This is a genomic window from Achromobacter sp. Root565 (assembly GCF_001427425.1).
Lineage (GTDB): Bacteria > Pseudomonadota > Gammaproteobacteria > Burkholderiales > Burkholderiaceae_B > Achromobacter > Achromobacter spanius_D.
This window is the reverse complement of record NZ_LMGO01000005.1, coordinates 508116-565249: the sequence shown is the minus strand read 5'-3', so window position 1 is coordinate 565249 and position 57134 is coordinate 508116. Positions and strand designations below refer to the sequence as shown.

50 protein-coding genes (2 of these 50 cut by a window edge) are annotated in these 57134 nt (G+C 66.5%); 36 read left to right on the top strand and 14 right to left on the bottom strand.

Annotated elements, in window-relative coordinates; all coding sequences use genetic code 11:
• The 4 genes from ASD71_RS19225 to ASD71_RS19210 all read left to right on the top strand — a co-directional run.
• Positions 1-889: the 3' portion of an NADH-quinone oxidoreductase subunit M gene (locus ASD71_RS19225; RefSeq protein WP_056568271.1), read on the top strand. Its footprint begins 614 nt before the window's first position; the window shows 889 of its 1503 coding nt (coding positions 615-1503); its start codon lies beyond the left edge, outside the window; its stop codon occupies positions 887-889.
• A gap of 9 nt (positions 890-898) precedes the next feature.
• Entirely contained in the window at positions 899-2383 is a 1485-nt protein-coding gene (nuoN, locus tag ASD71_RS19220; protein ID WP_056568268.1) for an NADH-quinone oxidoreductase subunit NuoN, read from the top strand.
• 15 nt (positions 2384-2398) lie between these two features.
• Positions 2399-2728 (top strand): DUF2818 family protein, encoded by a 330-nt coding sequence (locus ASD71_RS19215; protein ID WP_056568266.1) that lies wholly within the window; start codon positions 2399-2401, stop codon positions 2726-2728.
• A gap of 295 nt (positions 2729-3023) precedes the next feature.
• On the top strand, positions 3024-5285 hold the full coding sequence (locus tag ASD71_RS19210) for a TonB-dependent siderophore receptor (protein ID WP_056568262.1): 2262 nt from the start codon (positions 3024-3026) through the stop codon (positions 5283-5285).
• Between the two features lie 751 nt (positions 5286-6036).
• Here ASD71_RS19210 and serB read toward each other — a convergent pair.
• Positions 6037-6894 carry a phosphoserine phosphatase SerB gene (gene serB / locus ASD71_RS19205; protein ID WP_056568259.1) on the bottom strand — a complete coding sequence of 286 codons (858 nt, stop codon included), beginning with the start codon at positions 6892-6894 and terminating at the stop codon, positions 6037-6039.
• Between the two features lie 25 nt (positions 6895-6919).
• Complete coding sequence (mfd, locus tag ASD71_RS19200) at positions 6920-10402, bottom strand: transcription-repair coupling factor (protein ID WP_056568257.1); 3483 nt, start codon at positions 10400-10402, stop codon at positions 6920-6922.
• Positions 10403-10431: 29 nt separating this feature from the next.
• Here mfd and ispD point away from each other — a divergent pair, with 29 nt between their 5' ends.
• The 3 genes from ispD to ASD71_RS19185 all read left to right on the top strand — a co-directional run bounded on the left by ispD (position 10432) and on the right by ASD71_RS19185 (position 13870).
• Positions 10432-11115, top strand: a complete 684-nt coding sequence (gene ispD / locus ASD71_RS19195) for a 2-C-methyl-D-erythritol 4-phosphate cytidylyltransferase (RefSeq protein ID WP_056568254.1) — start codon at positions 10432-10434, stop codon at positions 11113-11115.
• Positions 11112-11603, top strand: coding sequence for a 2-C-methyl-D-erythritol 2,4-cyclodiphosphate synthase (gene ispF / locus ASD71_RS19190; RefSeq protein ID WP_056568250.1), 492 nt, complete (start codon positions 11112-11114; stop codon positions 11601-11603). The genes ispD and ispF overlap by 4 nt, the downstream gene beginning before the upstream one ends.
• Positions 11604-11779: 176 nt before the next feature.
• Positions 11780-13870: a DUF4344 domain-containing metallopeptidase gene (locus ASD71_RS19185; protein WP_056568247.1), complete on the top strand. Its 2091-nt coding sequence runs from the start codon at positions 11780-11782 to the stop codon at positions 13868-13870.
• A 100-nt stretch (positions 13871-13970) separates the two neighbouring features.
• On the opposite strand, the gene ASD71_RS19180 is transcribed toward ASD71_RS19185, so the two are convergent.
• From ASD71_RS19180 to ompR, 4 genes are all read right to left on the bottom strand, one after another.
• Positions 13971-14489: a carboxymuconolactone decarboxylase family protein gene (locus ASD71_RS19180; protein WP_013392160.1), complete on the bottom strand. Its 519-nt coding sequence runs from the start codon at positions 14487-14489 to the stop codon at positions 13971-13973.
• 76 nt (positions 14490-14565) lie between these two features.
• Positions 14566-15114, bottom strand: a complete 549-nt coding sequence (locus ASD71_RS19175; RefSeq protein ID WP_006217982.1) for a peroxiredoxin — start codon at positions 15112-15114, stop codon at positions 14566-14568.
• A 60-nt stretch (positions 15115-15174) separates the two neighbouring features.
• Complete coding sequence (locus ASD71_RS19170; RefSeq protein WP_156395248.1) at positions 15175-16602, bottom strand: ATP-binding protein; 1428 nt, start codon at positions 16600-16602, stop codon at positions 15175-15177.
• Positions 16603-16606: 4 nt separating this feature from the next.
• Positions 16607-17341, bottom strand: coding sequence for a two-component system response regulator OmpR (gene ompR / locus ASD71_RS19165; protein ID WP_003813882.1), 735 nt, complete (start codon positions 17339-17341; stop codon positions 16607-16609).
• Positions 17342-17472: 131 nt separating this feature from the next.
• Here ompR and tsaB point away from each other — a divergent pair, with 131 nt between their 5' ends.
• Both tsaB and ASD71_RS19155 read left to right on the top strand, forming a co-directional pair.
• The gene (gene tsaB, locus ASD71_RS19160; protein ID WP_056568244.1) at positions 17473-18729 is read left to right on the top strand and encodes a tRNA (adenosine(37)-N6)-threonylcarbamoyltransferase complex dimerization subunit type 1 TsaB; all 1257 of its coding nucleotides are present in this window, start codon (positions 17473-17475) and stop codon (positions 18727-18729) included.
• On the top strand, positions 18726-19757 hold the full coding sequence (locus ASD71_RS19155; protein ID WP_056568241.1) for a uracil-DNA glycosylase: 1032 nt from the start codon (positions 18726-18728) through the stop codon (positions 19755-19757). Before tsaB ends, ASD71_RS19155 begins: the two co-directional genes overlap by 4 nt.
• A 74-nt stretch (positions 19758-19831) precedes the next feature.
• On the opposite strand, the gene lplT is transcribed toward ASD71_RS19155, so the two are convergent.
• The gene (lplT, locus tag ASD71_RS19150; RefSeq protein WP_056568239.1) at positions 19832-21145 is read right to left on the bottom strand and encodes a lysophospholipid transporter LplT; all 1314 of its coding nucleotides are present in this window, start codon (positions 21143-21145) and stop codon (positions 19832-19834) included.
• A 264-nt stretch (positions 21146-21409) separates the two neighbouring features.
• Here lplT and smc point away from each other — a divergent pair, with 264 nt between their 5' ends.
• Genes smc through ligA form a run of 3 tightly spaced genes read left to right on the top strand, consistent with a single transcriptional unit; the run spans position 21410 to position 28162 of the window.
• Entirely contained in the window at positions 21410-24943 is a 3534-nt protein-coding gene (gene smc / locus ASD71_RS19145) for a chromosome segregation protein SMC (RefSeq protein ID WP_056568236.1), read from the top strand.
• Positions 24944-24989: 46 nt separating this feature from the next.
• Positions 24990-26063, top strand: a complete 1074-nt coding sequence (locus tag ASD71_RS19140) for a cell division protein ZipA C-terminal FtsZ-binding domain-containing protein (RefSeq protein WP_056568233.1) — start codon at positions 24990-24992, stop codon at positions 26061-26063.
• On the top strand, positions 26063-28162 hold the full coding sequence (gene ligA / locus ASD71_RS19135; protein ID WP_056568231.1) for an NAD-dependent DNA ligase LigA: 2100 nt from the start codon (positions 26063-26065) through the stop codon (positions 28160-28162). Before ASD71_RS19140 ends, ligA begins: the two co-directional genes overlap by 1 nt.
• A gap of 207 nt (positions 28163-28369) precedes the next feature.
• Here ligA and ASD71_RS19130 read toward each other — a convergent pair whose 3' ends face one another.
• The 4 genes from ASD71_RS19130 to msrB are packed head-to-tail and all read right to left on the bottom strand — an operon-like array spanning position 28370 to position 30422.
• Positions 28370-29146: a peptidylprolyl isomerase gene (locus ASD71_RS19130; RefSeq protein WP_056568229.1), complete on the bottom strand. Its 777-nt coding sequence runs from the start codon at positions 29144-29146 to the stop codon at positions 28370-28372.
• A 17-nt stretch (positions 29147-29163) separates the two neighbouring features.
• A complete protein-coding gene (locus tag ASD71_RS19125) occupies positions 29164-29433 on the bottom strand; it encodes a BolA family transcriptional regulator (RefSeq protein ID WP_056568226.1) in 270 nt (89 codons plus the stop codon).
• A 6-nt stretch (positions 29434-29439) separates the two neighbouring features.
• Entirely contained in the window at positions 29440-30024 is a 585-nt protein-coding gene (locus tag ASD71_RS19120) for a septation protein A (protein WP_056568223.1), read from the bottom strand.
• Positions 30024-30422 carry a peptide-methionine (R)-S-oxide reductase MsrB gene (msrB, locus tag ASD71_RS19115; RefSeq protein ID WP_056568221.1) on the bottom strand — a complete coding sequence of 133 codons (399 nt, stop codon included), beginning with the start codon at positions 30420-30422 and terminating at the stop codon, positions 30024-30026. The genes ASD71_RS19120 and msrB overlap by 1 nt, the downstream gene beginning before the upstream one ends.
• A 52-nt stretch (positions 30423-30474) precedes the next feature.
• Here msrB and ASD71_RS19110 point away from each other — a divergent pair, with 52 nt between their 5' ends.
• From ASD71_RS19110 to ASD71_RS19080, 7 genes are all read left to right on the top strand, one after another.
• A complete protein-coding gene (locus ASD71_RS19110) occupies positions 30475-31152 on the top strand; it encodes an energy-coupling factor ABC transporter ATP-binding protein (protein WP_056568218.1) in 678 nt (225 codons plus the stop codon).
• Positions 31149-31745 (top strand): energy-coupling factor transporter transmembrane protein EcfT, encoded by a 597-nt coding sequence (locus tag ASD71_RS19105; RefSeq protein ID WP_056568215.1) that lies wholly within the window; start codon positions 31149-31151, stop codon positions 31743-31745. The genes ASD71_RS19110 and ASD71_RS19105 overlap by 4 nt, the downstream gene beginning before the upstream one ends.
• Before the next feature lie 38 nt (positions 31746-31783).
• On the top strand, positions 31784-32341 hold the full coding sequence (locus ASD71_RS19100; protein WP_056568214.1) for a biotin transporter BioY: 558 nt from the start codon (positions 31784-31786) through the stop codon (positions 32339-32341).
• 231 nt (positions 32342-32572) lie between these two features.
• The gene (locus tag ASD71_RS19095; protein WP_056568210.1) at positions 32573-33736 is read left to right on the top strand and encodes an ABC transporter substrate-binding protein; all 1164 of its coding nucleotides are present in this window, start codon (positions 32573-32575) and stop codon (positions 33734-33736) included.
• Positions 33737-33913: 177 nt separating this feature from the next.
• Positions 33914-34951: a branched-chain amino acid ABC transporter permease gene (locus tag ASD71_RS19090; protein ID WP_056568208.1), complete on the top strand. Its 1038-nt coding sequence runs from the start codon at positions 33914-33916 to the stop codon at positions 34949-34951.
• A 5-nt stretch (positions 34952-34956) separates the two neighbouring features.
• Positions 34957-36792, top strand: a complete 1836-nt coding sequence (locus ASD71_RS19085; protein ID WP_056568205.1) for an ATP-binding cassette domain-containing protein — start codon at positions 34957-34959, stop codon at positions 36790-36792.
• Positions 36792-37553, top strand: a complete 762-nt coding sequence (locus ASD71_RS19080) for an ABC transporter ATP-binding protein (protein ID WP_056568204.1) — start codon at positions 36792-36794, stop codon at positions 37551-37553. The genes ASD71_RS19085 and ASD71_RS19080 overlap by 1 nt, the downstream gene beginning before the upstream one ends.
• A gap of 60 nt (positions 37554-37613) precedes the next feature.
• Here ASD71_RS19080 and ASD71_RS19075 read toward each other — a convergent pair whose 3' ends face one another.
• The 3 genes from ASD71_RS19075 to ASD71_RS19065 all read right to left on the bottom strand — a co-directional run bounded on the left by ASD71_RS19075 (position 37614) and on the right by ASD71_RS19065 (position 40776).
• Positions 37614-38330: an IclR family transcriptional regulator gene (locus tag ASD71_RS19075; protein WP_056568201.1), complete on the bottom strand. Its 717-nt coding sequence runs from the start codon at positions 38328-38330 to the stop codon at positions 37614-37616.
• Positions 38331-38349: 19 nt separating this feature from the next.
• Entirely contained in the window at positions 38350-39246 is an 897-nt protein-coding gene (locus ASD71_RS19070; RefSeq protein ID WP_056568196.1) for an NAD(P)-dependent oxidoreductase, read from the bottom strand.
• Positions 39247-39321: 75 nt separating this feature from the next.
• Complete coding sequence (locus ASD71_RS19065) at positions 39322-40776, bottom strand: aldehyde dehydrogenase (protein WP_056568194.1); 1455 nt, start codon at positions 40774-40776, stop codon at positions 39322-39324.
• Positions 40777-40949: 173 nt separating this feature from the next.
• On the opposite strand from ASD71_RS19065, the gene ASD71_RS19060 reads away from it, so the two are divergent.
• From ASD71_RS19060 to ASD71_RS18980, 17 genes are all read left to right on the top strand, one after another.
• Positions 40950-41918 (top strand): tripartite tricarboxylate transporter substrate binding protein, encoded by a 969-nt coding sequence (locus ASD71_RS19060; protein ID WP_056568191.1) that lies wholly within the window; start codon positions 40950-40952, stop codon positions 41916-41918.
• A 74-nt stretch (positions 41919-41992) separates the two neighbouring features.
• Complete coding sequence (locus tag ASD71_RS19055) at positions 41993-42973, top strand: tripartite tricarboxylate transporter substrate binding protein (protein WP_056568189.1); 981 nt, start codon at positions 41993-41995, stop codon at positions 42971-42973.
• 46 nt (positions 42974-43019) lie between these two features.
• A complete protein-coding gene (locus ASD71_RS19050; RefSeq protein WP_056568187.1) occupies positions 43020-44564 on the top strand; it encodes an acyl-CoA carboxylase subunit beta in 1545 nt (514 codons plus the stop codon).
• Positions 44565-44584: 20 nt separating this feature from the next.
• Positions 44585-45943, top strand: a complete 1359-nt coding sequence (locus ASD71_RS19045) for an acetyl/propionyl/methylcrotonyl-CoA carboxylase subunit alpha (RefSeq protein ID WP_056568184.1) — start codon at positions 44585-44587, stop codon at positions 45941-45943.
• Between the two features lie 56 nt (positions 45944-45999).
• Complete coding sequence (locus ASD71_RS19040) at positions 46000-46212, top strand: biotin/lipoyl-containing protein (protein ID WP_056568182.1); 213 nt, start codon at positions 46000-46002, stop codon at positions 46210-46212.
• Positions 46213-46219: 7 nt separating this feature from the next.
• On the top strand, positions 46220-48307 hold the full coding sequence (locus ASD71_RS19035; RefSeq protein WP_056568179.1) for a 3-hydroxyacyl-CoA dehydrogenase NAD-binding domain-containing protein: 2088 nt from the start codon (positions 46220-46222) through the stop codon (positions 48305-48307).
• Between the two features lie 51 nt (positions 48308-48358).
• On the top strand, positions 48359-48757 hold the full coding sequence (locus tag ASD71_RS19030) for a Zn-ribbon domain-containing OB-fold protein (protein ID WP_082578995.1): 399 nt from the start codon (positions 48359-48361) through the stop codon (positions 48755-48757).
• Positions 48757-49929 (top strand): thiolase, encoded by a 1173-nt coding sequence (locus ASD71_RS19025; protein ID WP_056569463.1) that lies wholly within the window; start codon positions 48757-48759, stop codon positions 49927-49929. Before ASD71_RS19030 ends, ASD71_RS19025 begins: the two co-directional genes overlap by 1 nt.
• A gap of 19 nt (positions 49930-49948) precedes the next feature.
• Entirely contained in the window at positions 49949-50641 is a 693-nt protein-coding gene (locus ASD71_RS19020) for a 3-oxoacid CoA-transferase subunit A (RefSeq protein WP_056568172.1), read from the top strand.
• Positions 50631-51302 carry a 3-oxoacid CoA-transferase subunit B gene (locus tag ASD71_RS19015; RefSeq protein ID WP_056568169.1) on the top strand — a complete coding sequence of 224 codons (672 nt, stop codon included), beginning with the start codon at positions 50631-50633 and terminating at the stop codon, positions 51300-51302. The genes ASD71_RS19020 and ASD71_RS19015 overlap by 11 nt, the downstream gene beginning before the upstream one ends.
• 165 nt (positions 51303-51467) lie before the next feature.
• Positions 51468-51863, top strand: a complete 396-nt coding sequence (locus ASD71_RS19010) for a hypothetical protein (protein WP_056568166.1) — start codon at positions 51468-51470, stop codon at positions 51861-51863.
• Complete coding sequence (locus tag ASD71_RS19005; protein WP_056568163.1) at positions 51860-52708, top strand: alpha/beta fold hydrolase; 849 nt, start codon at positions 51860-51862, stop codon at positions 52706-52708. The genes ASD71_RS19010 and ASD71_RS19005 overlap by 4 nt, the downstream gene beginning before the upstream one ends.
• A gap of 49 nt (positions 52709-52757) precedes the next feature.
• The gene (locus ASD71_RS19000) at positions 52758-53921 is read left to right on the top strand and encodes an ABC transporter substrate-binding protein (RefSeq protein WP_056568161.1); all 1164 of its coding nucleotides are present in this window, start codon (positions 52758-52760) and stop codon (positions 53919-53921) included.
• Positions 53922-53939: 18 nt separating this feature from the next.
• Complete coding sequence (locus tag ASD71_RS18995) at positions 53940-54809, top strand: branched-chain amino acid ABC transporter permease (RefSeq protein ID WP_056568158.1); 870 nt, start codon at positions 53940-53942, stop codon at positions 54807-54809.
• A 3-nt stretch (positions 54810-54812) separates the two neighbouring features.
• Positions 54813-55787, top strand: a complete 975-nt coding sequence (locus tag ASD71_RS18990) for a branched-chain amino acid ABC transporter permease (RefSeq protein WP_056568153.1) — start codon at positions 54813-54815, stop codon at positions 55785-55787.
• Positions 55784-56566, top strand: a complete 783-nt coding sequence (locus ASD71_RS18985; protein WP_056568152.1) for an ABC transporter ATP-binding protein — start codon at positions 55784-55786, stop codon at positions 56564-56566. Before ASD71_RS18990 ends, ASD71_RS18985 begins: the two co-directional genes overlap by 4 nt.
• Positions 56553-57134: the 5' portion of an ABC transporter ATP-binding protein gene (locus tag ASD71_RS18980; protein WP_056568149.1), read on the top strand. The gene runs 132 nt beyond the window's last position; the window shows 582 of its 714 coding nt (coding positions 1-582); it begins with the start codon at positions 56553-56555; its stop codon lies off the right edge, out of view. The genes ASD71_RS18985 and ASD71_RS18980 overlap by 14 nt, the downstream gene beginning before the upstream one ends.

Below are 57134 nucleotides of genomic sequence, written 5' to 3'. Positions count from 1 at the left end.
GTGGCAGCAGACCAAGCTGGGCTACACCCCGCAGATCCTGATCTTCGTGGCGCTGCTTGCGGCGTTTGCGGTCAAGGTGCCGATGTGGCCTGTCCACACGTGGTTGCCGGACGCCCACGTGGAAGCGCCCACGGGCGGCTCCATTGTTCTGGCCGCCATCATGCTGAAGCTGGGCGCCTACGGCTTCCTGCGCTTCTCGCTGCCGATCGCCCCTGACGCGTCGCACAGCCTGGCCGGCATGATGATCACGCTGTCGCTGATCGCCGTGATCTACATCGGTCTGGTCGCGATCGTGCAGGACGACATGAAGAAGCTGGTGGCCTATTCGTCGGTCGCCCACATGGGCTTCGTCACGCTGGGCTTCTTCATCTTCAACACGGCCGGCGTCGAAGGCGCCATCGTGCAGATGATCTCGCACGGCTTCGTGTCGGGCGCCATGTTCATGTGTATTGGCGTGCTCTATGACCGCATGCACTCGCGCCGCATCGCCGACTACGGCGGCGTGGTCAACGTGATGCCGCGTTTTGCCACGTTCTTCATCCTGTTCTCGATGGCCAACAGCGGCCTGCCGGCCACCAGCGGTTTCGTCGGCGAATTCATGGTGATCATGGGCGCGGTCGAGCACAACTTCTGGATCGGCCTGCTGGCAGCCACGGCCCTGATCCTGGGCGCGGCGTACTCGCTGTGGATGGTCAAGCGCGTCGTCCTGGGCGATGTCGCCAACGACCACGTGCGCGAGCTGACCGATATCAATCGCCGCGAATTCGTGATTCTTGGCGTGATGGCGATCGCCGTGTTGTACATGGGGATCTATCCCAAGCCCTTTACCGACGTAATGCACGTGTCGGTCGAGGCCCTGCTGCAACACGTTGCCGTCTCGAAACTGTAAGACAAGACAATGATGCAATCCCAAATCGATTTCGCCCTGGCGACACCGGAAATCCTTCTGCTGATTTTCGGCCTGGCTATCCTGCTCGTCGACGCGGTCAGCAATCACCCCGAGCGTAAGCCGACGTTCCTGCTGACCATGCTTGCCCTGGGCGTGCTGACCGTCGTGTCGGCCGTGCAGTGGAAGAACGGCGTGGCTGGCTCGACGTTCAACGGCCTGTACGTCACGGACGAGCTGTCGCACCTGCTGAAGATCGCCTCGTATCTTGCCGTCGGCGTGACGCTGATCTACGGCCGCGTGTATGCGCAGGTTCGCGACATGATGCGTGGCGGCGAACTCTACGTGCTGACGCTGTTTGCGCTGCTGGGCCAGATGGTCATGATCTCCTCCGGGAACCTGATCTCGATCTACCTGGGCCTGGAGCTGATGTCGCTGGCGCTGTACGCGCTGATCGCCCTGCGCCGTGACAACGTCGTGGCCACCGAAGCCGCCATGAAGTACTTCGTGCTGGGCGCGCTGGCCTCGGGCTTCCTGCTGTATGGCATGTCCATGATCTACGGCGCAACGGGCCACCTGGACCTGACCGAAGTGTCCAACGTCATCGCCGCCGGCAAGGCCGAGAAGATGGCGCTGGTGTTCGGCATCGTGTTCCTGGTGTCGGGCCTCGCGTTCAAGCTGGGCGCCGTGCCGTTCCACATGTGGGTGCCGGACGTCTACCAAGGCTCGCCGACCGCCGTCACGCTGATCCTGGGCGGCGCGCCCAAGCTGGCCGCCTTTGCGATCACGCTGCGCCTGCTGGTCGACGGCCTGCACGGCCTGGCCGCCGACTGGCAGCCGATGCTGATGATCCTGGCCGTGCTGTCGCTGGCCATCGGCAACCTGACCGCCATCGCGCAGACCAACTTCAAGCGCATGCTGGCTTACTCGACCATCTCGCACATGGGCTTCGTGCTCCTGGGGCTGATGTCGGGTTCGGTGGCGGGCAAGCCGGAACTGTCGTCGGCCGCCTACGGCGCCTCGCTCTTCTACATGCTGACCTACGTGCTGACCACGCTTGCCAGCTTCGGCATCGTGCTGCTGCTGTCGCGCCAGGGCTTCGAGTGCGAACACATCGACGACCTGAAGGGCCTGAACCGCCGCAGCCCGTGGCATGCCGCCATCGTGCTGCTGCTGATGTTCTCGCTGGCCGGCATTCCGCCGCTGGTGGGCTTCTACGCCAAGCTGGCCGTGCTGCAGGCGCTGATCTCCGCGGGTCACGTCACGCTGGCCGTGGTGGCGGTGCTGTTCTCGCTGATCGGCGCGTTCTACTACCTCCGTGTGGTCAAGGTCGTCTACTTCGACGAGCCGGCGGCCGACGCTGCCCCGATGGTGGCCACGGCCGGTCAACGCGGCGTGCTGTCGATCAACGGCGCGCTGATCCTGGTGCTGGGTCTGTTGCCCGGTGGCTTGATGGCGCTGTGCGTGCAGGCCATCCGCTCGTCGCTGAGCCTCTAAGGACGGATAGCGGCCATGAACCAGACACTGGCGGTATGGCTGTTGATCGCGCTGGCGCTCGTCAGCGCGAATCTTCCTTTCCTGTCCGAGCGCGTTTTTGCCGTGCTGCCCTGGAAACAGGGCGGGGCGGCGGCGGTCAAGCCGTTCTGGATGCGCCTGATCGAAGTGCTGGTGTTCTACGCCATCGTCGGCGCGCTGGGTTTCGCGTTCGAGTCCACGCTGGGCAACCGCTTTGCCCAGACTTGGGAGTTCTACGCGATCACGCTCAGCCTGTTTCTGGTGCTGGCGTATCCTGGGTTTGTGTACCGGTATCTGTTCAAGCGGCATCCGCGTCTGCGGACTTGAAGACGCAGCGGCCCGCCCGCGTATCGATGCACCAAAGACGCCCCCCGAACGGGGCGTTTTTTTATGCCGGCAGCAATACCGGCATCGGCCTTGCACGGCAAGAAAATCGCATGCAATCCAGCCCCTTTTTTGACGTCTGATCCGTCCTGTATTTTGCGCAAGATCAAAGCTGTTGTTTTTTTATCCTTTTGATTTGCAAGGACCTTTTGTTCAGGTTTCATTCAGCGCCGCCGTTCAGAATCGCAAACGACAAAAAAACAAGAATCGTTGTTATTTACATTCTGGAGAAGTCGGTTTGAAGCCCCAAGATTCGTATTCGCTGAATACGCTCGCCACCTCGCTGGCCGCCGCCATTGCAGCGCCCGCGTTGTTCGTCAGCCCCTATGCAGCAGCCCAGTCCGCCGACGCCGGCGTGACGCAGCTGTCGCCCGTCCGCATCGAGGGCGAAAGTTCGTCGTACCAGACCTCGACCGCGCAGTCGCCCAAGATGACGGCGCCCTTGCTGGACACCCCGCGCACGGTGCAGGTCGTACCGCAGCAGGTGATCCAGGACCAGGCTGCGTCCACGCTGCAGGACGTGCTGCGCAACTCGCCAGGCATCACGTTCGGCGCCGGTGAAGGCGGCCGCCCGGGCGGCGACCTGCCGATCATCCGCGGCCAGAATTCCGCCGGCAGCATCTTTCTGGACGGCATCCGCGACAGCAGCACCCAGGTGCGCGATACGTTCAACCTGGAGCAGGTCGAGATCATCAAGGGTCCGGATTCGGTGTATTCCGGACGGGGCGGCGCGGGCGGCAGCATCAACATGGTCAGCAAGGCGCCGAAGGCCACGGACTTCACCGAAGCCACTGCGCAGATCGGAACGGACAACAACTACCGCGCCACCATCGACAGCAACTGGCGCCTGGGCGAGAAGGCGGCGTTCCGCCTGAACGTGATGGGCAACAAGGGCGACACGCCGGGCCGGGATGACGCCGTGGACTTCGAGCGCTGGGGCGTTGCGCCGTCGCTGATGCTGGGCGTGGGCACGCCGACGCGCATTACGCTGAGCTACTACCACTACCAAGACGACAGCATGCCCGACTACTCCATTCCGTATGACCCGAAGTCGGGCCAGCCGGTGACGGAGACGATGGGGGTGAGCCGCAAGTCGTTCTACGGCCTGACTGGCCGCGACTTCATGAAGACGCGCGATGACGTCGCCACGGTGGACTTCCAGCACGACTTCTCCGACAAGCTGCAACTGCGCAACGTGACGCGCTATGGCCGCGGCACAACCGATTTCGCGGCGACCAATCCCGACGACAGCAAGGGCAACATCCCGAATGGGCTGGTGTACCGCGCGCTCAAGTCGGGCTACTACGTCACCAAGACGTTCGCCAACCAGACCGACCTGACCGGCGAATTCGAGACCGGCAGCCTGAAGCATTCTTTCGACCTGGGCTTCGAGTACAGCAATACCAAGCAGGACAAGGACAGCTACACGCAGACGATCGCCCGTGGTCCGATGAACTGCAAGGTGAGCGCCACCGACCTGTCGAACCCGGCGCTGTGCACGTCGTTGTGGGATCCGAATCCCCACGACGACTACACCGGCAGGCTGACCCGCAACGACAATCCGGCCGTCTACAACACGGACACGCTGGCGCTCTACGGCTTTGACACCATCAAGTTCAACGAGCAGTGGCAGGCCAGCCTGGGCGCGCGCTGGGACAACTACCGCACCAGCGGCAGCAACATCGCGCGCGGCCGCAGCGATCCGGCCAGCACCCCCGCGTTCTACAGCACGAGCCGCGAGGACAACCTCTTCAACTATCAGGTCGGCCTGGCGTACAAGCCGGTGCCCAACGGCACCATTTACGCCACGTATGGCACCTCGTCGACGCCTTCCGCCATTGCCGGCGGCGCGATCAGCGATGCGACGTCGCTGTCGACGTCCTCGCTGGAGCCGGAAAAGAGCCGCACGGTGGAACTGGGCACGAAGTGGCAGGTGTTTGACGACAAGCTGACGCTGTCCGCAGCGGCGTTCCAGGACATCCGAAAGAACACCAGCGTGGCCGTGTCGGCAACCGAGGTGGCGCAGGTGGGCGAAGCCAAGGTGCGCGGCATCGAACTCGGATTCTCGGGCGCCATCACGCCGAAGTGGAACGTGTTCGGCGGCTACACCTTCATGGACAGCGAAATGACCAAGGGCGCGTACAACAGCGGCGCCGTCGGCCAGGATCTGCCCAACACGCCGCGCAATGCCTTCAGCCTGTGGACGACCTACAAGGTGCTGCCCAAGCTGACGATCGGCGGCGGCGCGTATTACGTCGACAAGGTGTACGGGAATTCGGACGCCACGAAAAACGCCGACGGCTCGCCCAAGGCACGCTGGGTGCCGTCGTACTGGCGCTTTGACGCGATGGCCGGCTACGAATTCAACGAGCACTTCTCGGCGCAGTTGAACGTATTGAACATCTTCGACGAGACGTACTACACCAAGGCCTATGCCGCGCACTACGCGGCGCTGGGCACGGGCCGGGCGGCGCTGCTGTCCCTGCGCGTACGGTACTGATCAAGGGGCGCCGCGTCAGCGACGCCGACTTGCATGAAAAAAGCCACCTCGTTTGTCGAGGTGGCTTTTGCTTTTGGAAGGGGGCTGGCGTCCGCTGCTGCCCGGTGTCTGACACCCGTTGAGGCATTGCTGCAAGCTGACGGTCATCTCCTTAGGGTGTCAGACACCTTGTCGAAAGGGGGCGCGTCCGCTGCTGCCCGGTGTCTGACACCCGTTGAGGCATTGCTGCAAGCTGACGGTCATCTCCCTAGGGTGTCAGACACCTTGTCGAAGGCTGGCGTCCGCTGCTGTCCGGTGTCTGACACCCGTTGAGGCATTGCTGCAAGCTGACGGTCATCTCCCTAGGGTGTCAGACACCTTGTCGAAAGGGGCGGGCGGCCGTTGCTGCACGGTGTCTGACACCCGTTGAGACATTGCTGCAAGGTGACGGTCATCTCCCGAGGGTGTCAGACACCTTGTCGAAGATGGGCGTCCGCTGCTGCACGGTGTCTGACACCCGTTGAGGCATTGCTGCAAGCTGACGGTCATCTCCCTAAGGTGTCAGACACCTTGTCGAAAGGGGTGGGCGGCCGCTGCTGCACGGTGTCTGACACCCGTTGAGACATTGCTGCAAGCTGATGGTCATCTCCCTAGGGTGTCAGACACCTTGTCGAAGGTGGGCGTCCGCTGCTGCGCGGTGTCTGACACCCGTTGAGGCATTGCTGCAAACTGACGGTCATCTCCCTAGGGTGTCAGACACCTTGTCGCGGGATCAGCTTTCGAACCAGTTCAGCACGCCGTCCAGCCCCGAGACATTAAGCGCGTAGCGCGTCTGCTGACGCACCAGCGGCTTGGCGTGGTAAGCCACCGGGAAGCCGGCGTTGGCCAGCATCTTCAGGTCGTTGGCGCCGTCGCCCATGGCGATGATCTGGTCTGTCGAGGCGCCGTGCGTGCGTGCGAATTCCCGCAGGTGCGTGGCCTTGGCGTCGGCGTCCAGGATGTCGCCCAACACGCGGCCGGTGAGCACGCCGTTTTCGATTTCAAGGGTGTTGGCGTGGGCGCTGTCCAGGTTCAGGCGGGCGCGCAGGCGTTCGGTGAAGAACGTGAAGCCGCCCGACACCAGCAGCACCTTGATGCCGGCGGCCTGGGCCGTGGTGATCAGGCGCTCGGCGCCGGGATTCAGGCGCAGCTTTTCCTCGTAGACCTGGTCCAGCGCGCCCGCCGGCGCGCCCTTGAGCAGCGCCACCCGGCGGCGCAGGCTTTCCGCGAAATCCTTGATCTCGCCGCGCATGGCGGCTTCGGTGATTTCCGACACCTTGTCCTTCACGCCGACCACGCCCGCGATCTCGTCGATGCACTCGATGTTGATCAGGGTCGAGTCCATGTCCATGGCCAGGATCTTGCAGTTGGCCAGCTTCAGGCCGGCGGGCACGAAGGCGGCGTCGACGCCGCGCGCGTCGGCCCAGGCGCACACCACGGCGCGCGTCTCGTCGTCATGCTGCACGTCGAGCAGGCGGGCCGCGGTGTTGCTGATGCGCGCCACGCCCTGGGCCTGGGCCAGGGCGGCGAGCTGCTCGGCATGTTCGATGGCGAGGCCGGGGGATTGGACGACGAGATTGTGGGTAGTCATGGCGGATGGATAAGGGTGTCGGGAATTACTTGAGGGCGCGCAGGACGGCGCGCACGGCGTCGGCGCGGGCCGGAACTTGGGGCGCCTTGATTTCAACGCGCAACTTGTCCTGCCCAGCCAGCTTGATGTGGCGCTGCCGCTGCACGAGCTCGATGATGCGGGCCGGATCGACCGAGGTCTTGGGACCAAACTGGATCAGCGCCTGGGTTTCGCTGGCATCGATCTTGACGATGCCCAGCGGCTGGGCCGCCAGGCGTAGGCGGTGCGTGGCCAGCAGCGTCTGCGCCGCTTCAGGCAGCTTGCCGAAGCGGTCGATCAGCTCTTCCTGGATGCGGATCAGGTCGTCTTCGTCGGCCGCGTGCGCCAGCCGCTTGTAGATGGCCAGCCGCGCGTGCACATCGGCGCAATAGTCCGACGGCAGCAGCGCCGGGGCGTGCAGGTTGACTTCGCACGCGAGGTTGAAGGGCGCGTCCAGGTCGGGCTCTTCGCCCGCACGCAGGGCGCGCACGGCCTCGTTGAGCATCTCGTTGTACATCGAGAAGCCGACTTCCTGGATGTTGCCCGACTGCGAATCGCCCAGGACTTCGCCGGTGCCGCGGATTTCGAGGTCGTGCATGGCCAGGTAGAAGCCGGAGCCCAGCTCTTCCATGGCCTGAATGGCTTCCAGCCGCTTCTTGGCGTTGCTGGTGATCGCGTCCTCGCCCGGCGTCAGCAGGTAAGCATAGGCCTGATGGTGAGAGCGCCCGACGCGGCCGCGCAGTTGGTGAAGCTGCGCGAGTCCGAAGCGGTCCGCGCGGTGGATCACGATGGTGTTGGCGCTGGGCACGTCGATGCCGGTTTCGATGATGGTGGTGCACAGCAGCACGTTGTAGCGCTGCTGATAGAAGCCCTTCATCACCTGTTCGAGCTCGCGCTCGGGCATCTGGCCGTGCGCAACGGCGATCCGGGCCTCGGGCACCAGTTCTTCGAGGCGCGCGCGCCGGTTGTGGATGGTTTCGACTTCGTTGTGCAGGAAGTAGCACTGGCCGCCACGCTTGAGCTCGCGCAGCAGGGCTTCGCGCAGCGTGCTGCCGTCCTCGCGCCGCACGAAGGTCTTGATGGCCAGGCGTTTTTGCGGCGCCGTCGCAATGACGGAAAAGTCGCGGATGCCCTCCAGCGACATGCCGAGCGTGCGCGGGATCGGCGTGGCGGTCAGCGTCAGCACGTCGACCTCGGCACGCAGCGACTTGAGCGCTTCCTTCTGGCGCACGCCGAAACGGTGTTCCTCGTCGATGATGACCAGGCCCAGGCGCTTGAACTTCACGTCCTTCGACAGGATCTTGTGCGTGCCGATGACGATGTCGACGCGGCCATCGTTGATGCCTTCAATGGCGCTGGAGACTTCCTTGGCCGAGCGGAAGCGAGACAGTTCCACGACGCGCACGGGCCAGTCGGCAAAGCGGTCGGAGAAGGTCTGCGCGTGCTGCTCGGCGAGCAGGGTGGTGGGGCACAACAGCGCCACCTGCTTGCCGTTGGCGACGGCCAGGAAGGCGGCGCGCAGGGCGACTTCGGTCTTGCCGAAACCGACGTCGCCGCACACCAGGCGGTCCATCGGCCGGCCGGAGGTCATGTCGCTGATCACGGCCTGGATGGCGGCGGCCTGGTCGGCCGTCTCTTCGAAGCCAAAGCCCTCGGCAAACGCCTCGTAGTCGTTCAGCGGCAGGTTGAACGCAAAACCTTCGCGCGCGGCGCGCTGCGCGTACAGCGCCAGCAATTCCGCGGCGGTGTCGCGGACCTGCTTGGCGGCCTTGCGGCGGGCCTTGTCCCACTGGCCCGAGCCCAGTTGGTGCAACGGCGCGGCCTCGGGGTCGGCGCCGCTGTAGCGCGCGATCACGTGCAGTTGCGACACGGGCACGTACAGCGTGCTGCCGTTGGCGTACTCAAGATGGAGGAATTCCATCTCGCCTTCGCCCATGTCCATGTTGACCAGGCCGTGGTAGCGCCCGATGCCGTGCTGGGCGTGGACGACGGGGTCGCCCTCGCGCAGCTCGGACAGGTCGCGCACCATGGCTTCGACGTTGCTCGCGCGTTCCTGGTCGCGCTTGCCGCGGCGGCCGGTGGTTGCCAATCCGGGGTAGAGGTCGTTCTCGGTCAGGAAGGCGAGGTTTGCGTCGGGCAGTTCAAACCCGATGCCCACCGGCGAGGCGACGATGCCGAAATGCGCGTCCGAGGCCAGAAAGGCCTCGATGGTATCGGGCTGCGCATCGGGCGTGACGCCGAACTCGTTCAGCATCTGCACCAGGGTTTCGCGCCGGCCGGCCGAATCGGCGCACAGCAGCACGCGGGTGTGCCGCTTCTGCACCAGCGTGCGCAGCTTGGCGATGGGGTCTTCGGCGCGGCGCGCCACGCTGACATCGGGCGCGGCCCGGAAGTCCGGGTGCGGCTGGCCCGTGGTCAGCGACAGGCGGCGGAACGCCTTCAGCCGGCCATACAGCGATTCATTGTCCAGGAACAGGGCGGACGGCGGCAGCACGGGGCGTTCGCGGTCGCTTTTCAGGAAGCCGTAGCGGCTGGTCGTGTCCTGGTTGAAGCGCTGGATCGCGTCGTCGATGTCGCCCACCGTGACCATGACCGTGCCTTCGGTCACGTAATCGAACAGCGTGGCGGTGTCTTCGAAGAACAGCGGCAGGTAGTACTCGACGCCTGCAAACGGGATGCCGTTGCCGATGTCTTTATAGGGCAGGGCGCGGGAAGGATCGCCTTCGAAGATTTCGCGAAAGCGCGCCCGGAACCGGTTGCGCGAGTCTTCGTCCATCGGGAACTCGCGGCCCGGCAGCAGCTGCACCTCGCGCACGGGGTAAAGGCTGCGCTGGGTGTCGACGTCGAAACTGCGGATCGTCTCGATCTCGTCGTCGAACAGGTCCAACCGGTACGGCACCACTGAGCCCATCGGGAACAGATCGATCAGGCCGCCGCGCAGGCAGAATTCGCCCGGCGAGGTCACCTGCGTAACGTGGTTGTAATTGGCCAGCGTCAGTTGCGCGCGCAGCGCCGCTTCGTTCAGCCTGTCCTTCTGCTTGAACGAGAACGTGTAGGCAGCCAGGAACGAGGGCGGCGCCAGGCGGTACAGCGCCGTGGTGATGGGCACGGTCAGCACGTCCACCGTCTTCGTCATCAGCGAGTGCAGCGTGTGCAGGCGCTCGGAGATCAGGTCCTGGTGGGGCGAGAACGCGTCGTAGGGCAGCGTTTCCCAGTCGGGCAGTTGCCGCACGCGCAGGCCGGGCGCAAACAGCTGGATTTCCTCGGCCAGCCGCTGCGCTTCGAGGGGCTCGGCGGTCAGGATGACCAGCGGCACGCCGGCTTGGCGCGCCAGATCCGCCAGCAGCCAGGCGTCGCCGGAGCCCGGCGGCCGGGGCTGGGCGTAGCGCGTGCCGGGCTTCAGCGCGGACAGGGTGGGGACCGTGGCGGGGACGGGCGGTGCGGCCGTGGCGAAGGAGGAAGGGGCGGGCATCAGGCTGGAAGCGGACATCAAGCGAACGATTATAAAATCTCCGCACCATGTCTGACTCAATCATCGCAATCGTGCCCGCCGCCGGCGTCGGCGCCCGCGCCAGCCGGCCCGGGCACGAAGCCGTTCCGAAGCAATACCGTCCATTGGCCGGACAGCCCATGCTGCGCCACGCGGTATGCGCGTTGCTGGCCGACGCACGCGTGTCGCAGGTGCGCGTGGCGGTCACGCCGGGCGACGGCTGGGTCGACGCCGCGCTTGCCGGCTTGCCGCGCACCGTCTGGCGTGCCTGCGGTGGCGCGACGCGCGCCGATACGGTCGCGGGTGCGCTGGCCGACAGCGGGGTCGAAGACGATACCTGGGTGCTGGTGCACGACGCGGCTCGCCCGGGTTTGCCCGCCGCGGCGTTGGGACGGCTGATCGACGCGTGCCTGGCCGACCCGGTGGGCGGGCTGCTGGCCCTGCCGGTGGCCGACACGGTCAAGGGCGGCCATGAGCGCGTGGAGCGAACGCTGGATCGCAACGGCCTGTGGCTGGCGCAGACGCCGCAGATGTTCCGTGCGGGCGTGCTGCGCGATGCGCTGACCGCGGCCTCGGTAAACGGCGTTACCGTCACCGACGAGGCCTCGGCCATCGAGGCCGCCGGCTATGCGCCGCTGCTGGTCGCGGGCGCGATGCGCAACTTCAAGGTGACGTGGCCGGACGATTTTGAACTGATGGAAAAATGGCTATGAGCATTCCTTTTCGCGTGGGGCAGGGCTTTGACGTGCACGCGCTGGTCGAAGGCCGGCCGCTGATCATCGGCGGGGTCACGATCCCCCATACGCATGGCCTGCTGGGCCATTCGGATGCCGACGTGCTGCTGCACGCGATCACCGACGCGCTGCTGGGCGCCGCGGGCCTGGGCGACATTGGCCGGCACTTTCCGGATACCGATCCGGCGTTCAAGGGCGCCGACAGCCGTGTGCTGCTGCGCGAGGCCATGGCGCGCGTGCGCAAGGCGGGCTGGAAGCCGGTCAATATCGACGCCACGCTGCATGCCCAGGCGCCCAAGATCGGCCCGCACGCCCCTGCCATGGTGAAGAACATCGCCGCAGATACCGGCCTGGCCGAGTCCGAGGTCAACATCAAGGCCAAGACCAACGAAGGCCTGGGCTACTTGGGCCGCAAGGAAGGCATCGCGGCCACGGTCGTCACCTTGCTTGCGCGCGCGGACAGCTGACGCGCCATGCCCATCGTGGCGTTCGCGCCACGCCCTCCCTTCGAATAGACGGCCGTCCGTGCCGCCAGGCCGGGCGGCTTTTACGTTGGAATACATCTTTAACAAATAAATAAGCGGATCGCTTTGTTCTGACTTACGCTGCGCGACTTGAAATCTGACTAATCAGGGACACTCAGATGCGACTACGTGGCGCGGGGCTACTTTTTGTGCTGGCCGCTTTTGCTACCTCTGCCCACGCGGCCTATGAAAAGCAGCTGGGTCCGTTGGCCGGCACGGTCAAGCAGCAGCTTTTGCAGGGCTGGCACGTGGGCGAGCAGGACGGCTGGTTCACGCTGCGCAACAGCGACGTGCCGGGCGGCGAGCAGACGTTCTACGTCAACCCGGGTCCCGCCCCGGAGAACGGCCGCATCACCGATGTCAACGTGATGGTCACCTCGAAGAGTCCCAAGGCGTCGATCGGCATCGCGCTGAACAACACGGCGCGCAAGGGCCTGTGCCTGCTGGAGATCCGCGCGGACCGCAACATCCTGCTGTTCTGTCTGGAAGGCCAGAAGCGCCGCGACATCGCGTCGGTTCCCAACGTCGCCAAGCTGGACGGCACCGACCGCATCCGCGTGGTGGAAGTGCCGGGCGCCGCGCGCTTCCTGGTCAATGGCCAGAAGATTGGCGATATCGAGGATGAGGCCGCACTGGGCAGCGAAATCGGCATCATGGCCTATGACGAAGGCACGTTCGGGATCGCCGATTTCATGATCATCTCGGACGTGGCCGGCAAGCCGGTCGGGGTCGGAGCGCAAGGGGCCGCCGGACAGGGCAGCGCCGGGGCAGGCGCGCCCCGCGTGCCGTCGGCCGCGTCGCCGCCCGCCCAGGCCCCCGCCGACAACACGCCCGCGCTGGCCGGCGCCGGTCCGTATCCCCGCTTTGGCGGCGACACCCTGCGCATCGTCGCGGTCTACATCGGCATCATGCGCAGTATTTTCCTGCACGAGTTCGGGCACGCCCTGATCGGCGAGCTGGAACTGCCGTCCACGGGCGCGGAAGAAGACGCGGTCGACATGTATTCGGCCTTGCGGATCGTCGAGCCCACCATCTACCCGTCCGACAATGAGGACGTCAACGTCATGGCCCGCGAGGCCGCCACGTATGCGGCCCTGCAGTGGTATTACAGCGGCATGCTGGCGGAGAAAAGGGGGGCGTCGACAAATTCGGCCTGGCAGGACGAGCACACAGGCGACTTGAAGCGCTTTCGCAACATGCTCTGCATCATGTATGGCGGTAATCCGGCCGTCTTCGAAACCGTGGTCAAGCACGTCGGGTTCGAGGACCGGACCAAGTCGCGTTGCACCGACGAATTCAACAAGCAGAACCGTGCCTGGCGCCACCTGTTGGCACCCCACACCCGCGTGGGCACCTGGACGCCAGACGGCCAGCAACCGGCCAACGCGCCCGGCGCGCCGGTCAACGTGGTGCTCGAACCCTCCAAGCGCAAGATCGGCAACCTGTTCGCGACGGCCCTTTCCAACGCCGTCACAAACAGCGTCAAGGACCTGGGCAAGACCTACGTCCTGCCGCGGCCGATCAATGTGACGTTCAAGGATTGCGGCCAGTTGAACGCCTGGTACAACCCGCGTGAGGGATCGATCACGATGTGCTACGAGCTGATCGAGAACATCGCGGTGATGATCTCCGACATCGAAATGGGCACGGTCGGTGGCGAGGTCGTTGCCAACAAGGGGGGCGGTGGGCAGACAGCGCCGCGGCAAGCCCCCTCGGCGGGGCAGGGCATGCCCGCGTTGCCCGCCGGCGCCTTCGACGAACTGAAGGACTTCGGCGTGCCGCCGACCAGCCTGCTGTTCTCGTCGCCTTACAGGGGCCCGACGCCCGTCAAGCACACGCGCGCCGACGTCATCACGACGGGCGACCTGGTCAAACTGATCAATAACGAGAAGAACATCCTGATCATCGACACCAGCGCGGGGCGGGATACGCTGCCTATCGCCTACCCGCTGCCCGATGCCGGGTCGGACGGCAGCGTCGCGGACCACCTGCAAGGCGCGCTGGACGACTGGCTGAAGAAGAAGACCGGCGGGCAGCGCAACGCGCCCATCGTGTTCATGGGCGCGGGCATGAATGACCGCTCGGCCTACAACGGCGCGTTGCGCGCGGGGTCGCTCGGCTGGCGCGCCTACTGGTATCGCGGCGGCATGGAGGCCTGGACCGCCAACGGCCTGCCTACCGCGCCGGTGAAACCCGCCGCCGGAAAATAGCCCGGCGTTCTACTTGCCCGCAATGGGGCCGCGCCACCGGCAAAAGAAAAAGCCCGCCTGCTTCATGCAGGCGGGCTTTTTTACGGGCGGCGAGGGCTGCTTACTTGCCCTGGGCGGCCAGCGCCAGCGCGGCGGCGTTGACGACGGCGGCGATACGGCCGGCATCGCGCAGCTGTTCGGTCGACAGGCCGTCGTTCTTCAGGTTCTCGTAGTGCGAGGCCACGCAGAAGTGGCACTTGCCGATGATGGACGCCACCAGCGCGAACAGCTCGAAGCGCTTCTTGTCCACGCCGCCGTGGGTGGCGTAGGCATTCATGCGCAACTGGGCCGGCAGGCTCTTCAACTGGGCGTCGCCGGTCATCTCCACGTAGGGATACCAGGTGTTGTTCATGCCCATGAGGGCGGAGGCGGTCAGCGCGGCGTTCGCGTCGCCTTCCGACAGGCCGCTCTTGAAGGCTTCAACCAGCACCGGGCTGCGCGCGGCATAGGCGGCGGACAGGGCGGCGCCGACGGCGTCTTCGGGAGCCAGCGTCGAGCGGGCGATCACGGCGTCCAGATTCAGGCGGATGTCCTTGGCCCAATCCGGGAGCTGTTCCTTAATGGTCGTAAGAAATTCCATAGTTTTTACCTATAATCTAGCGCAGTTAAAGCCCGGCGCGGGCCCCTGCAGAGCAGGGTCCGGGCCGGGCTGGAAATTACAGCGTGGCGCCGCCAACCGTACGGTTGCACGGGCACAGTTCGTCGGTTTGCAGACCGTCGAGCAGACGCAGAACTTCTTCGGGATTACGGCCGACGTTCAGGTTGTTCACCGAAACGTGCTGAATCGTGTTGTCCGGGTCAACGATGAAGGTGGCGCGCAGCGCAACGCCAGCACCCTTTTCACGCACGCCCAACTGGTCGATCAGGGCGCCGGTGGTGTCGCCGAATTGGTAGTGACCCAGCTTGTTCAGGTCCGGGTGCTCACGGCGCCAGGCCAGCTTGACGAATTCGTTGTCGGTCGAACCGCCCAGCAGGACGGCGTCGCGGTCTTCGAAATCCTTGGCCAGCTTGTTGAAGCCGACGATTTCGGTCGGGCAAACAAACGTGAAGTCTTTCGGGTAGAAGTAGATCACCTTCCACTTGCCGGGGAACGAGCTTTCGGTGATGTCTTCGAACGCGGACACGCCGTTTTCTTCGTGCTGGTTGAAGCCGGGCTTGACGCCGGTGACCTTGAAGGGTTCGAGTTTGTCGCCAACAGTTTTCATGTTTACTCCCGTAGTTGTTGGGTGGAGATGAGGCATCGCCCCAAAACCATAAATTCTACGCTATGGATTATCGTTGTCTAATTGATAATTCCTAAACTTGGCTTTGGGCAGCTCTATCCGCGCGGTCAGTCCGCCGCCCTCCCGGGGCAGCATTCGAAGCGACCCCCCGACGTGCTTAAGCAGGCGTTCGACGATGGCCAGACCCAGTCCCGCGCCACTGACGCCGGTGCGCGCGGCCTCGCCGCGGGAGAACGGGCGAAGCAGGCGGTCCACGTCCTCGGGCGCGATGCCGGGGCCGCGATCGGACACCTCGATGACGATCATGCTGCCTTCGGCCTGCAATGTCATGTTCAGGTGCGCCATGCCGTCGTCGGGCGAGCGGCCGTAGCGGCGCGCGTTCTCGATCAGGTTGCTGACGATACGCTTCAGGTCCAGGGCGGTGATGCGGGCGCGCAGGCCAGGTTCCAGCGAGGCGTCCAACTCGCCGCCCAGCGAGGCGGTGTGGCTGCGTTCGCGTTCGTACAGTTCGGCCAGCACGGCGGAAATGTCGGTGGCCAACTGCGGCAGGGTGCCCGCGGGACGGGCGTACTCCATGAGTTGCCCGATGCTGTGGTCGATCTGGCCCAGGTCTTCGTCGATGGCCTGCCGCGCGTCTTCGGACACGCCGCTGAGCTCGATTTCGAGCCGCATGCGCGCAAGAGGCGTGCGCAGGTCGTGTGAGATGCCCGCCAGCATGAGCTCGCGGTCGGCCTCGGCCTGGCGCAAGTCCTTGGCCATGCGGTTGAACGACGCATTCAGGTCGCGGATTTCCAGCGGGCCCTGTTCGGGCAGGGCCGCGGGCGTTTCGCCGCGCGACAGCACCTGGGCGGCTCGCGCCAACCTGGATAGCGGCCGGTTCACGAAGCCCACGCTGACCGCGGCGCCCACCAGAGACAGCAGTAGCGCCGTGGCGCCCCAGCCCAGCCACTCGATCCCGCCTGTGAGGCCTATCTGTTCACGCTCGAACACCAGCCAGTACAGGTCTTTTTCAATCTGGAAGCTGACCCAGAAGCCGGGCACCTGGTTCACGCCCCAGGCGATCTGCGTTTCCGGGCCGAAGCGCGTGCGAATGTGCTGCGCCACACGCTGCCAGTAGTCGTCGTCGGGAAGGGCTTCGGCGAAGTCGGTGACTTCGCGCGGATAGACCTGGATACCTTCGTTGGTGGCCAGGTCGAGAAGGAGCTTGCTGCGTTCGCCGTTATGCGAATAGATCAGCGCGGTGCGTGTGATATTGACGGCCGTGATCACCCGCTGCGCCATTTGATTGGCGCGCGGTCCCAGCTCCATGCTGAAAAATACTTGAAGCCACGCGCCCAGGCTGACCAGCATCAGCGCGGCGAGCAAAAGGAACGTGCGGCCGAACAAGCCGAGCCGCAAACGGGATGTCAGGTTCCTGAATGTTCTGCGCAAGCGCGGCACGACGCTGCGCTCCTGCACCGGGCGGGCCAGCCGATCAGCTACCACCGTCCGGCACGAACACGTATCCTAGACCCCAAACGGTCTGGATGAATACGGGCTTGGACGGGTTCGGCTCGATCAGTTTGCGCAGACGCGAGATCTGGACGTCGAGGCTGCGATCGAAGGCTTCGTATTCGCGGCCGCGGGCCAGTTCCATGAGCTTGTCGCGCGACAGGGGAATCTTCGGATGGCGCGCAAAGACCTTGAGCACCGAGAATTCACCCGTAGTGATGGGCACCTGTTCGCCGTTGCGCGTGAGCGTGCGGGTGGACAGATTCAGCACGTAGGGGCCGAAGGCGATGGATTCGTTTTCCTGGCTGGGGGCACCGGGGTGTTCCTCGGTGCCGCGGCGGCGCAGAATCGCATTGATGCGCGCCAGCAGTTCGCGAGGATTGAACGGCTTGGACAGGTAGTCGTCCGCGCCCATCTCAAGGCCGACGATGCGGTCGATTTCTTCCGCCTTGGCCGTGAGCATGATGATGGGGGTGTTGTCGTGGCCACCGCGCAGCCGGCGGCAGATGGACAGACCATCCTCGCCGGGCAGCATCAGGTCCAGCACGAGCAGGTCAAAATGCTCTCGTTGCCAGAGTTTGCCCATCTCTTTGGCGTCTTCGGCGACGAAAACGTTGAATCCCTGTTCGGACAAGTACCGGCGCAACAGATCGCGCAAGCGCGGATCGTCGTCAACGACGAGGATTTTTCGGGTGGGGGTGGTGTTTTGCGTGTTCATGGCCGGAAATGTAACAGTGACAAGAACCCGGGGCTAGAGGGCGTTCACAAGATATTACACATTGCGAACCCTGGTTGAAATCCCCCTTACACCCGGGGGTAACAGCGGCTTATTTCGTACAATCTGCATCTATGGAACTAAACCTGCTGGCACTGGAAACTTCGTCGTCACGTTGTGGCGTGGCCCTTTTGCGGGCGGTCGACGGCCGTCTGGAGATCAGCGTCCGCGAACACGAAGGATCCCAGGAACACGCCGAGCGCCTACTGCCTATGGCCGATGCGCTGCTTGCCGAGGCCGGCATCGCGCCGTCCGGCTTGCATGCCGTGGCGTTCGGGCAGGGGCCCGGCGGCTTTACTGGCCTGCGCGTGGCCTGCGGGGTCGCCCAGGGCATGGCCCTGGGGCTGGGCATCCCGGTGTTGCCCATTGTTTCGCACCAGGCCGTGGCCGCCGACGTCGAGAGCACGCCCGGCGACGCGATCGTCGTGACCCTGGACGCCCGCATGAACGAGGTATATCTGGCAGTCTACCGCCGCCGCGACGCGGCGGGCGATGAATCTGTCTGGGAAACGCTTCAGGCCCCCATGCTGATTGCCGCCGCCGAGGTCGTGCCCTGGACGGCGCACCATCTGCCGAACTGGTCGGCCCGGACTGGCCAGCCTCTGACGCCGCTGCTGGCCGGGGATGCCTGGGAGGCCTATGCCACCGACATGGCCGTGCCCGCCGAATGGCGCCGGGCCGTCGATGCCCAGCGGCCGCAGGCCGCCAGCGTGGCGCGGCTTGCCCGCCAGGGTTGGTTGCGGGGCGAAACGCTCGCGCCGGAGCTGGCCGCGCCGCTCTATGTGCGCGACAAGGTGGCGTTCACCACCGCCGAGCGCCTGCGTGGCGAGGGCGGCAATCCCAAGGCGCAGCCCTCGCTTGCCGCGCCGGTCCCGCAGCCCATGACGGATGCCGATCTGGACGATGTCGTGGCCCTGGAGGCCCAAGTGCAGGCCTTCCCCTGGACCCGCGGAAACTTCACGGACGCGCTGGCGTCGGGCTATGGCGCCTGGACCTTGCGGCGCGAGGGCAAGCTGGCGGGCTTCTGCATCCTGATGTTTGCGCCGGACGTGGCGCATCTGCTGGTGATTGCGGTGGCCCAGGACCTGCATCGCCAGGGGTTGGGCGGCGTGATGCTCGACTGGTGCGAGCAGCAGGCGCGCGAACGCGGGCTCGAAGGCCTGCTGCTGGAAGTGCGGCCGTCCAACACGTCCGCCATCAGTTTCTACAAGGGACACGGCTACCTGCAGATCGGCATCCGCCGTGCCTACTACCCTGCCCAGAAGGGCGGCCGCGAGGACGCCATCGTCATGCAGAAGCGCTTCGGCGAACCCCACGGAGCACCGGCATGAGCCCGATGGATGCCGCGCCGCGCCAGGCGCCGCCCCGCATCAACCCGTTGCAGCGTATCTGGCTGCGCGAGCTTGGCATGGAGCGGCTGTGGCTGCGCACGCCGGCCGCGGCGCTGGCCGCCGCGCCGAACGCCAAAACGGCCGTGGTGGCGCCAGCCGCCGTGTCCGATGGCGTGCCGAACGCTGCGGCGCATTCCCCTGTCGTCGCCCTGGCTCCCGTGGAAGCGCGGCGCCCCGGCCCGGCGATTGTGCCCGCGGCCGAAGCCTCCCCGGCCGCTGCACCCGCCGATACACCTGTCAGCACACCCGCCGTTGCACCCCCCAAGCCGGCAGAGCCGGCAACGGGACGCGCATCAGCCATTCCCGCTTCGATCCTGAACCGCACCGGTCCCCCGCCGCGTCCCGCGCCGAAGGTCGAGGTCCAGGAAGCGGCGCCGCCGCCGATTCCCGTGGCCGAGGCCGTCAAGGATGCCAATCTGGAGCAGCTGGCGGCGCAGGTCGTGGCGTGCGCGGCGTGCGGCCTGTGCAAGGGACGCCGCCATGCGGTCGTCGGGCAGGGCGCCCAGCCCACCCGCTGGCTGGTGGTGGGCGAGGCCCCCGGCGAACAGGAAGACCGCCAAGGCCAGCCCTTCGTGGGCCGGTCCGGCCAATTGTTGGACGCCATGCTGGCGGCGGTGGGCATGAGCCGCGAGCGGGACGTTTTCATCACCAACGTGATTAAGTGCCGTCCCCCGGGCAACCGCAATCCCAAGCCCGAGGAAATCGCGGCCTGCAGCCCGTACCTGATGCGGCAGATTGCGTTGCTGAAACCCGAGCGCATCCTGGTGCTGGGCCGGTTCGCGGCGCAGACGCTGCTGGGCACCGACGCCACCATCGGCAACCTGCGCGGCCGCGTCCATCACCTGAAGACGGACGAAGGCGTGCAGATTCCGGTGGTCGTGAGTTACCACCCCGCCTATCTGCTGCGCAGCCCGTCCGAGAAGGCGCGCGCCTGGCAGGATCTGAAGCTGGCCGCCCGCGAACTGTAGCGGGCAGCGGGCAATAAAAAACCGGGCGTCTGCCCGGTTTTTTATTGCTGCATCAAGCACTTGGCGCGTTTGCCTCAGTGCGTCGAATCCAACGCGCGGCCATGGCCTTCCTGGCCGATCTGGTCATGCAGGTCGGGGTTGGCCTGCATGTTGCGCTTGCTCCAGCGCATGAACACCACCATCAGCACGGCCACCACGGTGCCGAAGATGACGATGATCACGTTGATCGGCAGTTGCAGCCACAGCAGCAGCGTGTACATCGCCACCATGAGCAGGATGTTGAGTTGTTCGTTGAAGTTCTGAACGGCGATCGAATGGCCCGCCGACAGCAGCACGTGGCCGCGGTGCTGGAGCAGGGCGTTCATGGGCACTACGAAGAAACCGGCCAGGCCGCCCGTCAGCAGTAAGAGGAGATAGACGCTCCAGGGCTGGTAGACCAGCGGCATCAGCAGCACGACGAGACCCATCATGGCGCCGACCGGCAGCACGGCGAGCGCGCGGCGCAGCGGAATGCGCCCGGCCAGGATCGACCCGACCACCGTGCCCAGCGCTGCCACGCCCATCAGCATCGAGGCCTTGTCGAGCTGGTAGCCCAGATGGCTGCGGCCCCATTCGATGACGATGAGCTGCAGCGTGGCGCCGGCGCCCCAGAACAGCGTGGTGACCGCCAGGGAAATCTGGCCCAGCTTGTCCTTCCACAGCACGCAGACGTAACCCCAGAAGGTGCGGATCAGGCGCACCGGGTTCTTCTGCTGGGGCGGATAGCGCACGTGCGTGCGGGGAATCATCAGGTTGCACAGCGCCGCCAGCAGGTACACGAAGGCGATGACAAGGATGGCCGCTTCGGCCGGCGTGTGGACCAGGCTGCCAATGAAGGAGTGGCTGAGCAGGGCGGTGGATACCGACGAGGAGATCAGGAGGCCGCCCAGGACCGTGCCGAGGATGATGGAGAAGACCGTCAGGCCCTCGATCCAGCTATTGCCCTTGACCAGCATGGTCGGCGGCAGCATTTCCGTCACGATGCCGTACTTGGCGGGCGAGTAGGCGGCGGCGCCGATGCCCACCACGCCGTAGGCGGCGCAGACCAGCCAGGTCTGGTATTCGGGGGCGACGCCTATGCTGGCGTACGAAAACATCAGCAGACAGCCCGCGACCTTCAGGGCATTGGTGGAGAACATCACGCGGCCCTTGGGGTAGGAGTCCGCGATGGCGCCGACGAAGGCGGCCAGCACGACATAGGCCAGCGCGAACGACCATTTCATCATGGGCGCCAGCCAGTCAGGGCCGTGCAACTCCTGTATCAAGGCGATCGCTGCGATGAACAGCGCATTGTCCGCCAATGACGAGAAGGCCTGCGCCGCCATGACCAGATAGAAACCACGTTTCAAGAATGTCCCCGTTCTTCGGCCAGAGCCCGGCCAGTCCGCGTGAAAATTATGTGTCGTGCCAAAAAGTGTCAGGGAGTATAGCCGGAGCCTTGCGGCCAGCCATTGCGCGTTTGCCCGCGGGTTGCCCGGCCCCAACGTCTGGGTTCAGACTGCCTGCGGTATCATACGACCCATATGAGAGCCGGCCCTTCTTGGGCCGGTTTGCAATCTGTGCGGCAGGTCCGTTAACGCCTTTCGTTCAACCCACCCCGTCGTCATCGTACTGTGCGCCTTACTCAGCTCAAACTCGCCGGCTTCAAGTCCTTCGTCGATCCCACCGTCATCCCCGTGCCCAGCCAGCTGGTCGGCGTGGTGGGGCCCAATGGTTGCGGCAAATCGAACATCATTGACGCCGTGCGCTGGGTGCTGGGCGAGGCCAAGGCGTCGGAACTGCGTGGCGAATCCATGCAGGACGTCATTTTCAACGGGTCGGGCAACCGCAAGCCGGCCGCCCGGGCCTCGGTCGAAATGGTGTTCGACAACAGCGAGGGGCGCGCTGCGGGACAATGGAGCACCTACGCCGAAATCGCGGTGCGCCGGGTCCTGACCCGCGACGGCACCAGCAGCTATTTCGTCAACAACCAGCAGGTCCGGCGTCGCGACATCCACGACATCTTCCTGGGCACCGGCCTGGGCGCCCGCGGCTACGCCATCATCGGGCAGGGCATGATCAACCGCCTGATCGAAGCCCGTCCCGAAGAACTGCGCGTCTTCCTGGAAGAAGCAGCCGGCGTGTCGCGCTACAAGGAACGCCGCCGCGAGACCGAAAACCGCCTGTCCGACACGCGCGAGAACCTGACCCGCGTCGAAGACATCCTGCGCGAACTGAACAGCCAGCTCGAAAAACTGGAAGCCCAGGCCGAAGTGGCCACGCGTTACCGCGAGCTCCAGGCCGACGGCGAGAAGAAGCAGCATTCGCTGTGGTTCCTGAAGGAAACCGGGGCGCGCGAAGAGCGCGCCAAGAAGGCCCAGGAGATGGCGCAGGCCCAGAACGAACTGGAAGCCGCCATCGCCGGGCTGCGTGCCGGCGAGGCCGCGCTGGAATCCCGGCGCCAGGCCCATTACGCCGCCAGCGACGCGGTCCATACCGCCCAGGGCGCCCTGTACGAGGCCAATGCCCAGGTCAGCCGCCTGGAAGCCGAAATCCGGCACGTGGTCGACTCCCGCAACCGCCTGCAGGCGCGCCGCGATCAACTCCAGCAGCAGATCGCGGAATGGACCAGCCAGCGCGAGCACTGCACGGAACAGATCGCCCAGGCTGAAGACGACCTGGCCGCCGCCGCGGCCCGCACCGAAGAGGCGCGCGCCACCGCTGAAGACGCGCAGGCCGGCCTGCCCTCGGTCGAGCAGCGCGTGCGCGAAGCCGCCGCCGGCCGCGACGAGATGCGCGCGGCCCTGGCCCGCGTCGAGCAGAACCTGGCGCTGGTTGCACAGACCCAGCGCGATGCCGACCGCCAGATGCAGACGCTGGAGCAGCGCCGCGAACGCCTGCAACAGGAACTGCGCGAACTGCACAGCCCCGACCCTGAACGCCTTGAACAACTGGCTGGCGACCGCGCCGCCGGCGAAGACCAGCTCGAGGCCGCCCAGGAAGAACTGGCCACGCTGGAAGGCCGTGTGCCCGAGGCCGACGCCGAGCGCAGCCGTGCCCAGGGCGGCGCCCAGACCGAAGCCCAGAACCTGGCCCGCCTGGAAGCCCGTTTGTCCGCGCTCGTGAAGCTGCAGGAGGACGTGCAGAAGCAGGGCGCGCTGGAACCGTGGCTGGCCAAGCACGAACTGGCCGGGCTGTCGCGCCTGTGGCAAAAGCTGCACGTCGAGCCGGGCTGGGAAACCGCCCTGGAATCGGCGCTGCGCGAACGCATGGCCTCGATGGAGGTGCGCAACCTGGATTGGGCGCGCGCCTTTGCCGAAGACGCGCCGCCCGCCCGGCTGGCGTTCTATCAGTTGCCCGTCGCGGCGCCCGCACCCACGGCGCCGGCCGGCTTCACGCCACTGGCCAGCCTGCTGCGCATCACCGATCCCGACCTGCGCACGCTGCTGAACGAATGGCTGGCCGGCGTCTATACGGCCAATGACCTGACCCAGGCCCTGGCCCTGCGGGCGACCCTGCCCGCCGGCGCCGCCTGCGTGGTCAAGGCCGGCCATCTGATCGACGCGCACAGCGTGCGTTTCTACGCGCCCGATTCCGAACAGGCCGGCCTGCTGGCCCGCCAGCAGGAAATCGAGAACCTGCAGCGCGAGATCAAGGCCCAGCAACTGATCGCCGACCAGGCGCGCGCCGCCGTGGCCCGCGCGGAAGCCGCATGGCAGCAGGTGTCCCAGGCCATCTCCCCGGCGCGCACCCGCGTGGCCGAGGTCACGCGCCGGGTGCACGACATCCAGTTGGAACACTCCCGGCTGCAGCAGCAGGCCGAACAGTCCGGCGAGCGCGCCTCGCGCCTGCGCCAGGACCTTGAAGAAATCAAGGCGCACGAGGAAGACCTGCGCGCCACCCGCGAAGAGGCCGAGGCCCGCTTCGAAACGTTGGACGAAGAACTGGCCGAGCACCAGTCCAAGTTTGCCGATGCCGAAATGGACGGCGAGACGCTGGCGGCGCAAGCCGAGGCGGCCCGCACCCGGCTGCGCGAACTGGAGCGCGCCGCCCAGGAAGCCGAATTTGCCGAGCGCGGCATCCAGGTGCGCATCACCGACCTGCAACGCAACCAGCAACTGGCCGCCGACCAGAGCCAGCGCGGCGCGGTGGAACTTGAACAACTGATGGGCGACCTGGTCGAGCTGGACGCGTCCGCGTCGCAGGCCGGCCTGCAGGACGCCCTGGAAATGCGCGCAGAGCGCGAGGAAGCGCTGTCGCGCGCCCGCCAGGAGCTCGAGAACCTGGCCGCCTTGCTGCGCGGCGCCGACGAAGACCGCCAGCAACAGGAGCAGACCCTGGAACCGCGCCGCGCGCGCATCATGGAACTGCAACTGCAGGAGCAGGCCGCGCGCCTGGCCGAAGAGCAGTTCACCGAACAGCTCAACGCACGCGAAGTCGACCGCGAGGAACTTGCCCAGTTTTTGGCCAACCAGCCCGACGAATGGCGCCGCGCAAGCTGGCTGCAACAGGAAGTCGGCCGCATCTCGCGCCAGATCGAAGCGCTGGGCTCGGTCAACCTGGCCGCGCTCGACGAACTGAACACCTCGCGCGAACGCAAGGGCTTCCTGGATTCGCAGCACCAGGACCTGATGACCGCCATCGAGACCCTCGAAGACGCCATCCGCAAGATCGACCGCGAGACGCGCGAATTGCTGCAAGAGACGTTCAACATCGTCAACGGCCACTTCGGCGAGCTCTTCCCCAAGCTCTTCGGCGGGGGCGAGGCCAAGCTCAGCATGACCGGCGAGGAAATCCTCGACGCCGGCGTGCAGGTGATGGCGCAGCCGCCGGGCAAGCGCAACAGCACGATCCATCTGCTGTCGGGCGGCGAAAAGGCGCTGACCGCGACCGCGCTGGTGTTCGCGCTCTTCAAGCTGAACCCCGCGCCATTCTGCCTGCTGGACGAGGTGGACGCGCCCCTGGACGACGCCAACACCGAGCGCTATGCGAACTTGGTCGCCAACATGAGCGAGCAGACGCAGTTCCTCTTCATCTCGCACAACAAGATTGCGATGCAGATGGCAAAGCAATTGATCGGCGTAACCATGCAAGAGCAAGGGGTTTCGCGTATCGTTGCGGTAGACATAGATTCGGCCGTCCAGATGATGGCCTCCGAAGCGGCATAAACCCAATATTGAGAAAGGCGCCGCCTTCCTGGCGCGGGATTTATACATGAGTGATTTGCAGATCGGGCTGATTGCCCTGGGCGTCTTCCTGATACTGCTGGTGTTGGGATTCAACTGGTGGCAGGACCGTCGCGTCCGTCGCAAGATGCAGAGCCATTTCCCCACCTCCGAACAGGATCCGCTGCTGGGCGCGGGTGCGGGGGCCGCAAGCGCCGCCCCGGCCGGCGCTGCCCGGCGCGAACCCGGCATGGGCGGCGAACCTGCGCGCGTCCAGCCCGGCCAGCCTGCGCCCGTGGATCCCGGCAGCGATGCCGACGACACGGAAGAACCCGATCCCGCCTGCGAAGTGGTCATCGAAGTCAACTTCGCCGAGCCCGTGCGCGGCTCGGATCTGCTGCCCTACATGCAAAGCCTGCGCAGCGTGGGCCGCAAACCCGTGCGCGTGTTTGCCGAAACCGACCAGCGCCGCCACCGCGCGCGCGTCCATTCGGGCGAGTCCTATGCGTCCATGCAGCTTGCCGTGCTGCTGGCCAACCGCAGCGGTCCCCTGACCGCCATCGAATGGTCGCAGGCCTGGGCGCGTGCCCAGGACATGGCTGAACGCTTCGACGCCACGATTGAAGGGCCCGACCAGCAAGCCGTGCTGGAGCAGGGCGCCCGCCTGGACGACACCTGCGCGGCCCTGGACACCCAGGTCGGCCTGACCCTGCTGCTGGGCTCGGCCCAGCCGGCGGCCGAAGTGCTGGCCGTGGCACGTGACATCGGTTTTGTTGCCGACGGCAACCGCCTGGCCTGGCCCAACGAGAACGGCGTGGCCCGCTTCACGCTGGCCCGCGCGGACGGCGCGGCCTTCGACGCGGGCATGGGCGGCATCGAGCGCCTGTACCTGCTGCTCGACGTGCCTTGCAGCCCCGCCGACACCCGCGCGTTTGGCCGCATGGTCGACGTGGGCCGCGACCTGGCCTCGCGCCTGCGCGCCGAACTGGTCGACGATCAGGGCAAGCCCCTGGCCGACGGCTCCGAGACCGTCATCGACGAGCGCCTGCAGGTCCTGTTCGGCCAGCTTGAACAAGCGGGCCTGCCCGCCGGCAGCGAGCGCGCCCAGCGCGTGTTTGCCTGATGGCCAGCGGGTCCGGCGAGAATCCGGCGCAAGCCGCCGCGCGGCTGCGCGCCGAGATCGAACAGCACAACGTCCGTTATTACGTTTACGACGAGCCCTCCGTCTCGGATGCCGAGTACGACGGGCTGATGCGGGATTTGCAGGCCCTCGAGGCCGAGCACCCGGATCTGGTCACGCCGGAGTCTCCCACGCAGCGCGTGGGCGCGGCGCCGGTGTCCGCGTTTGGCAGCGTGCGCCACGTGGTGCCGATGCTGTCGCTGAACAACGCGTTTTCCGAAGAGGAAGTCGCCGCCTTTGACCGCCGTGTCACCGACACGCTGCGGGGCGCTGGCATGCTGGGGCCGGCGCAGCAGCCGGACTACTTCTGTGAGCTCAAGCTCGACGGCCTGGCGATCAGCCTGCGCTACGAGGACGGCCGCCTGGTGCAGGCCGCCACCCGCGGCGACGGCCAGACGGGCGAGGACGTCACGTCCAACATCCGCACGATCAAGGCGATTCCGCTGCAACTGAAGGGCGCGGCCCCGAAGGTGCTGGAGGTGCGCGGCGAGGTGCTGATGAATCGCGCCGACTTCGAAAAGCTGAATGCGGCGCAGGCCAAGCGCGACGAAAAGATTTTCGTGAATCCCCGCAATGCAGCGGCGGGCAGCCTGCGCCAGCTCGATCCGCGCATCACGGCCAAGCGGCCGCTGCGCTTCTTTGCCTATGGCTGGGGCGAGGTCCAGGGCCTGCCCGGCTCGCAAAGCGGCCAGTTTGATGAATCCTCGGCCGGCGCGGACCAGGCGTCGCAACTGCCTGAAAAATCCCACGGCGCCATGCTGGAATGGCTGGCCTCGCTGGGGCTGCCGGTCAATGTGGTGCACAACCACCGGGCAAGCGGCGCGGAAGGCCTGATGGACTTCTACGCCAAGGTGGGCGCCGTGCGCGCGAACCTGCCCTATGACATCGACGGCGTGGTCTACAAAGTGGACTCCCTGCCGGCGCAGAAGGTGCTGGGCTTCGTGGCGCGCGCGCCGCGCTTTGCATTGGCGCACAAGTTTGCCGCCGAAGAGGCCACCACGACGCTGGTGGACATTGAAGTGCAGGTGGGCCGCACGGGCGCCATCACCCCCGTCGCGCGGCTCAAGCCCGTGTTCGTGGGCGGCGTCACCGTCACCAACGCCACGCTGCACAACGAAGACGAGATCCGCCGCAAGGACGTGCGCATCGGCGACACGGTCATTGTGCGGCGCGCCGGCGACGTGATTCCCGAGGTGCTGGCCCCGGTTTTGGAAAAGCGGCCCGAGGACGCGCGGGAATTCGTCATGCCGACGGAATGCCCGGTCTGCGGATCGGCCATCGAACGCCTGGAAGGCGAGACCATCGCGCGCTGCTCCGGGGGCCTGTTCTGCGGCGCCCAGCGCAAGCAGACGCTGTGGCATGCCGCCAGCCGCAAGGCGCTGGATATCGAAGGCCTGGGCGAGAAGCTCGTGGACCAATTGGTGGACAGCGGCCGCGTCAAGACGCTGGCTGACCTGTACAGCCTGCGTCCGCTGGAGCTCGTGGGCCTGGACCGGATGGGCCAGAAGTCCGCCGACAATCTGGTGGCCGCCATCGAGAAGGCGCGCTCGCCGAATCTGTCCCGGCTGCTGTTCGCGCTGGGCATCCGGCATGTGGGCGAGACCACTGCGCGCGACGTCGCGCGGCACTTCGGCAGCATCGACGCCATCATGGATGCGGATGAAGACGCCTTGTCGTCGGTGCCCGACGTTGGGCCTGTCGTGGCCGCGTCGATCCGCCATTTCTTTGCCGAGCAGCACAACCGCGACGTGATCGGGCAGCTCAAGGCGCAGGGCGTGAACCCCGTTGCCGAAGCCGCGCCGCAAGCCGACACGCTGGCCGGAAAGACCTTCGTGCTGACGGGCACGCTGCCGACCTGGACGCGTGAAGAGGCTTCGATGCACATCCAGGCGGCCGGCGGCAAGGTCAGCGGCTCGGTGTCCAAGAAGACGGCCTATCTGGTGGCGGGCGAGGACTCCGGCAGCAAGCTGACCAAGGCTCAGGAACTGGGCGTGCCGGTACTGGACGAGGACGGACTGAAGGCGCTGTTGGGCGTTTCCTAGCCAGGAGACCTTGCCGCGTTCGAATGAAGGGCTGCACGCCACCGGTGTGTGGCCCTTTTTGTTGCTTGCTGGGGGGTGGGTGTCAGACACCCCGCAGAGATAGTCGTCAGCCTGGGGCGGGTCTCAAGGGGTGTCTGACACCGGGTTTTGCCCAGCCCAAAAAAAACTGCCCGCGATCGGCGGGCAGTTTTCTGAGCTGAGCGGGCCTTATTGGATCTTGGCCTTTTCGCGCAATTGCTTCTGGTAGTCGGCCAGGGTTTGCTGGCGCAGCATTTCTTCCAGTTGCGGACGGACCTGATCCATCGGCGGGAATTCGACCGGACGGGTGTCGTCGACCATGATGATGTGCCAGCCGAATTGGGTCTGGACCGGCTTGTCGACCAGTTGGCCCTTTTTCAGTTGCGTCACGGCTTGCGCGAACGGCTGCACGTAGTTGGTCGGAGGAGCCCAACCCAGATCGCCACCCTTTTCGGCGCTGCCGGGGTCTTTGGAGTTCTTCTTGGCCAGGTCGTCGAACTTGCCCTTGTTGCTCTTCAGTTGTGCCAGCAGGTCGTTCGCCTTCTTCTCGTCTTCGACGAGGATGTGGCGGACCTTGTATTCCATCTTGCCGGCTTGTTCCTTCTTGATCTTTTCGTATTCGGCGGTGACTTGGGCGTCGGTGACCGGGTGCTTGGCCAAGTAGTCGGCCATCAGGGCGCGAACCAGGATGCCTTGGCGGGCCAGTTCGATCTCGGTCTGGACGTCAGCCTGCTTGGCGATGCCGCTGGATTCGGCGGCTTGCACGAAGATCTGACGGTTGATCATTTCCTGCTTGACCTGTTCGCGCAGTTGCGGCGAATCGGTGGCGCCCTGGCCGACCAGGAGCTTGACGAATTGATCCAGGCTCTTTTGCGGGATGGCCTTACCGTTGACGGTAGCCACGTTTTGCGCAAAAGCAGGCACGGCGATGACGCAGGCCGCAGCCAGCATGACGATGCGTTTCATGAATATCCTTTTACTTTCTATTTGGGAGCCTGGGCGTCAAGCGCAAGCGCATGAATCGGATAGGGGATCAAATCTTGCAAATGATGATACACCAGCCGGTGTCGCGCAACGGCGGAGAGCCCCGCAAAGCAAGGCGCTACGATGATTACGCGATAGTGGCCGGCGCCGTTTTTACTGCCTTCGTGGCCGGCATGCAAATGGGAGTCGTCCAGGATGTCCAGACTGATGGGTTCCAGGACGGCGAGGCGTTCCCGGATCAGGGCGATGCGGTCGGTGTTTTCTGACATAAAAGCTCAGGGCTTGCCGGGAGGCGTGGCGTCCGGGCCGGCCGGCGTGTTTTCTTCGGGCTGGATGTGCTTGCCCAGCCACAGCGACTGGCCAATGACGAAGACGATCATCAATCCCATCAGGCCAAAGGCTTTGAAACTGACCCACTGCGACTCGGTGAAGTGGCCCGAGAACGCAACGTACAGATTGAGCGCGCCGGCGATCAGGAAGAAGCCGGCCCAGATCAGGTTGAGCTTGTCCCACGCTGCATCCGGCAGCTGGATCTGCTTTTCCATCAGGCGCCGGATCAGGTTGCGCTTGAACAACAGGCGGGCAAAGACCAGCGCGCCGCCGAACATCCAGTACAGCACCGTGGGCTTCCATTTGATGAAGACGTCGCTGTGCAGCCAGATGGTGGCGCCGCCGAACACCAGGATGACCGTCAGGTTGATCCAGTGCATGGCTTCGGTGGGGCGGCCGGTGGCCTTGAGCCAGACGATCTGCGCCACGGCAGCCGCCATGGCGACGCCCGTGGCCGTGAAGATGTCCGTATACCTGTAGGCGATGAAGAACAGGAGCAGCGGAAAGAGGTCGAACAGGAACTTCTTCATCAGTCTTCTAGGGGCTCAAACGTCATCGACAGGGAGTTGATGCAGTAGCGCAGGCCGGTAGGCTCGGGGCCGTCGGGAAAGACGTGGCCCAGGTGCGCGTCGCAGACGTTGCACAGGACTTCGGTGCGGACCATGCCGTGCGTGGTGTCGCGTTCCTCGCGGACGAGTTCGGGGTCCAGGGCCTGGAAGTAGCTGGGCCACCCGCAGCCGGCGTCGAATTTGGTGTCGGATGCGAACAGCGCCGTGCCACAGCCGACGCAGCGGTAAATGCCAGGTGTGAAAGTATCCCAGTAGCGCCCCGTGAACGCGCGTTCGGTACCTTTTTGACGGGTGACCACGTATTCTTCGGGGGAAAGCTGGGCGCGCCATTCGGCGTCGGTTTTGCGTACTTTTTCCATATGAGCTCTTGGAGTCGCGATGCCCGAAATGGTTCGGGCATAATCCCGCCCCATGTTAATCGAGTTTGACCAGGCGGTAGTGTCGACGCCCCAGGCGGAAGTGTTGCGCGGGGTGAGCGTCACCCTGGCCGAACGCCGCATCGGCATCGTCGGCCCCAATGGCGCCGGCAAGAGCACAATGGCGCGTTTGGTCAACGGCCTGGTGGTGCCGTCTTCGGGCAGCGTGCGCGTGGACGGGCTGGATACGCGGCAGGATCTGAAAGCCGTGCGCGCGCGCGTCGGCTTTGTGTTCCAGAATCCCGAAAACCAGATCGTCTTTCCCATCGTGCGCGAAGACCTGGCGTTTGGCCTGAAGCGCCTGGCGCCCGACCGCCAGCAGCGCGAGGCGCGCATCGACAGCCAGTTGGCCCGCCTGGGCGTGGGCCACCTGGCCGACCGCAGCAGCCACACGCTGTCCGGCGGTGAGCGCCAACTGGTGGCGCTGGCCGCCGTGCTGGTCATGGAGCCGGCCCTCATCGTCTTTGACGAACCCACCACGCAGCTCGATCTGCGCAACCGCAACCGGGTGCGCGCCGCCATCGACGGGCTGCCTCATGACGCCATCGTCGTCAGCCATGACCTGGAATTGCTCGAAGACTTCGACCGCGTGCTGGTCGTGCGCGACGGCACGATAGCGGCCGACGACACGCCCGCCGCGGCGCTGCGCTGGTACCGGGAACACTGCGGATGATGGAGCCCCTGTACGTCACGGGCGACACGCCGCTGCACCGGTTGCCGGCGTGGGGGAAACTGCTGGCGCTGTTGGTGGCCGGCGCGGGCCTGTTCGTGCTGCGCGATCCGCTCTGGCTGGCGTTCGCCTTTGGTTTCTCGGTGGTGCTGGTCTGGTCCACGGGCGTGGCCGCGGCGGCCGTCTGGCGTCAGGTGCGCGGGCTGCTCTGGGTGCTGCTGGCCGTGGCGCTCTTCACCGGCTGGTTCCAGGGCCCCTTGGAGGCCCTGGCCGTGGTGCTGCGCGTGGCGGCAATGGTGGGGCTGGCTCTGGCCGTCACGCTGGCCACCCGCACCTCGGACCTGATTGCCGTTTGCGAAAAGGCATTGCGGCCGCTGGAGCGCACGGGTCTCGTCGACGCCGAAAAGGTGGCGCTGGCGCTTGCGCTGACGCTGCGCTTCGTGCCCGAAATCTGGCGCAATTTTCAGGAGATCCGCGAGGCCCAGGCCGCGCGCGGGCTGGGGGCGGATCCGGTCGCGCTGATCGTGCCGCTGATCGTGCTGACGTTGAAGCGGGCGCAGGAAGTCTCTGAAGCGATCGACGCGCGCAGCGTCTGAGGGCCGCGCGCCCTGAACTCATCTACAAGGGGAAGACCATGAAATCGAACAACACGGTGCTGGTTGCGCTGTTTGCGGCGCTGATCGTCGTGCTGAGCCTGATGCCGCCCATTCCGATGCCCGGCATTCCGGTGCCCATCACCTTGCAGACGCTCGGGGTCATGCTGGCCGGCGCCATGCTCGGCCCCGTGCGCGGCGCGCTGGCGTGTCTGCTGTATCTGGCGCTGGCGGCGATCGGCCTGCCGGTGCTGCCGGGTGGGCGTGGCGGGCTGGGGGCGTTTTTTGGCCCGACCGGCGGATTTCTTATCGGCATGGTGGCGGGCGCATTCGTGACGGGCTGGTTGGCGCGCCGTTTGGCCGCCCGCGGATCGGGCACCTGGAAAGGGCTGGCGGGCTATGTTGCCGCCTGCGTCGTCGGCGGCATCGTGGTGGTGTATGCGGTCGGCGTGCCGTGGCTGGCGGCCGTGGCGAAGATGGACATGGCAAAGGCTGCGGGCGCGGTCGTGGTGTTCCTGCCCGGCGATCTGGTCAAGGCCGTGGTGGCCGCGTGGGTGGCCTCGCGCGTCGAGCGGGTGTTCCCGATGCTGGGCCGCTGATCGCCAAGGGAATCCCCCAACATGACGCCTGCGACCCTTTCAAGTACAAGTTCGCCATTAACAAATGCGTTCGCCAGATCATGATTTCCGTAGCACATCAGGGAATTACCGTAGTTGCGGTAGGTCATCTGATACTGTTTTAACCATATAATATTTTTTTCTGTATAACTTTAAACAGGCTCGCTTCGCCTCGGTCGAGGCACATAAGAGCCAACCACAGGAGACAAAAACATGCGCAAGCACTTCGGCTTGTCCGCGGCCGCCGCCGCCGTAGCCCTGACTCTGCCGCTTCTGGCGAACGCACAGGTCAAGGTTGGCGTGACCGTGGCCAGCACCGGCCCCGCCGCCTCGCTTGGCATCCCCGAGCGCAACACCGTGGCACTGCTGCCCAAGGAAGTCGCCGGCCAGAAGATCGAATGGATCGTGCTGGACGACGCCACCGACACCACGCAGGCCGTCAAGAACTCGCGCAAGCTGGCCACCGACGACAAGGTCGACGTGCTGATCGGCACGTCCGTCACGCCGGGTTCGCTGGCGATGGTCGACGTGGCCGCCGAAGCCAAGGTGCCGATGATCAGCGTGGCCGCCAGCGCCAAGATCGTCGAACCCGTTGACGACAAGCGCCGCTGGGTCTTCAAGACCCCGCAGAACGACGCGCTGATGGCCGGCGCCCTGGCCGACGCGATGTCCAAGTCCAAGGTCAAGACCCTGGGCTTCATCGGTTTTGCCGACGCCTACGGCGACGGCTGGCTGGACGTGATGCAGAAGGCCGCCAAGGCCAAGGGCATCGAGATCGTCGCCGTCGAAAAATACGGCCGCACCGACACCAGCGTGACGGGCCAGGTGCTCAAGCTGGTCGGCGCCAAGCCGGACGCCATCCTGATCGCCGGCGCCGGCACCCCGTCCGCGCTGCCGCAAAAGGAACTGAAGGCCCGCAACTACGGCGGCACCATCTACCAAACCCACGGCGCCGCCAACAACGACGTGCTGCGCGTCTGCGGCAAGGACTGCGACGGCATGCTCCTGCCGGCCGGCCCGCTGCTGGTCGCCGCGCAACTGCCTGATAGCAACCCGGTCAAGAAGTCGGCCCTGGCCTACGTGGAAACCTACGAAAAAGCCAACGGCGCCGGTTCGACCAACACGTTCGGCGGTCACATGTGGGATGCCGGCCAACTGGTCGTCGCCGCACTGCCTGTGGCCCTGAAGACGGGCGCCAAGCCCGGCACGCCGGAATTCCGCGTTGCGATGCGCGATGCCCTGGAAGGCGTGAAGGACCTGGCCGTGTCGCAAGGCGTGTTCAATATGTCGCCCACGGACCACGCCGGCTTTGACGAGCGCTCGCGCGTCATCGTCAAGGTGGAAAACGGCAAGTGGGTCTACCAGCCCGGCCTGTAATCCCCCTGTATCGCCCGAGCGCGGGCCGCCCCATCGCGGGCGTCCCATGCGCGGGGGGCGGCACACCGCCCGCCGCGCCGCGCCCGGCAGGACTTCGCACCGGCCTTTCCGGCCGGTGTGTCGTATCAGTGTTCCGGGTGGGGTCGGAACACCAAGAAACCACAAGGTAGTTGTTAGATGGATTCCTCAATTGCGCTGATCCTGCTGCAAGACGGTGTCGTCAACGGCGCCATCTATGCCCTCCTGGGCATGGCTCTGGTGCTGGTTTTCGCCGTCACGCGCGTCATTTTCATTCCCCAGGGCGAGTTCGTGGCGTTCGGCGCCCTGACCCTGGCCATGCTGGTGGACGGCAAAGTGCCGGGCACCGCCTATCTGCTGCCGCTGCTGGGCCTGGTGTGCCTGGCGCTTGAGCTGGTGCGCGCCGTGCGCACGCGCAGCGCCGCCGGCCTGCCCAAGACCATCGCCACCTGCGTCGTGCTGCCGCTCGCGCTGTTCTGGCTGACCAAAAGCTACACCGGTCCCGAGAACTCGCTGTGGCTGAACATGCTGCTGACGCTGTTCCTGGTGGTTCCGATGGGTCCGATGGTCTATCGCATCGTCTACCAGCCGCTCGCCGAAGCCACCGTGCTGGTGCTGCTGATCGTGTCCGTCGCCGTGCACTTCGCGCTCATGGGCCTGGCGCTCGTGTTCTTTGGCGCCGAGGGCTGGCGCACGCCGGCATTCGTGAGCGGGCAGGTCGACCTGGGCTTCATGACCTGGTCAGCGCAGAGCCTGTTCGTGGTCGCCACGTGCGCGCTGCTCATCATTGCCTTGTGGGTGTTCTTCGGCAAGACGCTGTACGGCCGCGCGCTGCGCGCCACCGCCGTCAACCGCCGCGGCGCGCGCCTGGTGGGTATCAGCACCAACATGTCGGGCTCGCTGACGTTCACGCTGGCCGTGGGCATCGGCGCCATGTCCGGCATGCTGATCGCGCCCATCACCACGGTCTATTACGACACGGGTTTCCTTATCGGCCTGAAGGGCTTTGTCGGCGCCATCATCGGCGGCCTGGCCAGCTATCCCATCGCGGCGGCCGGTTCGCTGCTGGTCGGCGTGCTGGAATCCTTCTCGTCGTTCTGGGCCAGCGCATATAAGGAAGTGATCGTCTTCACCCTGATCATCCCGGTTCTGGTCTGGCGTTCGTTCAGCACCCATCACGCGGACGAAGAGGAATAACAGCCATGAACCGCATTCTGCTTGCCGTTTTTCTCGTCGTCCTGGCGGGCCTGCCGATGGTGTCGGCCACGCCCGAGTTCTGGGTGACGCAACTGAACTACATCGGTCTGGCCAGCCTGGTCGTGCTGGGCCTCGTGCTGCTGACCGGCGTCGGCGGCCTGACGTCCTTCGGCCAGGCCGCGTTCGTCGGCCTGGGCGCCTACACCACGGCCTACCTGACGACGCAGTACGACGTGTCCCCCTGGCTGGCGCTGCCCGCGGGCCTGATCCTGACCGCCGTCGTGGCCTACCTGCTAGGCGCGATCACGCTGCGCCTGTCGGGACACTATCTGCCGCTGGGCACCATCGCCTGGGGCCTGTCGCTGTATTACCTGTTCGGCAACATCGACTGGCTGGGTAAGCACGACGGCATCGCTGGTATCGAGCCCATCAGCATCTTCGGCATGTCGCTGGCCAATGGCCGCCACATCTATTACCTGATCTGGATCTGCGTCCTGCTGGCGCTGTGGGCCACGCGCAACCTGCTCAACTCGCGTCCCGGCCGCGCCATCCGTGCGCTCAAGAGCGGGGCGGGCATGGCCGAATCCATGGGCGTCAACACGGCTGCCTACAAGATCGTGATCTTCGTGTGGGCGGCCCTGCTGGCCTGCGTGTCGGGCTGGCTGTATGCGCACATGCAACGCGCCGTCAGCCCCAGCCCCTTCGGCCTGAACTACGGCATCGAGTACCTGTTCATGGCGGTGGTCGGCGGCGCCGGGTATGTGTGGGGCGCCTTGCTGGGTTCCAGCGTCATCTTGGTGCTGAAGGACCAGTTGCAGAACCTGCTGCCCAAGCTGCTGGACACCAACGCCAACTTCGAGATGATCGTCTTCGGCGTGCTGCTGATCCTGATGCTGCAATACGCGCGCAACGGCCTGTGGCCGATCCTGGCGGGCTGGTGGGGCAGCATTACCGGCGCCAACGGCTCGCGCCGCAATCTGGCGCCGCCTGCCGCGGCCCCGGCCCTGCCGACGCGCGAGCGTCCGCAGCCCGGCCAGGTCGTGCTGGAAGTGGACGCCATCCGCAAGGAGTTCGGCGGCCTGGTGGCGGTGAACGACATCACCTTCAAGGTCAGCTCGGGCGAAATCATGGGCCTCATCGGCCCCAACGGCGCCGGCAAGAGCACGACCTTCAACCTGATCAGCGGCGTGCTGCCGGTGACGCGCGGCCAAGTCACGTTCATGGGCCAGCGCATCGACAACCGTTCGGCGCGCGAGATCGCCAAGATGGGCGTGGGCCGCACGTTCCAGCACGTGCAGTTGCTGCCGGGCATGACGGTGCTGGAAAACGTGGCGCTGGGCGCGCACCTGCGTTCGGACGTGGGCGTGCTGTCGGGCGCGCTGCACTCGGACCGCGCCCGCGAAGCGCAACTGCTCCATGAAGCCGCCGAGCAGCTCAAGCGCGTGGGCCTGGGCGAATACCTGTACGAACAGGCCGGCAACCTGGCGCTTGGCCAGCAACGCATCCTGGAAATCGCGCGCGCGCTGGCGTGCGATCCCGTGCTGCTGCTGCTGGACGAACCGGCCGCGGGCCTGCGCTACAAGGAAAAGCAGGACCTGGCGCGCGTGCTGGAACAGCTTCGCGCCGAAGGCATGAGCATTCTGCTCGTTGAACACGACATGGATTTTGTGATGCGCCTGACCAACCACCTCGTGGTGATGGATTTCGGCACGAAGCTGGCCGAAGGCGTGCCGGCCGACGTGCAAAAGAACCCGGCGGTGCTGGAAGCTTACCTGGGCGGCATCGACGATGACCTGCCCGAAGCTGACCAAGCCAAGCCCGTGCCGGCGGGAGGCGTGTAATGAGCGCACCCAATTCCCCCGTTCTCGAAGTCAGCAACCTGTCGGCCCGCTACGGCAAGGTCGGCGCGCTGGCGGGCGCCACGCTCAGCGTGCCGGCCGGCAGCATCGTCACCGTGATCGGCGCCAACGGCGCCGGCAAGTCCACGATGCTCAACGCCATCATGGGTTCGCTGCCGCAGACTGGCCACGCCGCCGGCACCGTGCATTACGCCGGTGCGGACGTGTCGGGCTGGATGGTCGAACGCCGCGTGGCGGCGGGCATGTCGCTAGTGCCCGAGCGCCGCGAGCTGTTCGGCACCATGTCGGTCGAAGACAACCTGCTGCTGGGCGGTTTCCGGCGCTACCGGGCCCGCGAAAGCGGCTGGCGCGACACGCTGAACGAAGTGTTCGATCTGTTCCCGCGGCTGCGCGAACGCCGCGCCCAGCAGGCCGGCACCCTGTCCGGCGGTGAACGCCAGATGCTGGCTGTGGGCCGTGCACTGATGGCCAAGCCCACGCTGCTGATGCTGGACGAGCCCAGTCTGGGTCTGGCGCCGCGCATCGTGCGCGAGATCTTCCACATCATCGCGCGCCTGCGCGAGACCGGCGTGGCGATTCTGCTGGTCGAGCAGAACGCCCGCGCGGCGCTGCAGGTGGCCGATTACGGCTACGTGCTGGAAACCGGCGAGGTCATCCTGCACGGTCCGGCCCGTGAATTGGCCGGTGATCCGAAGGTGATTGAAAGCTATCTGGGGTTGGGTAAGGGCGCGGAAGCGGCCTGACGCCAGGCGGGATAGGGAAAACGCCGGCGCCGTCATTTGGCTGTCGCTGTTTGCCCGCAGTCACTTGCCCGACGGCCAGCGCCCGCCCAGCGCGCGCGTGGCTTCGGCCGCGGCGTCCTGCACGAGCTTGCCCATCTTCTTGACGGCGGTGGGCGAGTAACGCTCTTTGGGACCCGACAACGAGATGGCGCCGCAGATGTCGCCGTCCGGTCCGAAGACCGGGCTGGCTACCGCCGCGCAATTGGGGTCGCGCTCGCCCATGGAGGTGAGCATCAGCCCGGCCTGCGACGGCGGCTGTCCGTCAACCAGATATGCGGTGAGCAGCTTGCCGGCAGCGCCCTTGTCCAGCGGCAGCAGGTCGCCGACGCGGATGCGGTCCAGCGTCGAATGATGCGAATCGACGCGCAACAGGCACACGCGCGACTGCGCGTCGTGATAGACGTGAAAGGACGCACTTTCGGTGCCCTTGTCGACCAGGCCTTCCAGCAGCGGCAGGATGGTTTCGGTCAGGCGGTAGGTGGCCTCGTAGGCCCGCCCGAGGTGGTGGGCATACGGCCCCAGCGCATAGCGCCCGTCGGCGCGGCGCACCACGAGGGCCGCCTTTTCGAGTGAAGCGATGAGCCGCAAGAGCGTGCTCTTGTAGAACCCCGTGGCCCGGGAAAGATCGGCAAGCGTGATGGGATCGGTGCGTTGCGCGACCGCCCCGACGATGGTCAGGGCGCGTTCGACGGCGGCGACGCCGTCGGTGGAATTATCCTGAGTAGGGGTACGACTCATTGGAACGATAGGGGGGTGATTACGCGGTGGTTCCCGAGTCCGGATCGATCACCCGGCTGATGACGGGGAAATAGCGGTTGCCGTGACCCTGGGCGAGCGCAGCGTCGAACCAGTGATCCACGTTGCGGGCTCCCAGCGCCTGTACGCCGGTCTGTTCTGCCAGCGCCAGCGCGTAGCGCAGGTCTTTGCGGGCGTAGTCCACAGGGAAGGCTTTTTCGGGAAAGTCTGCGGGCAGAATAGCCTTTAAGCCGTGGTTGCGCAACGCGAAGCTGTCCGCCGAGCCGCGTGTGAAGGTCTCCAGCAGGACGCGCGGATCGACCCCCGAACGGCGCGCGATGGCGCGGGCTTCGGACAGCGCCACTACCGTCTCGAAGAGCACCATGTTGTTCAGGATCTTGACGACCTGACCGCTGCCGACCGGGCCGCAATGCGTGATTTCGTTGGCAAACGTGGAGACCAGCGGCTTGACGCGCGCGAACACGCTTTCATCGCCGCCGATCATGACCGACAGCGTGCCGGCCTCGGCCGCGGCGCGGGTGCGGGCGACGGGCGCATCGATGAAAATCGCGCCCTTGGCCGCAAATTCGCCGGCCAGCTCGCGCGTCACGTCGACGGGCGAGGTGCTCAGGTCCACGATCAACTGACCGCTGCGCGCGTTCGCCAGCAGGCCGTCAGCGCCGCGGGCAAGCTGCGCCACGACCTCGCCGGACGGCAGCGACAGGAAGACCACGTCGCATTCGCGCATGATCTGCGGGGCGGTCGCCGCGGTGACGTTGTGCGTGGCCAGCCGTTGCAGGGGGGAGGGGTCGTTGTCGCAGCCCAGCACGGGCACGCCGCCCTTGACGGCCAGATTGCGGCAGATGGGCTCGCCCATGACGCCCAGGCCGATAAAGCCGGCTCGTTGAAATTCAGGCATGAGGATAGTCTCCGATGAAGTGTTGGAGGGGCCGCGGCCGGCGGCCCCGAATGATGTTGGGAAAAAGAGGGCGGCCTACATGCCGAAATAGATGCCCTTGGATTGCTGGTACAGACGCAGTCCGCTCACGCCTTTCTCGCGCCCGATGCCGCTTTGCTTGAAGCCGCCAAAGGGCGTCGAAATGGAGAGCTGTTTGTACGTGTTGATCCAGACGCTTCCCGCCTCCAGCCGCCGGGCCACGCGCCAGGCGCGGCGGTAGTCCGCCGTCCAGACGCCGGAGGCCAGGCCATAAGCGCTGTCGTTGGCCTGGTCGATCAGATCGTCTTCGTCATCGAAGACCAGCGCGCAGAGCACCGGTCCGAAGATCTCTTCGCGCACGACATGGGCGTCCCGCGACAGGCCGCCAAGTATGGTGGGGCGGTAGAACGCGCCGGCCTCAAGGGCCTTGCCCTCTGGTCGAGAGCCGCCCAGCAGCACCTCCGCGCCATCGCGGCGTGCGCCATCGACCATGCCTTCGATCTTTTCGCGATGACCGAAGGACGCGATCGGACCCATCTGCGCGCCATCCGCGTCGGGCAAATCGACCTTCAGGCGGCTGGCGCGCGCCACGAGCTTCTCGATGAAGGCCTGGGCGATGCTGCGCTGCACGTACAGGCGGGAACCGGCGACGCAGGATTGGCCGCTGCCTTCGAAGATGCCGCCGATGACGCCGTCGATCGCGGCGTCCTGGTCAGCATCTTCGAACACGATGTGCGGTGATTTGCCGCCCAGTTCCAGCGCCACGGGCATCAGCTTTTCCGCCGCGGCATGCGCGATGGCGCGGCCGCTGCCGGTGCCGCCCGTGAACGACACCATGCGCACGCCGGGGTGCTCGACCAGACGCCGCCCCACGGTGGCGCCCAGACCGGTCACCACGTTCAGGATGCCCGGCGGCAGGCCGGCTTCGAGGGCAATGCGGCCCAGCGCCAGCGCGGGTGACGAGGTGACTTCGGAGGGCTTGAGAATCACGGCGTTGCCCGCGGCCAGCGCGGGCGCGACCTTCTGCGCCTCCATCGTGAGCGGCGAGTTCCACGGCGTGATCGCCACGACCACGCCGTAGGGGTCGTAGTGCGTCATTGACAGGTAGTTGCCGCGCGCGGGCGTGACCTCCGCACCCAGCGTTTCGCACACCCCGGCGTAGTAGCGGAACGTGGCCGCCGCGCTGGCGACCTGCGCCTTGCACTCACCCCACACCTTGCCGTTTTCGATCATCTGCAACTGCGCAAGCAGCTGCGCGTTCTGGTCCATGCCGTCGGCGATGCGGCGCAGAATTGCGGCGCGCTGGTGCGGCAGCATGTCGCGCCATGCCGGCTGACGCTGCGCGTGCCAGGCAGCTTGAACTGCCTGGTCGACCTGCGCATCCGACGCCGCGCTGATCCGATAGTTGCGCGCGCCGGTGGCGGGGTTGATGGATTCGAAGGCGGCGGCGTCCCGCGCGACCCATTCGCCGCCGATCAGCATGGGTTTAAGGGTTTCCGATGATTCGGACATGAAGTGTCGTTCCTCTCTTGATGGCTTTGTTTCGCGCCCACGGCAAGTGGCCGGCGCGTATTTATTCGTTGACAGCCCGGGTTTGAAAAAATATAAAATAGAATAAGCGTTCTGCACAATGGAACGATAAGAATAAACCAAACCTTCAATCGATGACAAGAGGAGACCTACCCATGCAACGCAATTGGCTGCGTGCGCTGGCTTGTGCCGCGACGCTGTTCACGGCGGCGGCGCACGCCGACACCTATCCTTCGAAACCCGTGTCGATGATCGTGCCGTATCCGGCCGGCGGCGCCACCGACGTGGTCGCGCGGGCCGTGGCCGAACGGCTCACGCAGACGTGGGGGCAATCGGTCATCGTGGAAAATCGCGCCGGCGCCGGCACGACGATCGGCGCAAGTTCCGTGGCCCGCGCGCGCGGCGACGGCTACACGCTGTTCATGACGACATCGGCGCACACGATCAGCGGCCACCTGTACAGCAAGCTCAGCTACGACCCCGTCAAGGATTTCGCGCCGATCACGCTGGTGACCAAGGTGCCGCTGGTGCTGGTGGTCAACCCCGCCATCCCGGCGAAGACGTTGCCGGAGTTCCTGACGTACCTGAAACAAAACGGCGGCTCGGTGAACTTTGCCTCGCCGGGCAACGGCACGGCGCAGCACCTGAGCGGCGAGCTGTTCAAGATCGCCACGAAATCGTCCATCACGCACGTGCCGTACCGGGGCGACGCGCCTGCCTTCACGGATCTGGCGGGCGGGCAGGTGCAGATGATGCTGGCCACCATCACGTCCGCGCTGCCGCTGATCGAGTCCGGCAAGCTGCGTGCGCTGGCCGTCGCCAACGGCAAGCGGGTGCAGGCGCTGCGCGACGTGCCGACGTTTGCCGAAGCGGGTATGCCCGGCTTCGAGGCCGCCACCTGGTTCGGCATCCTGGCGCCGGCCGCCATGCCGCAGGAACAGGCGCAGCGCATCTATGAAGACGTGTCGAAGATCGTGGCCACGCCGGCGATGCAGACCCGCATCGAAGGGCTTGGCGGCGAAGTCGTCAACAGCACGCCCAAGGCGTTCGCCGCCTTCATGCAGCAGGAAGAGGAGAAGTGGGGCCAGGCCGTCAAGGCTTCCGGCGCCGTCGCGGCACAGTAGACACCACGCAATCCGCAGCCGCGCGCCAACGCAGTGCGCGGCGCGGATCCATGCAATCACGGAGGAGACACATCATGACAGTTGCAAAATGGCTGGCAGCAGGCGCGTTCGCCTGGTGCGCCGCATTGCCGGCGGCCGCAAGCGCGGCCGACTATCCCAACGCCCCGGTCAAGTTTGTCGTGGGCTTCAGCCCCGGCAGCACGATCGACATCGTGGCGCGCATCGTCGGCGACGCGCTGGCCACCCGCATGGGCCAGACGTTCGTGGTCGAAAACCGGACGGGCGCGAACGGCATGATTGCCGCCCGCATGGTGGCGCAGGCCAAGCCCGACGGCTACACGATCCTGGTCAGCAATTCCAGCTCGATCACCGTCAATCCCTTGCTCTACAAGGACCTGCAATATCACCCGCTGAAGGACTTCGAGCCGGTGACCACCGTGGTGTCCGTGCCCTTCATTTTGACCATCAACGCCGAGAATCCGCGCGTGGCCGGCGTGAAGGACGTCAAGTCGCTCGTCGACCTGGCGCGGCGCAATCCCAACACGGTCAGCTACGGGTCGGCCGGCAACGGCAACCTGATGCACCTGGCGGGCGCGCAGCTTGCCACGATGTCGGACGTCCAGATGCTGCACGTGCCTTACCGCGGGGCCGCGCCGATGGAGGCGGGACTGCTGTCCAAGGAAGTCGACTTCGGCTTTGACACGTTGTCCGGCGTGCCGCTCATCAAGGCGGGCAAGCTCAAGGCGCTGGCCGTATCCACCGCGCAGCGCTGGCATGACCTGCCGGACGTGCCCGCCGTGGCCGAGCTGGGCTACCCGGACTTCGACATCTCGTTCTGGGTGGGGGTGTTTGCGCCGGCGGGCACGCCGCCCGCCATCGTGGACCGCCTTAACCGCGAGATCGCGGCGGCAGCCAAGGATCCGGCGGTGCGCGCGCGGCTCGCTGCGCAGGGCAATCCCTCGACGCAATCGCCCAAGGAGTTCCGGCAAAAGATCGCCGACGAGCTCAAGCAGAACGAGACGCTCATCAAGCGCGCAAACATCAAGATCGACTGAACCGGCGGCGATGACCGCTTGGGCAACTGACAGGAAGGAGCACAAGGTGTCCTGGGAGAAAGAACTGCAGGAATTGGCGCTGCGCAAGGAACTGGCGGTGCGCATGGGGGGCGAGGCGAAGGTGCGCCGGCACCGCGAGAACGGCAAGTTGCCGGTGCGCGAGCGGATCGACAGGATGGTCGACCCGGCGTCATTCCGGGAAGTGGGGGCGCTGGCGGGCAGCGGCGACTATGACGCGCAAGGGCGCCTGATCGACTTCACGCCATCGAACCTGCTGATCGGCCGAGCCAAGGTGCAGGGCCGGCCGGTCGTCGTCGCGGCTGACGACTTCACCGTGCGCGGTGGCGCCAATGACGGGGCGGTCGGCGACAAGCTGGTCGAGTCCGAGCGCATGGCGCAGGACCTGCGCGTGCCGCTCATCCGGCTGGTGGACGGCACGGGCGGCGGCGGCTCGGTGCGCAACATCGAGATCAAGGGCCACACGCTACTTCCCAAGCTGCGCATGTGGCCGCTGATGGCGCAGAACCTGGCAACCGTGCCCGTCGCATCACTGGCGCTGGGGTCGGTGGCCGGCCTGGGGGCGGCGCGCGTGGCGGCCAGCCACTACTCGGTCATGGTGCGTGACACCTCGCAGCTTTTCATCGCGGGTCCGCCCGTCGTCGCGCGCATTGGCCAGAACCTGGACAAGAACGAGCTGGGCGGCAGCGACATCCACACCCGCAACGGCGTGGTGGACGACGAGGCGGAATCCGAAGAGGACGCCTTCGCGCGCGTGCGCCGCTTTCTTTCGTACCTGCCGCGCTCGGTGCACGAGCTGCCGCCGCGGGCGGCCGACCCCGGCCGGGCTGGCGCGCAGGACTGGCTGCGGGACGCAATTCCGTCCGACACGCGCGCCGTGTACAAGATACGGCCGATTCTGGAGGCGCTGGTCGACGAGGGCTCGTTCATGGAGATCGGCAAACGCTGGGGCCGCGCCGTCATCACCGGGCTGGCCCGCATCGACGGCTGGCCGGTGGCGGTGTTTGGCAGTGATCCCTATCACTACGGTGGCGGCTGGGATGGCCCGGCCGCCGAAAAATTCACCCGGCTGCTGGATCTGGCCGAGACGTTCCACCTGCCCGTCGTCAACCTGGTCGACGTGCCCGGGTTCCAGATCGGGCTGAACGCCGAGAAGGCCGGCGCCATGCGCTACGGCGTGCGCGCGCTGACGGCCGTCGCGCAATCCACGGTGCCGTGGTGCTCGATCATCGTGCGCAAGGCGTTCGGCGTGGCGGCGGGCGGGCACCAGAGCGCTGGCCGCTTCAACTTCCGTTACGCATGGCCGTCGGCGCAGTGGGGCTCGCTGCCGGTGGAGGGCGGGCTCGAGGTTGCCTACAAGGCCGAGATCGAGGCCGCCGAGGATCCGCAGGCCAAGATGCGCGAGATCGAAGCGCGCGTCCGCAGCCTGACCTCGCCCTTCCGCAGCGCCGAAGCCTTCGTCGTGGAAGACATCATCGATCCCGCCGCCACCCGTCAGGCGCTGGAGGAATTCGTGGAGCTGGTGGCGCCGCTGCGCGAACCCGGTCCCCGGGCCTTCGGCTACCGCCCGTGATGCCGCGCCAGGAGCCCAACATGAAACGAGTCATCGTGGCCAATCGCGGCGCCGTCGCCCGGCGTGTCATCCGCGCCTTGCGCGGCCTGGGGATCGAGTCGGTAGCCGTCTATTCCGAGGCCGACCGCGATCTGCCGTATCTGTCGGAAGCGGACCTGGCCGTCCCGATCGGCGCATCGCCCGCCGCGCAGAGTTATCTGAACCAGGAAACGCTGCTGCGCGTCGCGCGTGAATGCGATGCGGATGCCCTGCACCCCGGTTATGGCTTCCTGTCCGAGAACGCGGCGTTTGCCGATGCCGTGGAGCAGGCGGGCCTGGTCTTTGTCGGACCGTCGCCGCGCTGGATCCGGATGCTGGGACACAAGACCCAGGCGCGCGACGCCATGCGGGCGCTGGGCATGCCGATGGCGCCGAGCAGCGCGGTGCTCGGCGACGACCTCGCGGCATTGCGCCGCGCGGCTGAGGACCTCGGGTATCCGGTGCTGATCAAACCGGCGTCGGGCGGTGGCGGCATCGGGATGCTGGCGCTGGAGGGGCCGCAGGACGCCGAGGCGCAATGGGCGCGCGCGCGGCAGATTGCCGAACGTAGTTTTGGCGGCTCGGACCTGTATCTGGAAAAGCTGCTGCGCGACCCGCGCCACGTCGAGTTCCAGTTCCTCGCCGACCGCCATGGGCAGGTGCGTTGCCTGTATGAGCGTGACTGCTCCACACAGCGCCGCCATCAGAAGGTGCTGGAGGAAGCGCCGGCGCCTGCGCTGCCGCGTGCGGCGGTCGAGGCCATGGGCGCGCGGCTGGAGGCCATGCTGGCGGGGATGGGCTACGACGTGATCGGCACCGTGGAGATGCTGTACACGCCCGATTCCGGCTTTTCGTTTCTTGAGATCAACACCCGCCTGCAGGTCGAGCACGCCGTGACCGAAGCGGTGACCGGCGTGGATCTGGTGACCGCGCAACTCCGGCTGGCGGCTGGCGAGCGCATGCAGGACGTGCTGCCGGCCGTGCCGCCGCTGAATGGCCACGCCATCGAGGCGCGCGTGTATGCCGAAGACCCGGTGCGCTTCCTGCCGTCGCCCGGCCCGCTGCGCGTATTCCAGCCGCCCGAGATGCCCGGCGTGCGCATCGAGACCGGCTACGCGGAGGGCTGCCGCGTATCGAGCCACTACGACCCGATGCTGGCGAAGGTGATCGCGCATGCCGCGACGCGCGAAGCGGCGCTGGATCTGTTGGCGGCCGCGCTGGTGCAGTTCCGCGTCGAAGGCGTCAAGACCAACATTCCTTTTGTGCGCCGGGTGCTGGAAGACCCGGTGTTCCGCGCGGGGCAGGTCAGCACCGGGCTGGTGGGACGCATGCTTGAAGAGGCTCAGTCGCAGGCCGCGTAGTTCCCTCGCAAGGGTCGTACCGAAACATCCATACCGATAACTATCAGGAGCAGGCAATGTTCAAAGTGGAAACCCCCGTGGTGGGCCGTGTGGTCGCCGTCACCGTCAGCCCCGGCCAGCGCGTCGAGGCGGGCGACAGTGTCGCCAAGGTCGAATCGATGAAGATGGAGATCCCCGTGGAAGCGGAGCGCGCGGGCGTGGTGGCGCGCGTGCTCGTCGGCGAGGGCGACGAGGTGGATGAAGGCCAGGCTGTGGTCGAACTGGAGTGATGCGGCCATGCTGATCCATACGGAACGCAGGGAAGCGGGGCGCGTCGCGTTGCTGACATTGCGCAATCCGCCGGTCAACAGCCTGAGCGCGGCGCTGCGTACCGAGTTGCACGCGGCCATCGAGGCCGCGCTGGCGGACGGCACGGTGCGTGCGCTGGTGTTGGCGGGCGACGGCGATTACTTCTGCTGCGGCGCGGAGATCCGCGAATTCAACACGTCCTTGCCAGCGCGCGAACCAACGCTGCGGTCGCTGATCGCGCAGATCGAGGGCGCGGCCAAACCCGTCGTGGCGGCGATTCACGGCGCGGCGCTCGGCGGCGGCCTGGAGCTGGCGCTGGGCTGCCACTATCGCGTGGCACAGGCCGGCGCGTCGTTGGGGCTGCCCGAAGTGAAGCTGGGCATCCTGCCGGGCGGGGGCGGCACGCAGCGCCTGCCGCGCCTCGTGGGCGTTGATCGGGCGCTCTCCATGATCGGCGGTGGGGATCCCGTCGACGCCCAACTGGCGGCGGAGTGGGGGCTGGTCGACGAGGTCTGCGCGAAGGACCTGATCGATCGGGCGTCTGCCTACGCGTTGGCCGTCGCGGACGCCCCGTTGGCCGGGCGCATCGTGGGCGCACGGCCGGTGGCAGCGCTCGCCGATTCCGGCGTCTACGAACGCGCGCGCCAGGAAGCAGCGCGGCGCTATCGCGGCTGCGTGGCGCCGCTCGCCTGCGTGGACTGCGTGGAATACGCCGCGCGTTCAACACTGGATGACGGGCTGGCGTACGAGCGCGAACGCTTCCTGGAACTGGTGAACGGACCGCAGTCCAAGGCGCAGCGGCATCTGTTCTTTGCCGAGCGCGCCGCGGTGAAGTTGCCGCCCGAATGGCGCACGCAGGCGCAGATCTTCACGGTGGGCGTGGTGGGCGCGGGCACGATGGGCGGCGGCATCGCAATGAGTCTTGCCAACGCGGGCCTGAACGTGATGCTGGTCGAACGCGACGCGCAGGCGCTGGCGCGCGGGTGGGACGTGATCACGAAGAACTACGCCGCAACCGCCGCCAAGGGCAAGCTGAGCGCCGCGCAGGTCGAGGAACGCCAGGCACGCATCCGCACCAGCCTGCAGCTGGACGATCTGCGCGACGCGGATCTGGTCATCGAGGCTGCCTTCGAAGACATGGCTGTCAAGCGCGAGATCTTCCAGGCGCTGGACCGCGTCTGCAAATGCTCGGCGATCCTCGCGTCGAACACGTCGCGGTTGGATATCGACGAGATCGCCGGTTTCACGGAACGTCCCGCGCAGGTGCTGGGCATGCATTTCTTCAGTCCCGCGAACGTCATGCGGCTGCTGGAGGTGGTGAAGGGCGGCAAGACCGATGGCAACGTCGTCGCGGCCGTGTTCCGGCTGGCGCGCAAGATGGGCAAGCTGCCGGTGCTGGTCGGCGTGTGCGACGGGTTCGTCGGCAATCGCATGGTCAGCCCGTACACGCGCGAGGCGCACTTCCTGCTCGAAGAAGGCGCGACGCCGGCGCAAGTGGACGGCGCGCTGCAGCGTTTCGGGCTGGCGATGGGCCCGCTGCGCATGGCCGACATGGCGGGGCTGGACATCAGTTGGGCGTTCCGCAAGCGCATGGCCCCCACGCGGCCGGCGCACCTGCGCTACTCACGCGTGGCAGACCGCCTGTGCGAGCAGGGACGTTTCGGACAGAAGACGGGCAGCGGCTTTTACCGCTACGAGGCCGGCAGCCGCACGCCGGTGGAAGACCCGGATGTGCTGGCGCTGATCGACACCTGCGCGCGTGAAGACGGCGTGGCGCGCCGCGTGGTCTCGGACGAGGAGATCGTGCAGCGCACGATGTATGCGCTGGTCAACGAAGGGGCGCGCATCCTGGGAGAAGGCATTGCGCGCCGCGCATCGGACATCGACGTTATCTACGTGAACGGCTACGGATTTCCGGTGCACCGAGGCGGCCCCTTGTTCTACGCAGAGCAGCAGGGGCTGGCGCAGGTACTGGCGACGATCCGGCAATTTCACGCGGCGCACGGCGAACTCTGGCGTCCCGCGCCTTTGCTGGAAAGGCTGGTCGCGCAGGGTCGGACCTTCGCGGACTTGTGATGAACAGGGGCGCCGTGGATGCGCCCCGCAGAAGAATCAGGAGACAGTGCAATGCAGAGGGAAATGGAGGGCGCCGCGCCAAGCGGGCCGCAGGAGCAGTATTTTTCGAATCTCGCCGAGGGCCGCTTCCGGATCCAGCGCTGCGCGGCATGCCGCGCGCATCAGTTTTTTCCGCGCGTGCTGTGCATGCATTGCGGCGCGCAGGATCTGGCGTGGACCGAGCCTTCGGGCGCGGGCACGGTCTATTCGTTCAGCATCGTCCGGCGCAAGCCCGATGCGGGCGGCGACTACAACGTGGCGTTGGTCGATCTGCAGGAGGGCGTGCGCATGATGAGCCGCCTTGACGGCGTCGCGCCCGGCGGTCTGCGCATCGGCATGCCGGTGCGGGCGCACGTGCTGCGCGGCGAGGGGCAGCCGCTGGTGGTGTTCGTTCCGACGGAGGTCGCATGATGTCGCTGGAATCGCTGCGCGGTCAGGTCGCCATTGCGGGGGTGGGACACGCGGGGCTGGGCGAGGCCCAAGGGCATACCGAAATGGAAGTGCTGGCGCAGGCCGCCGCGCGCGCGGTCGCGGACGCGGGCCTGAACATGCGCGACATCGACGGCCTGGCGACATGCAGTTCGTCGGCCACGATGTGGAGCATGCCGGTTGCCGAGTATCTGGGCCTCAAGCCGCGCTACATCGAGGCCACGATGCTGGGCGGATCCAGCTTCGTCTCGCACCTGCTGCCGTCGGTGATGGCGCTGGTGTCCGGGCAATGCAACGCGGTCCTGGTCTGCTACGGCAGTACGCAGAAGACCGCGGTGTTCGGCCGCAAGGAGGGCGTCAAGGCGCGCACGCTGCTGGACCCGCAGCCGTTCGAGTATCCGTACTCGCCGTTGTCGCCCGTGACGTCCTACGCGCTGGCGGCCGCCCGGCACATGCACCAGTACGGCACGACGCGTGAGCAGCTTGCCGAAGTGGCGGTGGCGGCACGAGCCTGGGCGCGTCTCAATCCGGAGGCGGCAATGCGCGACCCCCTGTCGATCGCGGACGTGCTGGCTTCGCGTCCGGTGTCCGATCCCCTGACCGTGCGCGACTGCTGCCTGGTCAGCGACGGCGGCGGCGCCTACGTGATGGTCCGCGCGGACCGCGCGCGTCAGTTGAAGCAGCCCCCCGTCTATGTGCTGGGCAGCGCGACTGCAGTGTGGAACCGGCAGATCTCGTCCATGGAGGATCTGACCGTCACAGCGGCCGCGGAGTCCGGCAAGCGCGCGCTGGCGATGGCGGGCCTGACGGTGGCCGACGTCGACGTGGCCGAGCTGTACGACGCCTTCACGATCAACACGCTGCTGTTCCTGGAAGACCTGGGCTTCTGCAAGAAGGGCGAGGGCGGGGCCTTCGTGCAGGGCGGGGCGATCGCGCCCGGCGGCCGCTTGCCAGTCAACACCAATGGCGGCGGGCTGTCCTGCGTGCATCCCGGCATGTACGGCATCTTCCTGGTGATCGAGGCCGTGCGCCAGCTCCGGGCACAGGCGGGCGAGCGGCAGGTGCAAGGCGCCGACATCGCGCTGGTCCACGGCAACGGCGGCACGCTGTCCAGCCAGTCCACCGCCATTCTCGGCGGCCCGGCCACGCACTGAGTTCCCAGGAGAAAGATCCATGCTGGACAAGACAGTCGATTCCCTGGCGGCCGCGGTGGCGGGCGTGCAGGACGGGGCGGTGATCCTGATCGGCGGCTTCGGCGCCTCGGGTGTGCCGACCGAGCTGGTCTGCGCGTTGCTGGACCAGGGCGCGCGCGAGCTGACCATCGTCAACAACAACGCCGGCAACGGCAAGCGGGGGCTGAGCGAGCTGGTGCAGGCGGGCCGGGTGCGCAAGATGATCTGCTCGTTCGCGCGCTCGTCCGACCGCAAGAACCCGAACGCCGCAGCCTTCGCGGACGCGTACCGGGCCGGCAAGGTCGAGCTCGAATGCGTGCCGCAGGGCACGATGGCCGAACGCATGCGCGCGGCGGGTGCTGGCCTGGGGCCATTCTTCACGCCCACGGCCTTCGGTACGCCGCTCGCGCGGGGCAAGGAAACCCGCGTCATCGACGGCGTGGGCTATGTGCTGGAGTCTCCGCTCAAGGGCGACTATGCGTTCGTCAAGGCGCGAACGGCGGATCGCTGGGGCAATCTGGTGTACCGCTACGCGGGCCGCAATTTCGCGCCGGTGATGTGCATGGCCGCCGCCACGACGGTGGCGCAGGTGGACGAGATCGTGGACCTGGGCGGCATCCCGCCCGAACACGTGATGACGCCGGGCATCTTCGTCAAACGGGTGGTGCAAGTGGGAGCGGGTCATGGGCTATGAAAAACTCGGCCGGCGCGACATCGCGCGCCTGGTGGCGGCGGACATCGAGGACGGCGCCTATGTGAATCTGGGTATCGGCATTCCGACGCAGGTTTCGGCCTTTCTGCCGCCGGGACGGGATGTGATCCTGCACACGGAAAACGGAATTGTCGGAATGGGGCCGGGCGATCCCGGCGCGCCGCTGGACCTGGACCTCATCAACGCCAGCAAGGAGGCGGTGACCCTGCTGCCGGGCGCGTCCATCACGGACCACGTGGTGTCGTTCGCCATGATGCGCGGCGGCCATCTGGACCTGACGGTGCTGGGCGCGTTCCAGGTGTCCGAAAAGGGCGACCTTGCCAACTGGGACACGGGCGCGGCCGATACCATACCGGCGGTTGGCGGGGCCATGGATCTCGTGGCCGGCGCGCGCCAGGTCTTCGTCACGATGGAGCACGTCACCAAGGACGGACAGCCCAAGATCGTGCGCGAATGCACCTACCCGCTGACCGGCGCCAGGGTCGTGGACCGCATCTATACCGACCTGGCCATCCTGGACGTGACGCCGGCAGGCATGCAGGTCAGGGCGATGGTGGCTGGGCTGGCGTTCGGCGAACTGCAGGCGCTTACCGGGTGCCCGCTCGCATTGGATCCCGGCTGGCGGACGCTTTCGGTGCATTAGCGGAGCGCTGCGCGCAGCGGCAGCGCCGGCTTCCCGCAGCGCCCGGCAAGACAGCGATTCCCGTGATTTCCCCGTGTTGACACGGCCAGTTTCCGATCCTTAGAATGTTCTAACAGAAAGAATAAGTGTTCTGCATATAAGAACGCGTCAGATAGGGAAGAGACAATGCACACCCAAGCCATGCCCGCGCGCGACGCGGGCGGCGCGCAGCTCGCGCAGCGTTTTCGTGACAGCGCGCTGTCGTTTTCGCGGCCACGCCAGGTCGACATGGATCTGCTGGTCCGGTTCGGCGCCCATCCGATCCTCGTGCGTATCCGCGACGGGCGCGTCACGGCCGCCGAGCGCCCCGCGGCCCCGCTGCCTTCTTGCGACGTGGCAATGCAGGCCTCGGAAGCCGCCTGGTCGCGCTTCTGGCAGGCCGTGCCGGACGCCGGCTGGCACGACATCTTTGCGCTCGCCAAGCGTGGCGAATTGCGTATCGAGGGCAATCTCCAGCCCCTGATGGCGCACCTGCAGTTCGTCAAGGACCTGGTGGCCTCGCCGCGGGAGGTGCAGGCATGAAAGCGGCACTGGAACCCATCGTCGGCCGCTACGTGTCGTTCGACATCGCCGGCCGGCGCTGCCGCGTCTATTTCGAGGAGGCGGGCGAGGGCATTCCGCTGGTGTGCCTGCACACCGCCGGCGCCGACGGCCGTCAGTACCGGCACATGATGTGCGACCCGGAGATCACCTCGCGCTATCGCGTCATCGCGCTCGACCTGCCGTGGCACGGCAAGTCGTATCCGCCCGAAGGCTGGCAGGACGAGGAGTACCGGCTTTCCACCGACCTGTACGTCGAGACCGTGATGGCCTTCTGCCACGCGCTGGCGCTGGACCGGCCGGCGCTCATCGGCTGCTCCATCGGCGGGCGCATTGTGCTGCAGCTCGCGCACCTGCATTCCCGCAATTTCCGCGCGCTGATCGGCGTTGAAGCGGCGGACCACCAGGCCCCCTGGTACGACACGTCATGGCTGCATCGCGGCGACGTGCACGGCGGCGAGGTCTGCGCGGCGCTGGTGTCCGGGCTGGTCGCGCCGCAGTCGCCCGCCGTGCATCGCCACGAAACCTTGTGGCAATACATGCAGGGAGGTCCCGGCGTGTTTCGCGGCGACCTGCACTTCTACCGGGTGGACAGCGACCTGCGCGGGCGCCTGGATGGCATCCGCACCGATCTGTGTCCGCTCTACCTGCTGACAGGCGAGTACGACTTTTCCTGCACGCCAGAGGACACCCTGCGCACTGCCGCCAGCATCCCTGGCGCGCAGGTGACCATCATGCGCGAATTGGGACATTTCCCGATGAGTGAACGCCCCGAGCAGTTCCGCGGCTACCTGCTGCCGGTGCTGGACGCCATCGCCCGCCAATAGAGCAGGCATTACCGACGGGCCGCCGTGGCCCGCATCCTCAGGAGACGACATGCGCTATCCGATCATCCTGGCCGGCGCTTTCGCGCTGGCCGCCGCAATCCCGGCCCACGCGCAGGAAACGCTGAAGCTCGGCGCGCTGGTCACCCTGTCCGGCGCGGGCGCTGCCTGGGGGCAGGGCATGAAGAACGCCGCGGAGGTCGCGGCCGATCAGGTGAACGAGGCGGGCGGCCTGGAAGTGGGCGGCAAGAAGTACCGCGTGCAGGTGGTGGCCTATGACGACAAGTACCAGGCGAACGAGGCCGTCACGGTGGCGAACCGCCTGGTGTTCGAGGACAAGGTGCGCTACGTGATCGGCCCGGTGGGCTCCGCGCCGGTGTTGGCGATCCAGCCGATGACCGAGAAAAACAAGGTCATCCTGCTGACGCTCGGTTTCACCTCCAAGGCGCTGGCCGCCGACAAGCCCTACACCTTCCGCCCCAACGTCACGACCGCCGAAGTCTCGCAGCCGCAGATCGACTGGCTGGTCAAGGCGCAAGGCCTGCGCAAGGTCGGCGCGCTGTTCCCTAACGACGAGACCGGCCAGCAGATCGCGCTGGACCTGGAGGCCGCCTACAAGAAGGCGGGCGCGGCGCTGGCCACCAAGGAATTCTTCGAACGCGACCGCGTCGACTTCGTGCCCCTGCTGACCCGCATGATGGCGCGCGGCATCGACGCCATCGAGCTGGACGGCAACTCCCCCACTACCGCGGGCCTCATCGTCAAGCAGGCGCGCGAACTGGGCTTCGAGGGCAAGATCGTGCGCACGGGCGGGCCGGCCACGCAGGAGATCGTCAACGTGGCGGGCAAGCAGGCCACCGAAGGCATGCTGGTCCACACGCCGATCGATCCGGACCTGCCCGCCACGCAGGCCTACGCCAAACGCTATGCGGCCAAGTACAAGCACGCGATGAATGGCTTCAGCCCGGCTTTCTACGATGGCACCAACATGCTGTTCGAGGCCATGCGCCGCGCGGGCACCGTCGAAGACACCGAACGGGTGCGCATCGAACTGGAGAAGCTGGATGGTTTTGAAGGCTCGCTGGGCAAGCTCAGCTGGACCGGGCAGGCCATGTACGGCATCAATCACCAGCTCAATGCGCCGTTCTACGTGGCCGAGGTCAAGGACGGCCGCGAGGTCATCCGCGCCCGCTGCACGGTCGAGAGTTGCCGCTAGCGCGGCGGAGGACACGACGTGGATTGGAGCATTCTGCTGGCGCAGGCCACGATCAACGGCTTGATCGTGGGACTGCTGTACCTGCTGATGGCGGTGGGCTTCACGCTGGTGTTCGGCGTGATGCGCATGGTGAATTTCGCGCACGGAGAGTTCTACATGCTGGGCGCGTTCGGCGCGTACTACCTGACCACTCAGGCGGGGCTGACTTTTCTGCCCGCCGTGGCGCTCACTTTCGCGCTGGCGGTCGCCGGGGGCGCGGTGCTGGAATGGGGCGTGCTCAAGCCGTTCCGGCGCGACGAGTTGAACGGCATGATCGCCACCATTGGCCTGGCGATGATCCTGCAGAACCTCGCGCTGATGTCCTTCGGACCGGATCCGCTGTCCATGCCGGCCGTCGCTCAGGGCACGGCGCGCATGGGCAAGCTGGTCGTGCCGCTGTCGCGCGTATACGTGGTGCTGTTCGCGCTGCTGGCGCTGGCGCTGCTGTACGGCTTTCTGAAGCACTCGCGGCCCGGGCGCGCGCTGCGCGCCGTGGTCGAGGACTTCGAGATCGCCGCGATCCAGGGCATCCGTTCGCGCATTTACTACCCGCTCGGTTTCGGCCTGGGCGTGGGGCTGGCGGCCGTGGCAGGCGCACTGATGGCGCCGCTGTTTTCGGTGTCGCCCTTCGTGGGGGCCACGCCGCTGCTCAAGGCGTTCATCGTGGTGATCCTGGGCGGACTGGGCAGCATTCCGGGCGCCGCCGTTGCCGGACTGGCGCTGGGGCTGGCGGAAAGCTACGGCAGCCTGCTGTTCGAAAGCAGCACCGCCGACATGCTCATCTTCGCCATCGTGATCGTCATGCTGGTCGTGCGGCCCAAGGGGCTGCTGGGCCGGGGGGAGGCATAAGCCATGACCGTACTTTCGCTTGAAGCCGGCATGGCGCGGCCCGCGCCCGTGCAATGGCTGTTGTGGCTGGCCCTGGCGGCGGCTGCCGTGACGCCGTGGTTTGCCGGGCCATTCGTGCAGCATCTGGCAGTGCTGACCTGCCTGAACGTGCTCATCGTCAACGGCCTGGCGTTGATCGCGCGCTGCGGCCAGCTGTCGCTGGGTCATGCCGCCTTCGTCGCGGTGGGCGCCTACGGCTCGGTGCTGGCGGCGCGCCATCTGGGCTGGGGCTTTCTGCCTTCCATGCTGGCGGGCGTAGCCATCACCGCCGTCGTTGCGCTGGCGCTGGGCGCCATCATCCTGCGTCTGAAGGGCGTGTACTTCGTGCTGGTGACGTTCGCGTTCGGCGAACTGGTGCGGCTGGCGCTGTTGGACGGCTCATCCTGGTCGGGCGGCGCCAACGGCATCGCGGGCATCCTGCCGGCCGAACTGGCGGGCTGGGTGTTCGACAGCCGTGCCAGTTTCTACGGCCTGGCGCTCGCCGTGGCGCTGGGGTCCGTGGCGCTGCTGGCCGCGGTGGCCAGGCGCCCGTTCGGCCATGCCATCGACGCGGTGGCCGAAAACCCCGCGCTGGCAGAATCCACGGGCCTGTCCGTGCAGCGCATCCAGCTATGCGCATTCGTGGGCGGGTGCGCGCTGGCGGCGGCCGGCGGCGCCTTGCAGGCGCGGTATGTGGGCTACGTCTCGCCGGAATCGTTCAACGCCAGCATCTCCATCGGCTTCATCATCATGCTGGTCATCGGCGGCCGGCGCTCGGTATGGGGCGGCCTGATCGGCGCGATGGTGCTGACGCCGCTGCCGGAACTGTTCCGGGGGGCGGTCCAGACGCAACACATCTTTTACGGTGCGGCGCTGATCCTGATCCTGCGCTTTTTGCCCGCGGGCCTGGCTGGTCTGCCTGGGCCCTGGCAGGCGCGCCGCCGCAAGGAGTCACAATGAGCCAGCCTTTATTGCAGGTGAACGGTCTATCTCGCAGCTTCGGGGGCCTGGCGGCCTTGCGCGGGCTGACGTTCTCCGTCGCCAGCGGCGAGATCGTGGGCCTGATCGGGCCGAACGGCGCGGGCAAGACCACCGCCTTCAACGTCATCAGCGGGGCCATGCCGCCCAGCGCCGGATCGGTGCATTTCGGCGGCCAGGACATCTCGGGCGCGCCGCCCAGCCGTGTCGTTGTGCATGGCCTGGCCCGCACGTTCCAGTCCACGTCGACGTATCCCGACGTGACGGTGGCCGGAAACATCCATCGCGGCATGCTGTCGCGGGTCAGGCATTCGTGGCTGCGGCGGCTGGTGGGGCGTACCGAGCACCTGTTGTCCGCCGATGAGGTCGCCCGCGAGGTCGATCGCCTGCTCACGCTGCTGGATCTGCAGGCGTGGCGCGAGGCACCGGCCGGATCGCTGGCCTACGGCCTGCAGAAGAAGCTGGGCATCGCCATTGCGCTGGCCTGCCGGCCGCGCATGCTGCTGCTGGACGAGCCGGCCGCCGGTCTGAACCATGAAGAATGCAACGAGCTTGGCCGTCTGCTGCGGCGGCTGCGGGACGAGGAGGGGCTGACGATGCTGCTGGTCGAACACCACATGGCGCTGGTCATGGAGCTGTGCCATCGCATCGTCGTGCTGGTCCAGGGCGAGAAGATCGCCGAGGGCACGCCGCAGGCCATCGGCGACAATCCCGCCGTGATCGAAGCGTATCTGGGAGCGCCCGATTATGCCCATGCTTGAAGTCCAGGATCTGAATGTGCGGTACGGGCAACTCGAGGCGGTGCGCGGCGTCAGCTTCAACGTCGAGCAGGGCGAGATCGTGGCGCTGGTCGGCTCGAACGGCGCCGGCAAGAGTTCCACGCTCAAGGCGCTGATCGGCCTGGCGCCGGTGGCAGGCGGCCGCGTGCGATTCGAAGGGCGCGACATTTCCCGGCTGGGGTCGGCCGCGCGCGTGTCGGCGGGCCTGGCGCTGTCGCCGGAAGGGCGCCGCCTGTTTGGCCGGATGACCGTGCTGGACAATCTGCTGGCCGGGGCCCACGCGGTGCGTTCGCGCGCCGGCGTGCGGGCGCGGTTGGACGAGATCTACGCGCTCTTTCCGCGGGTGCAGGAGCGGCGCGCGCAACTCGCGGGCTCGTTGTCCGGCGGCGAACAGCAGATGGTGGCCATCGGACGTGCGATGATGGCGCAGCCTCGGCTACTGATGCTGGACGAGCCGTCGCTGGGCATCGCGCCCAAGATCGTGGCCGAGATCGCGGGCGCTATCCAGCGCATCAACCGCGACAGCGGCATCGCCATTGTGGTGGTGGAG

Excerpts from the sequence above, each read along its gene's own strand:
- ASD71_RS18990 (WP_056568153.1), top strand. The coding sequence starts at position 54,813 with ATGACCGTACTTTCGCTTGAAGCCGGCATGGCGCGGCCCGCGCCCGTG.
- msrB (WP_056568221.1), bottom strand. The coding sequence starts at position 30,422 with ATGGAAAAAGTACGCAAAACCGACGCCGAATGGCGCGCCCAGCTTTCC.
- ASD71_RS19025 (WP_056569463.1), top strand. The coding sequence starts at position 48,757 with ATGTCGCTGGAATCGCTGCGCGGTCAGGTCGCCATTGCGGGGGTGGGA.
- ASD71_RS18985 (WP_056568152.1), top strand. The coding sequence starts at position 55,784 with ATGAGCCAGCCTTTATTGCAGGTGAACGGTCTATCTCGCAGCTTCGGG.
- ASD71_RS19085 (WP_056568205.1), top strand. The coding sequence starts at position 34,957 with ATGAACCGCATTCTGCTTGCCGTTTTTCTCGTCGTCCTGGCGGGCCTG.
- ASD71_RS19040 (WP_056568182.1), top strand. The coding sequence starts at position 46,000 with ATGTTCAAAGTGGAAACCCCCGTGGTGGGCCGTGTGGTCGCCGTCACC.
- ASD71_RS19215 (WP_056568266.1), top strand. The coding sequence starts at position 2,399 with ATGAACCAGACACTGGCGGTATGGCTGTTGATCGCGCTGGCGCTCGTC.
- ASD71_RS19095 (WP_056568210.1), top strand. The coding sequence starts at position 32,573 with ATGCGCAAGCACTTCGGCTTGTCCGCGGCCGCCGCCGCCGTAGCCCTG.
- ASD71_RS19055 (WP_056568189.1), top strand. The coding sequence starts at position 41,993 with ATGACAGTTGCAAAATGGCTGGCAGCAGGCGCGTTCGCCTGGTGCGCC.
- ASD71_RS19015 (WP_056568169.1), top strand. The coding sequence starts at position 50,631 with ATGGGCTATGAAAAACTCGGCCGGCGCGACATCGCGCGCCTGGTGGCG.
- ASD71_RS19180 (WP_013392160.1), bottom strand. The coding sequence starts at position 14,489 with ATGGAATTTCTTACGACCATTAAGGAACAGCTCCCGGATTGGGCCAAG.
- ispF (WP_056568250.1), top strand. The coding sequence starts at position 11,112 with ATGAGCATTCCTTTTCGCGTGGGGCAGGGCTTTGACGTGCACGCGCTG.
- ASD71_RS19125 (WP_056568226.1), bottom strand. The coding sequence starts at position 29,433 with ATGTCAGAAAACACCGACCGCATCGCCCTGATCCGGGAACGCCTCGCC.
- ompR (WP_003813882.1), bottom strand. The coding sequence starts at position 17,341 with ATGAACACGCAAAACACCACCCCCACCCGAAAAATCCTCGTCGTTGAC.
- mfd (WP_056568257.1), bottom strand. The coding sequence starts at position 10,402 with ATGTCCGCTTCCAGCCTGATGCCCGCCCCTTCCTCCTTCGCCACGGCC.
- ASD71_RS19175 (WP_006217982.1), bottom strand. The coding sequence starts at position 15,114 with ATGAAAACTGTTGGCGACAAACTCGAACCCTTCAAGGTCACCGGCGTC.
- ASD71_RS19005 (WP_056568163.1), top strand. The coding sequence starts at position 51,860 with ATGAAAGCGGCACTGGAACCCATCGTCGGCCGCTACGTGTCGTTCGAC.
- ASD71_RS19090 (WP_056568208.1), top strand. The coding sequence starts at position 33,914 with ATGGATTCCTCAATTGCGCTGATCCTGCTGCAAGACGGTGTCGTCAAC.
- ASD71_RS19080 (WP_056568204.1), top strand. The coding sequence starts at position 36,792 with ATGAGCGCACCCAATTCCCCCGTTCTCGAAGTCAGCAACCTGTCGGCC.
- ASD71_RS19000 (WP_056568161.1), top strand. The coding sequence starts at position 52,758 with ATGCGCTATCCGATCATCCTGGCCGGCGCTTTCGCGCTGGCCGCCGCA.
- ASD71_RS19100 (WP_056568214.1), top strand. The coding sequence starts at position 31,784 with ATGAAATCGAACAACACGGTGCTGGTTGCGCTGTTTGCGGCGCTGATC.
- serB (WP_056568259.1), bottom strand. The coding sequence starts at position 6,894 with ATGACTACCCACAATCTCGTCGTCCAATCCCCCGGCCTCGCCATCGAA.
- ligA (WP_056568231.1), top strand. The coding sequence starts at position 26,063 with ATGGCCAGCGGGTCCGGCGAGAATCCGGCGCAAGCCGCCGCGCGGCTG.
- ASD71_RS19065 (WP_056568194.1), bottom strand. The coding sequence starts at position 40,776 with ATGTCCGAATCATCGGAAACCCTTAAACCCATGCTGATCGGCGGCGAA.
- ASD71_RS19120 (WP_056568223.1), bottom strand. The coding sequence starts at position 30,024 with ATGAAGAAGTTCCTGTTCGACCTCTTTCCGCTGCTCCTGTTCTTCATC.
- ASD71_RS19140 (WP_056568233.1), top strand. The coding sequence starts at position 24,990 with ATGAGTGATTTGCAGATCGGGCTGATTGCCCTGGGCGTCTTCCTGATA.
- ASD71_RS19130 (WP_056568229.1), bottom strand. The coding sequence starts at position 29,146 with ATGAAACGCATCGTCATGCTGGCTGCGGCCTGCGTCATCGCCGTGCCT.
- ASD71_RS19185 (WP_056568247.1), top strand. The coding sequence starts at position 11,780 with ATGCGACTACGTGGCGCGGGGCTACTTTTTGTGCTGGCCGCTTTTGCT.
- ispD (WP_056568254.1), top strand. The coding sequence starts at position 10,432 with ATGTCTGACTCAATCATCGCAATCGTGCCCGCCGCCGGCGTCGGCGCC.
- ASD71_RS19105 (WP_056568215.1), top strand. The coding sequence starts at position 31,149 with ATGATGGAGCCCCTGTACGTCACGGGCGACACGCCGCTGCACCGGTTG.
- tsaB (WP_056568244.1), top strand. The coding sequence starts at position 17,473 with ATGGAACTAAACCTGCTGGCACTGGAAACTTCGTCGTCACGTTGTGGC.
- ASD71_RS19035 (WP_056568179.1), top strand. The coding sequence starts at position 46,220 with ATGCTGATCCATACGGAACGCAGGGAAGCGGGGCGCGTCGCGTTGCTG.
- ASD71_RS19060 (WP_056568191.1), top strand. The coding sequence starts at position 40,950 with ATGCAACGCAATTGGCTGCGTGCGCTGGCTTGTGCCGCGACGCTGTTC.
- ASD71_RS19075 (WP_056568201.1), bottom strand. The coding sequence starts at position 38,330 with ATGAGTCGTACCCCTACTCAGGATAATTCCACCGACGGCGTCGCCGCC.
- ASD71_RS19045 (WP_056568184.1), top strand. The coding sequence starts at position 44,585 with ATGAAACGAGTCATCGTGGCCAATCGCGGCGCCGTCGCCCGGCGTGTC.
- ASD71_RS19070 (WP_056568196.1), bottom strand. The coding sequence starts at position 39,246 with ATGCCTGAATTTCAACGAGCCGGCTTTATCGGCCTGGGCGTCATGGGC.
- ASD71_RS19020 (WP_056568172.1), top strand. The coding sequence starts at position 49,949 with ATGCTGGACAAGACAGTCGATTCCCTGGCGGCCGCGGTGGCGGGCGTG.
- nuoN (WP_056568268.1), top strand. The coding sequence starts at position 899 with ATGATGCAATCCCAAATCGATTTCGCCCTGGCGACACCGGAAATCCTT.
- ASD71_RS19010 (WP_056568166.1), top strand. The coding sequence starts at position 51,468 with ATGCACACCCAAGCCATGCCCGCGCGCGACGCGGGCGGCGCGCAGCTC.
- ASD71_RS19030 (WP_082578995.1), top strand. The coding sequence starts at position 48,359 with ATGCAGAGGGAAATGGAGGGCGCCGCGCCAAGCGGGCCGCAGGAGCAG.
- ASD71_RS19110 (WP_056568218.1), top strand. The coding sequence starts at position 30,475 with ATGTTAATCGAGTTTGACCAGGCGGTAGTGTCGACGCCCCAGGCGGAA.
- ASD71_RS19155 (WP_056568241.1), top strand. The coding sequence starts at position 18,726 with ATGAGCCCGATGGATGCCGCGCCGCGCCAGGCGCCGCCCCGCATCAAC.